At 60.2% G+C, this 57,671-nt stretch carries 50 protein-coding genes, 1 tRNA gene and 2 pseudogenes (1 of these 53 running past the window's edge); 42 read left to right on the plus strand and 11 right to left on the minus strand.

The genetic code is table 11. The features are described 5' to 3' along the window. Positions 1-349: pseudogene (locus AC4PS7_RS25705) on the plus strand (hypothetical protein); the annotation flags it as partial. 246 nt (positions 350-595) lie between these two features. On the opposite strand, the gene AC4PS7_RS25710 reads toward AC4PS7_RS25705, so the two are convergent. Further along, positions 596-680 (minus strand) — tRNA-Leu (locus AC4PS7_RS25710). 108 nt (positions 681-788) lie between these two features. Between AC4PS7_RS25710 and queA the strand changes: the two genes are divergently transcribed. The 6 genes from queA (at position 789) to AC4PS7_RS25740 (ending at position 6,862) form a co-directional block, all read left to right on the plus strand. Beyond that, positions 789-1,832: a tRNA preQ1(34) S-adenosylmethionine ribosyltransferase-isomerase QueA gene (gene queA / locus AC4PS7_RS25715; RefSeq protein ID WP_010207886.1), complete on the plus strand. Its 1,044-nt coding sequence runs from the start codon at positions 789-791 to the stop codon at positions 1,830-1,832. 11 nt (positions 1,833-1,843) lie between these two features. Next, complete coding sequence (tgt, locus tag AC4PS7_RS25720; protein WP_003175976.1) at positions 1,844-2,959, plus strand: tRNA guanosine(34) transglycosylase Tgt; 1,116 nt, start codon at positions 1,844-1,846, stop codon at positions 2,957-2,959. Positions 2,960-3,002: 43 nt separating this feature from the next. After that, positions 3,003-3,341 (plus strand): preprotein translocase subunit YajC, encoded by a 339-nt coding sequence (yajC, locus tag AC4PS7_RS25725; protein WP_003175975.1) that lies wholly within the window; start codon positions 3,003-3,005, stop codon positions 3,339-3,341. 62 nt (positions 3,342-3,403) lie between these two features. Then, positions 3,404-5,272 (plus strand): protein translocase subunit SecD, encoded by a 1,869-nt coding sequence (gene secD, locus AC4PS7_RS25730; RefSeq protein ID WP_010207890.1) that lies wholly within the window; start codon positions 3,404-3,406, stop codon positions 5,270-5,272. A 9-nt stretch (positions 5,273-5,281) separates the two neighbouring features. Further along, on the plus strand, positions 5,282-6,196 hold the full coding sequence (gene secF, locus AC4PS7_RS25735; RefSeq protein WP_010207892.1) for a protein translocase subunit SecF: 915 nt from the start codon (positions 5,282-5,284) through the stop codon (positions 6,194-6,196). A gap of 123 nt (positions 6,197-6,319) precedes the next feature. Further along, the gene (locus AC4PS7_RS25740; protein ID WP_010207894.1) at positions 6,320-6,862 is read left to right on the plus strand and encodes a glycine zipper 2TM domain-containing protein; all 543 of its coding nucleotides are present in this window, start codon (positions 6,320-6,322) and stop codon (positions 6,860-6,862) included. A gap of 58 nt (positions 6,863-6,920) precedes the next feature. On the opposite strand, the gene suhB is transcribed toward AC4PS7_RS25740, so the two are convergent. Beyond that, positions 6,921-7,736: a type III secretion system regulator SuhB gene (gene suhB, locus AC4PS7_RS25745; protein WP_003175971.1), complete on the minus strand. Its 816-nt coding sequence runs from the start codon at positions 7,734-7,736 to the stop codon at positions 6,921-6,923. 145 nt (positions 7,737-7,881) lie between these two features. Between suhB and trmJ the strand changes: the two genes are divergently transcribed. From trmJ to AC4PS7_RS25850, 21 genes are all read left to right on the plus strand, one after another. After that, positions 7,882-8,652, plus strand: coding sequence for a tRNA (cytosine(32)/uridine(32)-2'-O)-methyltransferase TrmJ (trmJ, locus tag AC4PS7_RS25750; RefSeq protein WP_010207895.1), 771 nt, complete (start codon positions 7,882-7,884; stop codon positions 8,650-8,652). A 2-nt stretch (positions 8,653-8,654) separates the two neighbouring features. Then, entirely contained in the window at positions 8,655-9,437 is a 783-nt protein-coding gene (gene cysE, locus AC4PS7_RS25755) for a serine O-acetyltransferase (RefSeq protein WP_124364300.1), read from the plus strand. A gap of 291 nt (positions 9,438-9,728) precedes the next feature. Next, positions 9,729-10,220 (plus strand): Fe-S cluster assembly transcriptional regulator IscR, encoded by a 492-nt coding sequence (gene iscR, locus AC4PS7_RS25760; protein WP_003194020.1) that lies wholly within the window; start codon positions 9,729-9,731, stop codon positions 10,218-10,220. Between the two features lie 50 nt (positions 10,221-10,270). After that, the gene (locus AC4PS7_RS25765) at positions 10,271-11,485 is read left to right on the plus strand and encodes an IscS subfamily cysteine desulfurase (RefSeq protein ID WP_010207898.1); all 1,215 of its coding nucleotides are present in this window, start codon (positions 10,271-10,273) and stop codon (positions 11,483-11,485) included. Positions 11,486-11,584: 99 nt separating this feature from the next. Next, complete coding sequence (gene iscU, locus AC4PS7_RS25770; RefSeq protein WP_010207899.1) at positions 11,585-11,971, plus strand: Fe-S cluster assembly scaffold IscU; 387 nt, start codon at positions 11,585-11,587, stop codon at positions 11,969-11,971. Between the two features lie 28 nt (positions 11,972-11,999). Next, positions 12,000-12,323, plus strand: a complete 324-nt coding sequence (iscA, locus tag AC4PS7_RS25775; protein WP_003175963.1) for an iron-sulfur cluster assembly protein IscA — start codon at positions 12,000-12,002, stop codon at positions 12,321-12,323. Between the two features lie 8 nt (positions 12,324-12,331). Next, entirely contained in the window at positions 12,332-12,853 is a 522-nt protein-coding gene (gene hscB, locus AC4PS7_RS25780) for a co-chaperone HscB (RefSeq protein WP_047542910.1), read from the plus strand. A gap of 53 nt (positions 12,854-12,906) precedes the next feature. Next, positions 12,907-14,769, plus strand: a complete 1,863-nt coding sequence (gene hscA / locus AC4PS7_RS25785; RefSeq protein ID WP_010207902.1) for a Fe-S protein assembly chaperone HscA — start codon at positions 12,907-12,909, stop codon at positions 14,767-14,769. A gap of 3 nt (positions 14,770-14,772) precedes the next feature. Beyond that, entirely contained in the window at positions 14,773-15,114 is a 342-nt protein-coding gene (gene fdx, locus AC4PS7_RS25790) for an ISC system 2Fe-2S type ferredoxin (RefSeq protein ID WP_010207904.1), read from the plus strand. 14 nt (positions 15,115-15,128) lie between these two features. Beyond that, the gene (iscX, locus tag AC4PS7_RS25795; RefSeq protein ID WP_016977667.1) at positions 15,129-15,329 is read left to right on the plus strand and encodes a Fe-S cluster assembly protein IscX; all 201 of its coding nucleotides are present in this window, start codon (positions 15,129-15,131) and stop codon (positions 15,327-15,329) included. Between the two features lie 92 nt (positions 15,330-15,421). Then, positions 15,422-15,847 (plus strand): nucleoside-diphosphate kinase, encoded by a 426-nt coding sequence (ndk, locus tag AC4PS7_RS25800; protein WP_003175956.1) that lies wholly within the window; start codon positions 15,422-15,424, stop codon positions 15,845-15,847. A gap of 29 nt (positions 15,848-15,876) precedes the next feature. Further along, positions 15,877-17,025, plus strand: a complete 1,149-nt coding sequence (gene rlmN, locus AC4PS7_RS25805) for a dual-specificity RNA methyltransferase RlmN (protein WP_492179818.1) — start codon at positions 15,877-15,879, stop codon at positions 17,023-17,025. A gap of 12 nt (positions 17,026-17,037) precedes the next feature. Further along, positions 17,038-17,796, plus strand: a complete 759-nt coding sequence (gene pilW, locus AC4PS7_RS25810) for a type IV pilus biogenesis/stability protein PilW (RefSeq protein WP_010207908.1) — start codon at positions 17,038-17,040, stop codon at positions 17,794-17,796. Further along, on the plus strand, positions 17,796-18,779 hold the full coding sequence (locus AC4PS7_RS25815; protein ID WP_021492277.1) for a RodZ domain-containing protein: 984 nt from the start codon (positions 17,796-17,798) through the stop codon (positions 18,777-18,779). Before pilW ends, AC4PS7_RS25815 begins: the two co-directional genes overlap by 1 nt. Positions 18,780-18,781: 2 nt before the next feature. After that, on the plus strand, positions 18,782-19,891 hold the full coding sequence (ispG, locus tag AC4PS7_RS25820; RefSeq protein ID WP_003175952.1) for a flavodoxin-dependent (E)-4-hydroxy-3-methylbut-2-enyl-diphosphate synthase: 1,110 nt from the start codon (positions 18,782-18,784) through the stop codon (positions 19,889-19,891). A gap of 21 nt (positions 19,892-19,912) precedes the next feature. Further along, entirely contained in the window at positions 19,913-21,202 is a 1,290-nt protein-coding gene (gene hisS / locus AC4PS7_RS25825; RefSeq protein ID WP_010207913.1) for a histidine--tRNA ligase, read from the plus strand. A 41-nt stretch (positions 21,203-21,243) separates the two neighbouring features. After that, a complete protein-coding gene (locus AC4PS7_RS25830; protein ID WP_010207915.1) occupies positions 21,244-21,885 on the plus strand; it encodes a YfgM family protein in 642 nt (213 codons plus the stop codon). Then, positions 21,878-23,029, plus strand: a complete 1,152-nt coding sequence (gene bamB / locus AC4PS7_RS25835) for an outer membrane protein assembly factor BamB (protein ID WP_021492276.1) — start codon at positions 21,878-21,880, stop codon at positions 23,027-23,029. The genes AC4PS7_RS25830 and bamB overlap by 8 nt, the downstream gene beginning before the upstream one ends. 134 nt (positions 23,030-23,163) lie before the next feature. Next, positions 23,164-24,633: a ribosome biogenesis GTPase Der gene (der, locus tag AC4PS7_RS25840; RefSeq protein ID WP_010207919.1), complete on the plus strand. Its 1,470-nt coding sequence runs from the start codon at positions 23,164-23,166 to the stop codon at positions 24,631-24,633. A 114-nt stretch (positions 24,634-24,747) separates the two neighbouring features. Then, positions 24,748-25,896: a pyridoxal phosphate-dependent aminotransferase gene (locus tag AC4PS7_RS25845; protein ID WP_042571609.1), complete on the plus strand. Its 1,149-nt coding sequence runs from the start codon at positions 24,748-24,750 to the stop codon at positions 25,894-25,896. After that, positions 25,884-26,675 carry an amidohydrolase gene (locus AC4PS7_RS25850; protein WP_021492274.1) on the plus strand — a complete coding sequence of 264 codons (792 nt, stop codon included), beginning with the start codon at positions 25,884-25,886 and terminating at the stop codon, positions 26,673-26,675. The genes AC4PS7_RS25845 and AC4PS7_RS25850 overlap by 13 nt, the downstream gene beginning before the upstream one ends. Positions 26,676-26,851: 176 nt before the next feature. On the opposite strand, the gene leuA is transcribed toward AC4PS7_RS25850, so the two are convergent. The 4 genes from leuA to AC4PS7_RS25870 form a co-directional block, all read right to left on the minus strand. Beyond that, a complete protein-coding gene (gene leuA, locus AC4PS7_RS25855) occupies positions 26,852-28,531 on the minus strand; it encodes a 2-isopropylmalate synthase (protein ID WP_010207924.1) in 1,680 nt (559 codons plus the stop codon). A 323-nt stretch (positions 28,532-28,854) separates the two neighbouring features. After that, positions 28,855-29,676, minus strand: a complete 822-nt coding sequence (locus AC4PS7_RS25860; RefSeq protein ID WP_010207926.1) for a M23 family metallopeptidase — start codon at positions 29,674-29,676, stop codon at positions 28,855-28,857. Positions 29,677-29,679: 3 nt separating this feature from the next. Next, entirely contained in the window at positions 29,680-31,059 is a 1,380-nt protein-coding gene (xseA, locus tag AC4PS7_RS25865) for an exodeoxyribonuclease VII large subunit (RefSeq protein ID WP_033898617.1), read from the minus strand. 10 nt (positions 31,060-31,069) lie between these two features. After that, positions 31,070-31,960, minus strand: coding sequence for a LysR family transcriptional regulator (locus tag AC4PS7_RS25870; protein ID WP_010207932.1), 891 nt, complete (start codon positions 31,958-31,960; stop codon positions 31,070-31,072). Positions 31,961-32,059: 99 nt separating this feature from the next. On the opposite strand from AC4PS7_RS25870, the gene AC4PS7_RS25875 reads away from it, so the two are divergent. The 5 genes from AC4PS7_RS25875 to AC4PS7_RS25895 all read left to right on the plus strand — a co-directional run bounded on the left by AC4PS7_RS25875 (position 32,060) and on the right by AC4PS7_RS25895 (position 37,691). Then, positions 32,060-32,827, plus strand: coding sequence for a sulfite exporter TauE/SafE family protein (locus AC4PS7_RS25875; RefSeq protein ID WP_010207934.1), 768 nt, complete (start codon positions 32,060-32,062; stop codon positions 32,825-32,827). Positions 32,828-32,964: 137 nt separating this feature from the next. After that, positions 32,965-33,513 carry a hypothetical protein gene (locus AC4PS7_RS25880; protein WP_010207936.1) on the plus strand — a complete coding sequence of 183 codons (549 nt, stop codon included), beginning with the start codon at positions 32,965-32,967 and terminating at the stop codon, positions 33,511-33,513. A gap of 152 nt (positions 33,514-33,665) precedes the next feature. Next, positions 33,666-35,135, plus strand: coding sequence for an IMP dehydrogenase (gene guaB / locus AC4PS7_RS25885; RefSeq protein WP_010207937.1), 1,470 nt, complete (start codon positions 33,666-33,668; stop codon positions 35,133-35,135). Positions 35,136-35,215: 80 nt separating this feature from the next. Further along, positions 35,216-36,793, plus strand: coding sequence for a glutamine-hydrolyzing GMP synthase (guaA, locus tag AC4PS7_RS25890; RefSeq protein ID WP_010207938.1), 1,578 nt, complete (start codon positions 35,216-35,218; stop codon positions 36,791-36,793). 340 nt (positions 36,794-37,133) lie between these two features. Beyond that, positions 37,134-37,691: a hypothetical protein gene (locus AC4PS7_RS25895; RefSeq protein ID WP_010207940.1), complete on the plus strand. Its 558-nt coding sequence runs from the start codon at positions 37,134-37,136 to the stop codon at positions 37,689-37,691. A gap of 167 nt (positions 37,692-37,858) precedes the next feature. Here AC4PS7_RS25895 and AC4PS7_RS25900 read toward each other — a convergent pair whose 3' ends face one another. Then, a complete protein-coding gene (locus tag AC4PS7_RS25900; protein ID WP_010207941.1) occupies positions 37,859-38,629 on the minus strand; it encodes an APH(3')-II family aminoglycoside O-phosphotransferase in 771 nt (256 codons plus the stop codon). A 13-nt stretch (positions 38,630-38,642) separates the two neighbouring features. Continuing rightward, the gene (treR, locus tag AC4PS7_RS25905; RefSeq protein WP_010207942.1) at positions 38,643-39,347 is read right to left on the minus strand and encodes a trehalose operon repressor; all 705 of its coding nucleotides are present in this window, start codon (positions 39,345-39,347) and stop codon (positions 38,643-38,645) included. A 238-nt stretch (positions 39,348-39,585) separates the two neighbouring features. Here treR and treP point away from each other — a divergent pair, with 238 nt between their 5' ends. From treP to AC4PS7_RS25930, 5 genes are all read left to right on the plus strand, one after another. Next, on the plus strand, positions 39,586-41,028 hold the full coding sequence (gene treP, locus AC4PS7_RS25910; RefSeq protein ID WP_492179819.1) for a PTS system trehalose-specific EIIBC component: 1,443 nt from the start codon (positions 39,586-39,588) through the stop codon (positions 41,026-41,028). A 135-nt stretch (positions 41,029-41,163) separates the two neighbouring features. After that, positions 41,164-42,810, plus strand: a complete 1,647-nt coding sequence (gene treC / locus AC4PS7_RS25915) for an alpha,alpha-phosphotrehalase (RefSeq protein WP_010207945.1) — start codon at positions 41,164-41,166, stop codon at positions 42,808-42,810. Positions 42,811-42,879: 69 nt separating this feature from the next. Continuing rightward, positions 42,880-44,100, plus strand: a complete 1,221-nt coding sequence (locus AC4PS7_RS25920) for a maltoporin (RefSeq protein ID WP_021492268.1) — start codon at positions 42,880-42,882, stop codon at positions 44,098-44,100. Between the two features lie 179 nt (positions 44,101-44,279). Next, positions 44,280-46,796, plus strand: a complete 2,517-nt coding sequence (gene ptsP, locus AC4PS7_RS25925) for a phosphoenolpyruvate--protein phosphotransferase (RefSeq protein ID WP_492179820.1) — start codon at positions 44,280-44,282, stop codon at positions 46,794-46,796. Positions 46,797-46,798: 2 nt separating this feature from the next. Then, the gene (locus AC4PS7_RS25930) at positions 46,799-47,077 is read left to right on the plus strand and encodes a PTS sugar transporter subunit IIB (RefSeq protein WP_010207949.1); all 279 of its coding nucleotides are present in this window, start codon (positions 46,799-46,801) and stop codon (positions 47,075-47,077) included. A 136-nt stretch (positions 47,078-47,213) separates the two neighbouring features. Here AC4PS7_RS25930 and mltF read toward each other — a convergent pair whose 3' ends face one another. Beyond that, positions 47,214-48,674 carry a membrane-bound lytic murein transglycosylase MltF gene (gene mltF / locus AC4PS7_RS25935; RefSeq protein ID WP_010207950.1) on the minus strand — a complete coding sequence of 487 codons (1,461 nt, stop codon included), beginning with the start codon at positions 48,672-48,674 and terminating at the stop codon, positions 47,214-47,216. A 287-nt stretch (positions 48,675-48,961) separates the two neighbouring features. Here mltF and purL point away from each other — a divergent pair, with 287 nt between their 5' ends. The 4 genes and pseudogenes from purL (at position 48,962) to AC4PS7_RS25955 (ending at position 54,012) form a co-directional block, all read left to right on the plus strand. Then, positions 48,962-52,858, plus strand: coding sequence for a phosphoribosylformylglycinamidine synthase (gene purL, locus AC4PS7_RS25940; RefSeq protein WP_044287830.1), 3,897 nt, complete (start codon positions 48,962-48,964; stop codon positions 52,856-52,858). A gap of 4 nt (positions 52,859-52,862) precedes the next feature. Continuing rightward, positions 52,863-53,174: a YqfO family protein gene (locus tag AC4PS7_RS25945; RefSeq protein ID WP_098467328.1), complete on the plus strand. Its 312-nt coding sequence runs from the start codon at positions 52,863-52,865 to the stop codon at positions 53,172-53,174. 258 nt (positions 53,175-53,432) lie between these two features. Then, positions 53,433-53,710, plus strand: a pseudogene (locus AC4PS7_RS25950) (type II toxin-antitoxin system RelE/ParE family toxin). Between the two features lie 14 nt (positions 53,711-53,724). Beyond that, entirely contained in the window at positions 53,725-54,012 is a 288-nt protein-coding gene (locus tag AC4PS7_RS25955) for a HigA family addiction module antitoxin (protein WP_010207958.1), read from the plus strand. A 71-nt stretch (positions 54,013-54,083) separates the two neighbouring features. Here the strand turns inward: AC4PS7_RS25955 and nagE are convergent, their stop codons facing one another. Further along, entirely contained in the window at positions 54,084-55,790 is a 1,707-nt protein-coding gene (gene nagE / locus AC4PS7_RS25960) for an N-acetylglucosamine-specific PTS transporter subunit IIBC (protein ID WP_154974725.1), read from the minus strand. 27 nt (positions 55,791-55,817) lie between these two features. Next, positions 55,818-57,671, minus strand: the 3' portion of a protein-coding gene (gene ptsP / locus AC4PS7_RS25965; protein ID WP_492179836.1) for a phosphoenolpyruvate--protein phosphotransferase. 657 nt of this gene lie beyond the right edge of the window; 1,854 of the gene's 2,511 nt are visible here — the last part of the coding sequence; its start codon lies off the right edge, out of view; its stop codon occupies positions 55,818-55,820.

A 57,671-nucleotide genomic window follows, 5' to 3' on the forward strand; every position in this document is an offset into this window, starting at 1 on the left:
CGTCAAGATTAAATTCCAGAACCCCTGTTTGCTAACGCAGACAGGGGTTTTGTTTTGGGCGATCGAAAATGACCTGGAAGATCTGGTAGTCATCCGGATTCAGGCCATGCGCGAGAGCCTTGAGCGGCTTGGGCGATTTAAGTCTGATCGTTCGCGCGAACGAATTCTTGGTGGGGTCGACGCTAACGGCGCACTCTACATAGAGAAAGTATCCTTCACCTGGAGCACCCCTCTGTGCCAACGTTTCATCGGTGTGAACCCCGCGCTGGGTCAGCACCGTTTCGCGCTGCGCGTCGATCGGCGCCCGAAACTGCGCACCTTTCTGACACGCCCGCTGCGCCAGTGCTGAGCGCGGTTTGGACATTCTGGTAGTGGCCTCGAATGCATTTGGCCGCTGAGCGCTCTCCAGTGCCTGTCAGAGGCTTGTGAGCGCGCGATGAGTGGTAGGGCGAATTGTGCTGGTCAGGCGTGTCGCAGGCGCGCCTGGAGGAGGTGCTTGAAGCACTGAGTCGCTCTCAAAAGAATGACTGTGCGAGTCATGCACTTTTCTATGGGCGAAAAAAAAGACCTTGAATTTCAAGGTCTTTTTTTAAGATGGTGCCCCGAGGGAGACTCGAACTCCCACTCCTTTCGAAAACGGATTTTGAATCCGCCGCGTCTACCAATTCCGCCATCAGGGCTCAATGGCGGCGAAGTATAGAGATGAGATTACCGTTGGTCAATCACGTTTCATGGTCAATTTTCACTATTTCCGCTAAACTTCCCGGCCCTGCTAGACGAACCCCATCATGCGCGTTGCTGACTTTACTTTTGAACTCCCTGATTCGCTGATCGCTCGCCATCCTTTGGCGGAGCGTCGCGCCAGTCGACTGCTGACCCTGGACGGGGTGAGTGGTGCCCTCGCACACCGTCAATTCACTGATTTGCTTGAGCATTTGCGCCCTGGCGATCTGATGGTATTCAACAATACCCGGGTGATTCCGGCGCGGCTTTTTGGCCAGAAAGCGTCCGGCGGCAAGCTGGAAATTCTGGTGGAGCGGGTACTGGACAGTCATCGCGTACTGGCCCATGTGCGCTCCAGCAAGTCGCCGAAACCGGGTTCCTCCATCCTGATCGATGGCGGTGGCGAAGCCGAGATGGTGGCGCGCCACGACGCGTTGTTCGAGCTCAGGTTTGCCGAAGAAGTATTGCCGCTGCTGGAGCGCGTCGGCCATATGCCGTTGCCTCCTTATATAGATCGTCCCGACGAAGATTCGGACCGCGAGCGCTATCAGACGGTGTACTCCCAACGCCTCGGCGCCGTTGCCGCACCGACCGCGGGCCTGCATTTCGATCAGCCGCTGCTGGATGCGATTGCTGCCAAAGGCGTCGAGACCGCCTATGTGACCCTGCACGTGGGGGCCGGCACGTTTCAGCCGGTGCGTGTGGATAACATCGAAGACCACCATATGCACAGCGAGTGGTTGGAAGTCAGCCAGGACGTCGTGGACGCTGTTGCGGCGTGCAAGGCGCGTGGCGGGCGAGTCGTGGCGGTGGGGACCACCAGCGTCCGCTCGTTGGAAAGTGCGGCCCGTGATGGCGTACTCAAGCCGTTCAGTGGCGACACCGATATCTTTATCTACCCAGGCCGGCCATTCCATGTGGTCGATTGCCTGGTGACTAACTTCCATTTGCCGGAATCCACACTGTTGATGCTGGTGTCGGCATTTGCCGGTTACCCGGAAACCATGGCCGCTTATCAAGCCGCCATCGCCAACGAGTACCGTTTTTTCAGCTACGGTGATGCGATGTTTATCACCCGTAATCCGGCGCCACGCGGCCCAGAGGAATAACTATGAGTCGTATGTCGTTTGAATTATTGGCCACCGACGGCAAGGCCCGTCGCGGTCGCCTGACCTTCCCGCGCGGCACCGTCGAGACCCCGGCGTTCATGCCCGTGGGCACTTACGGCACCGTCAAGGGCATGCTGCCGCGTGACATCGTCGCCACCGGTGCCGAGATCATCCTCGGCAACACCTTCCACCTGTGGCTGCGCCCAGGCACGGAAGTGATCAAGAAGCACGGTGATCTGCATGACTTCATGAAATGGCAAGGCCCTATCCTGACTGACTCAGGCGGTTTCCAGGTGTTCAGCCTGGGCGCCATGCGCAAGATCAAGGAAGAGGGCGTGACCTTCGCCTCGCCGGTGGACGGTTCCAAAGTGTTCATGGGCCCGGAAGAGTCGATGCAGGTGCAGCGTGACCTGGGCTCCGACATCGTGATGATCTTTGACGAGTGCACACCGTACCCGGCTGACGAAGACGTCGCGCGAATTTCCATGGAGTTGTCCCTGCGTTGGGCCCAGCGCTCGAAGAATGCCCACGGTGACAACACCGCTGCGCTGTTCGGTATCGTTCAGGGCGGCATGCATGAAAGCCTGCGCAAACGCTCGCTGGAAGGCTTGGACAAGATCGGTTTTGACGGCCTGGCCATCGGCGGTTTGTCGGTGGGCGAGCCCAAACATGAAATGATCAAGGTGCTGGATTACCTACCGGGCCTGATGCCTGCTGACAAACCTCGTTACCTTATGGGCGTTGGCAAACCCGAAGATCTCGTAGAGGGTGTGCGCCGCGGTGTGGACATGTTCGATTGCGTGATGCCAACCCGTAATGCCCGCAATGGGCATCTGTTCATCGATACAGGCGTGCTGAAGATCCGTAACGCGTTTCATCGCCATGATGATTCGCCGCTGGATCCCACCTGTGATTGCTATACCTGCCAGAACTTCTCCCGTGCTTATCTGCACCATCTGGACAAGTGTGGGGAAATGCTGGGTAGCATGTTGAATACCATCCACAATTTGCGTCACTACCAAGTCCTGATGGCTGGTTTGCGCGAGGCTATTCAACAGGGTACATTGGCCGCCTTCGTCGATGCCTTCTATGCCAAGCGCGGGCTCCCTGTGCCGCCCTTGGACTGAGTTTTCCGACCCTAAGATTCACTATTTGCAACTGGAGTGCTAAATGAGCTTTTTTATCTCTAACGCCATGGCGGATGCCGCTGCGCCTGCTGCTGCCGGCCCTATGGGTGGTGGTTTCGAGTGGATTTTCCTGGTCGGTTTCCTGGTCATCTTCTACCTGATGATCTGGCGTCCACAGGCCAAGCGCGCCAAAGAGCAGAAGAACCTGCTGGGCAGCCTGCAGAAAGGTGACGAAGTTGTGACCACCGGCGGCATCGCTGGCAAGATCACCAAGGTTTCCGATGCTTTCGTGGTTCTGGAAGTGTCCGACACCGTAGAAATGAAGTTCCAGAAGGGCGCCATCGCCGCCACGCTGCCTAAAGGCACGCTCAAAGCGATCTAAGTAACAACCTTTACCAATCGACGGGGCGCGCAAGGCGCCCCGCGTTATAAGCGGGCGGCGTGATGCTGAACAAATACCCTCTGTGGAAATACGTACTGATCCTGGCGGTGCTGGCGATCGGTTTTATTTATTCCGCTCCCAATCTCTATCCTGATGACCCGGCGATCCAGATCTCTGGCGCCAGCACTACGCTGCAGGTCAATCAGGCTGATCTGGAACGCGCGAGCAAAGCGCTCAACGACGCGGGCATCCAGGTTAAAGCGGCAACATTGGCAGCTGGTGCGAAGGGCGGCTTGTTACGCCTGACCAAGCAAGAAGACCAATTGCCGGCCAAAGACGTCGTGCGCAAGGTCATGGGTGACGACTACGTTGTCGCACTCAACCTGGCACAGACCACGCCGCAATGGTTGCGCAGCATTGGCGCGCACCCGATGAAGCTGGGTCTGGACTTGTCCGGTGGTGTGCACTTCCTGCTGGAAGTCGACATGGACAAGGCTCTCGATGCACGTCTTAAAGTCTACGAAGGCGACGTGAAGAGCCTGCTGCGTAAAGAGCGCCTACGTTATCGCAGCCTGCCGCAGCTCAATGGTGCCATCCAGCTGGGCTTCTCTGACGAAGCGTCCCGCGAACAGGCCCGTGCGCTGATCCGCAAAAACTTCAACGATTTCGATATCGTACCGGCCGACTTGAATGGTCAGGCTGTGCTGCGTCTGGCGATGAGCCCGGCCAAGATCGCGGAAATCCGCGAATACTCGATCAAGCAGAACCTGACCACGGTGCGTAACCGCGTCAACGAGCTGGGTGTGGCCGAGCCTATCGTGCAGCGCCAGGGCGCCAACCGCATCGTGGTTGAGCTGCCGGGTGTGCAGGACACCGCTGAAGCCAAGCGTATCCTGGGCAAGACCGCCAACCTGGAGTTCCGCCTGGCGGCTGAACCGGGTGCTACCCGCGCCACCGCCGAAGAGTTCGAATTCCGCGAAGGCAACCGTCCTCCAGCGTTGATCGAGCGTGGCTTGATCATCACCGGTGACCAGGTGACGGATGCCAAGGCTGGTTTTGGTGAGCACGGCACCCCTGAAGTGAACATCCGCCTGGATGGTCATGGTGGTGAACTGATGAGCCGCGCCACGCGCAGCAACGTCGGTCGCAGCATGGCGGTGATCTTCATCGAGCAACGCCCGATCACCACCTACACCAAGCAGATGGTCAACGGCGTCGAGAAAGACGTACCGGTTCAGACCTTCAAGGAAGAGAAGAAAATCATCAGCCTGGCGACCATTCAGTCGCCACTGGGTGCGCAATTCCGTATCACTGGCCTGAATGGCCAGGGCGAGTCCTCGGAACTGGCGCTGCTGCTGCGTGCCGGTGGCCTGGCGGCACCGATGTACTTCGCTGAAGAACGTACCATCGGCCCGAGCCTGGGTGCCGACAACATTACCAAGGGCGTCGATGCGGCGCTGTGGGGCATGTTGTTCGTGTCGCTGTTCATCATCGCCATCTACCGCTTCTTCGGCGTCATCGCCACCGTGGCCCTGGCGGGCAACATGGTGATGCTGCTGGCCTTGATGTCGCTGCTGGGCGCTACACTGACCCTGCCAGGTATCGCCGGTATCGTACTCACCATGGGTATGGCGGTTGACGCCAACGTACTGATCTTCTCGCGGATTCGTGAAGAGATCGCGGCGGGCATGACCGTGCAGCGTGCAATCAACGAAGGCTTCGGCCGGGCATTTACCGCGATTCTCGACTCCAACCTGACCACTCTGTTGGTCGGCGGGATTCTCTTTGCCATGGGTACCGGCCCGGTCAAAGGTTTTGCGGTGACCATGTCCCTCGGTATCTTTACCTCGATGTTCACGGCCATCATGGTGACCCGCGCAATGGTCAACCTGATCTTTGGCGGGCGTGACTTCAAGAAGTTGTGGATTTAAGGGGCTGCCATGTTACGTACAATCAACTTCATGGGCGTTCGCAACGTTGCGTTCGGCGTCACCGTGCTCCTTACCGTTCTGGCGTTGTTCAGCTGGTTCCATAAGGGCCTGAACTACGGTCTGGACTTCACCGGCGGTACGCTCATCGAGCTGACCTACGAGAAGCCGGCCGACGTCACCCTGGTGCGCAGCGAGCTGGTCAAGGCCGGCTATCACGAAGCCATCGTGCAGAGCTTTGGTGCAACTACCGACCTGCTGGTGCGTATGCCGGGCGAAGACCCGCAACTGGGTCACCAGGTAGCCGAGGCCTTGCAAAAGGTCGGCGGTGACAACCCTGCGTCGGTCAAGCGCGTCGAGTTCGTAGGCCCGCAGGTCGGTGAAGAGCTGCGCGACCAGGGCGGCCTCGGCATGCTGATGGCGCTGGTCGGCATCATGATCTACCTGGCGTTCCGCTTTCAGTGGAAGTTTGGTGTCGGCGCCATTGTGTCGCTGATCCACGACGTGATCGTGACCGTAGGCATCCTGGCGTACTTCCAGATTACCTTCGACCTGACGGTGTTGGCGGCGGTGCTGGCGATCATTGGTTACTCCCTCAACGACACCATCGTGGTATTCGACCGGGTTCGTGAGAACTTCCGTGTGCTGCGCAAGGCGACGTTGATAGAGAACATCAACATTTCGACCACCCAGACCCTGCTGCGGACCATGGCGACGTCGATCTCCACCTTGCTGGCGATCGCTGCGCTGATGATCTTCGGCGGCGACAACCTGTGGGGCTTCTCCCTGGCGCTGTTCATCGGCGTTCTGGCGGGCACCTACTCGTCGATCTACATCGCCAACGTGGTGCTGATCTGGCTGAACCTCAACAGCGAAGACCTTATCCCTCCGGCCAGCACTGGCAAGGAGGTCGACGACCGCCCTTGATGGGCGCTTGTTGATCGCTGTGACAAGAAAGGCGCGAGAATTGAACTCGCGCCTTTTTTTTTGCTCCAAGGCTGGGTATAGCGCGGACGTTTCGGTCCGCTTGTGATGGTCAGGAGGTTCAACGTGAACAAGTCGTTGCTGGTTGGTGCGGTATTGGGTGCTGTCGGTGTAACTGCCGGGGGTGCTGTTGCCACCTACAGCCTGGTAAAAAGCGGCCCTGAGTATGCGCAAGTGCTGGCGGTGCAGCCGGTTAAAACCCAGATAAAGACTCCCCGTGAAGTCTGCAAGGACGTCACCGTGACCCGGCAGCGTCCGGTGCAGGATCAACATCAAATCGCCGGTACCGTTGTAGGCGCCCTGGCGGGTGGCTTGCTGGGTAACCAGATCGGTGGTGGTAATGGTAAGAAGCTGGCCACCGTGGCCGGTGCGGTCGGTGGTGGCTACGCCGGTAACAAGGTTCAAGAGGGTATGCAGAACCGCGATACCTACACCACTACGCAAACCCGTTGTAACACCGTCAATGACATCAGCGACAAGGTTGTTGGGTACGACGTGCGTTACAACCTGGACGGTAAGGAAGGTTCCGTGCGTATGGAGCGCGACCCTGGCAGCCAGATTCCAGTCGACAAAGAAGGTCGTCTGATCCTGGGTCAGAACCAGCAATAACCGGTTCTGCAGGCATAAAAAAAGCACCCCGAGGGGTGCTTTTTTTGTGCTCGCCCGCTTATCGCTTCAGCGAGGCCGGCAGGTGCGGCTGGATCGCCGTCAGGACTGCCTTGAAGCATTTGGTGTTGCCGGCAACCACGTGGCCTTTCTCAAGGAAGTCGTGACCGCCGGTGAAGTCGCTCACCAGGCCGCCTGCTTCCTGGATCAGCAGGGCGCCTGCAGCCATGTCCCACTCGGACAGGCCCGACTCCCAGAAGGCATCAAAGCGACCGGCGGCAACGTAAGCCAGGTCCAGGCTTGCTGCGCCAGCGCGGCGGATGCCGGCGGTCTGGCCAACCAGGGCGCGGAACATGCCCAGGTAGTTTTCCAGGTTGTCCATCTGGTCATCACGGAACGGGAAGCCAGTACCCAGCAGGGCGCCGTCCAGGCTGGTGCGGCCACTTACGCGCAGGCGACGACCATTGAGCTGTGCGCCACGGCCACGGCTGGCGGTGAATTCTTCCTGGCGGACTGGGTCGAGAACAACGGCGTGTTCCAGGCGACCACGGTATTTGCACGCGATGCTCACGGCAAAGTGCGGGATGCCGCGCAGGAAGTTGGTGGTGCCATCCAGTGGGTCGATGATCCACAGGTAGTCTTCGCCTTCGCCGCTGCCTTTGTGCAGGCCGGTTTCTTCGCCGAGGATGCCGTGGGTAGGGTAGGCCTTGCGCAGAGCGTCGATGATTTTCTGTTCGGCGGCGCGATCCACCTCGGATACATAATCCTTGGCGTCTTTTTCGTCGACCTTGATGGTATCCAGGCGCTCGATGGAGCGGAAGATCAATTCACTGGCGCTGCGGGCGGCGCGCAGCGCGATATTCAGCATGGGCTGCATGGATGTGTCACCTAAGGTTGTTAAAGAAAGCCGGGCATTCTAGCAGAAACTTTCTTCAGGTGAAGGACGACGTTAGCTTTCATGGCATAACCTTAGGCTGTTCTGTAAGATTTGCTCCCCTTTCCCGTGTCCGAGAGCGCCTCCCTTGCTGCAAAACATTCGTGTCGTCTTGGTCAATACCAGTCATCCCGGCAACATCGGCGGGGTGGCGCGAGCCATGAAAAACATGGGGCTGACGCGCCTGGTGCTGGTCGAACCGCGCGTGTTCCCGCACCACGAGGCCGATGCCCGTGCGTCCGGCGCCAATGACCTCCTCGAAAAGGCCCAGGTCGTCGCCACCTTGGAGGACGCCTTGGTCGGCTGCAATCTGGTGCTCGGCACCAGCGCCCGCGACCGTCGCATCCCCTGGCCGCTGCTCGATCCGCGTGAATGCGGAACCAAAGTGGTCGAGGAGGCCGCGGGCGGCGCTGAAATCGCCTTGGTCTTTGGCCGTGAAGATTCCGGCCTGACCAATGAAGAGCTGCAGCGATGTCATTACCACGTGCACATCCCATCAGACCCTGAGTTCAGTTCGTTGAACCTCGGGGCCGCGGTGCAGGTGTTGACTTACGAAGTGCGCATGGCCTGGCTGGCCGCTGCTGGTCAGCCGAGCAAGGTAGAGAAGGAAGAGGTTGCGTCGACCAAAAGTGGCGAGTTGGCCACCATGGATGAGTTGGAGCGGTTCTATGAGCACCTGGAGCAAACCCTGGTGGCCATCGAATTCCTCGATCCGGAAAAGCCACGGCACTTGATGGCGCGCCTGCGTCGCCTTTACGGACGCAGCTCGGTCAGCCGGGCGGAAATGAATATATTGCGTGGCATCCTCACGGAGACCCAGAAAGCGGCCCGTGGCGAGCTTCTTAAGCGGAAGGATTAAAAATGTTCGAGCGTTTGCGAGAAGATATCCAGAGTGTTTTCCACCGTGACCCGGCGGCGCGCAACGCCTTTGAAGTGCTGACGTGCTACCCGGGCATGCACGCCATCTGGATTCACCGGCTGTCCGGTGCCTTGTGGGGCATGGGTTGGAAATGGCTGGCTCGGTTGGTGTCGAACTTTGGTCGGTGGCTGACCGGGATCGAGATTCATCCGGGGGCCAAGGTAGGGCGCCGCTTCTTCATTGATCATGGCATGGGCATCGTGATTGGCGAGACCGCTGAAATCGGCGATGACGTGACCCTCTACCAGGGCGTGACGCTTGGTGGTACCACCTGGAACAAAGGCAAGCGCCACCCAACCTTGGGTGATGGCGTGGTGGTAGGGGCGGGCGCGAAGGTGCTTGGCCCGTTCACCGTCGGCGCGGGCGCCAAGGTCGGCTCCAATGCCGTGGTGACCAAGGCGGTGCCGCCTGGCGCAACTGTGGTGGGTATTCCTGGCCGAATCATCGTCAAGCCGGAAGTCGGCGATGAGCAGGAAGCCAAGCGCAAGGCCATGGCCGAGAAGATCGGCTTCGATGCCTACGGCGTCAGCGAAGACATGCCCGACCCTGTGGCACGCGCCATTGGCCAATTGCTCGACCATCTGCAGGCGGTGGATGGCAAGTTGGACGGCATGTGCGGCGCGCTGAAGGAGCTGGGCAGCAGCTACTGTGCGAAAGATCTGCCTGAGTTGCGCGAAGAAGACTTCGCCGAAATCAAGAGCGAAACTGCCACCAAGGCTGGCTGAGGTCTGAGGATCACCCGAGATTCCCTGTGGGAGGGGGCTTGCCCCCGATAGCGGTCTGTCAGCCATGGATTTATTGGCTGACCTGCTGTCATCGGGGGGCAAGCCCCCTCCCACATTTTGCTCTCGATTTCTGCCTGGCCCTGTTCCTGCTGTTCGTGCTCACCCCATCCTGCTATGATTCGCGCGCCCTTTTTACGGGTAATCCTGACTAAAGTACTAGGTCTTATAGTTGACTTAAATACTCGGGAATCGCATACTTGCTCCCATTCTGAAACACCTTGGTACTTGTCCATGAGACTGACTACAAAAGGCCGATACGCGGTGACTGCCATGCTCGACCTGGCTTTGCACGCGCAAACTGGGCCGGTGTCCCTGGCCGATATCTCTGAGCGCCAAGGCATTTCCCTGTCCTACCTCGAACAGCTGTTCGCCAAATTGCGCCGTAGCAACCTGGTTTCCAGTGTGCGCGGGCCAGGCGGTGGTTACCAGTTGTCCCGCGACATGCAGGGTATCCAGGTCGCTCAGGTGATCGACGCGGTCAACGAATCCGTCGACGCCACCAAATGCCAGGGCCTGGGTGATTGCCACGCCGGCGACACCTGCCTGACACACCACCTGTGGTGTGACTTGAGCCTGCAGATCCATGAGTTTTTGAGTGGTATCAGCTTGGCTGATCTTGTGACTCGCCGTGAGGTGCAAGAAGTAGCCCAGCGTCAGGACCAGCGCCGTTGCAATACCAAGGCGCCGCGTCTGGACAAGATCGAAGCGTCCGCCGTCGAGTAACAGCCGCAGAGCTAACGGCACGCCAGCCAGCCTGATTTAGGAGAAAGTCCATGAAATTGCCGATTTACCTTGATTACTCAGCGACCACCCCGGTTGATCCGCGTGTCGCGCAAAAGATGAGCGAATGCCTGCTGGTTGACGGAAACTTCGGCAACCCAGCCTCCCGTTCCCACGTATTCGGCTGGAAAGCCGAGGAAGCGGTCGAGAACGCGCGTCGCCAAGTCGCTGATCTGGTCAATGCCGATCCGCGTGAAATCGTCTGGACCTCCGGTGCCACCGAGTCCGACAACCTGGCTATCAAGGGCGCGGCGCATTTCTACGCGACCAAAGGCAAACACCTGATCACCACCAAGATTGAGCACAAGGCTGTCCTCGACACCATGCGCCAACTGGAGCGTGAAGGTTTCGAGGTCACCTACCTCGAGCCAACCACCGACGGTATCGTCACCCCGGCCATGATCGAAGCCGCGCTGCGTGAAGACACCATCCTGGTTTCCGTGATCCACGTGAACAACGAAATCGGCACCATCAACGACATCGCGGCCATCGGCGAGCTGACTCGCTCGAAGGGTATCCTGCTGCACGTCGACGCTGCTCAGTCCACCGGCAAGGTCGATATCGACCTGTCGAAACTGAAGGTCGACCTGATGTCGTTCTCTGCCCACAAGACCTACGGCCCTAAAGGCATCGGCGCCCTGTACGTGAGCCGCAAGCCACGCGTGCGCATCGAAGCCACCATGCACGGCGGTGGTCACGAGCGCGGCATGCGTTCGGGCACCCTGGCGACCCACCAGATCGTCGGCATGGGCGAAGCCTTCCGTGTAGCCAAGGAAGACATGGCTGCCGAAAACGTGCGCATCAAGGCCCTGAGTGATCGCTTCTACAAGCAGGTCGAGAACCTTGAAGAGCTGTACATCAACGGCAGCATGACCGCCCGTGTACCGCACAACCTGAATTTGAGCTTCAACTACGTCGAAGGCGAGTCGCTGATCATGGCGCTCAAGGACCTGGCGGTTTCGTCCGGCTCGGCCTGCACCTCGGCGTCCCTTGAGCCTTCGTATGTGCTGCGCGCCCTGGGCCGCAACGACGAATTGGCACACAGCTCGATCCGCTTTACGTTCGGCCGCTTCACCACCGAAGAACAAGTCGACTACGCCGCGCAGAAAGTCTGCGAAGCCGTCAACAAGCTGCGCGTTCTGTCGCCGCTGTGGGACATGTACAAAGACGGCGTCGATATTTCCAAGATCGAGTGGGCGGCACACTAACTATAGAAGCCGCCACCCCAGCTCTGTAGGAACGTGGCGGAAAACGCAGGCGTTTCTACAGGGTTCCAGAGCGGCCCTGATGAGTGAGGATTCAGTACCATGGCTTACAGCGAAAAGGTCATCGACCACTACGAAAACCCGCGTAACGTCGGCAAGATGGACGCGGAAGACCCAGATGTCGGCACCGGCATGGTTGGCGCTCCGGCGTGCGGCGATGTGATGCGCCTGCAGATCAAGGTCAACGACAACGGCGTTATCGAAGATGCCAAGTTCAAGACCTACGGCTGCGGTTCCGCTATCGCCTCCAGCTCCCTGGCGACCGAATGGATGAAAGGCAAGACCCTGGATGAGGCTGTCACCATCAGCAACACCCAGCTGGCCGAAGAGCTGGCCCTGCCGCCAGTGAAAATCCACTGCTCGGTACTCGCTGAAGACGCCATCAAGGCGGCCGTTCGCGACTACAAGCAGAAGAAAGGCTTGATCTAAGCATTTGGCGACGAGTAAGGAGTCAACGATGGCTATCAGCATGACAGAAGCGGCTGCACAGCACATTCGCCGCTCCCTGAATGGGCGCGGTAAAGGTGAGGGGATTCGTCTGGGTGTTCGCACCACAGGCTGTTCCGGCCTTGCCTACGTGCTGGAGTTTGTCGACGAGGTGGTTGCGGAAGACCAGGTGTTCGAAAGTCACGGCGAGAAAGTGATCATCGACCCTAAGAGCCTGACCTACCTGGACGGCACCGAGCTCGATTTCGTCAAGGAAGGGTTGAACGAAGGCTTCAAGTTCAACAACCCCAACGTGCGCGGTGAATGTGGCTGCGGCGAAAGCTTCAACATCTGAGGCTATTCGTGGGTACTCCTTGTCATTTCGCTTTATTCGAGCTGCAGCCGAGCTTTCGGCTGGACCTTGAGCAGCTTGCCACGCGTTACCGAGAACTGGCGCGTGGCGTGCATCCAGACCGCTTCGCTGACGCTTCCGAGCGTGAGCAACGCCGGGCGCTGGAGCAATCGGCCAGCCTCAACGAAGCCTATCAGACCCTCAAAAGTCCCCCGAAGCGCGCGCGTTACCTGCTCGCGATGAACGGTGGCGAGCTGCCCCTTGAAGTCACGGTGCACGACCCGGATTTCCTGATGCAGCAGATGCAGTGGCGCGAAGAGCTTGAAGAGTTGCAGGACGAAGCTGATCTTGCGGGCGTCGCTGTCTTCAAGCGTCGCCTGAAAACGGCCCAGGATGAGCTCAACGAAAGCTTCGCAGCCTGTTGGGATGATGCAGCGCAGCGTGAACAGGCCGAACGCCTGATGCGGCGCATGCAGTTCCTCGACAAGCTCACCTACGAAGTGCGCCAGCTAGAAGAGCGCCTCGACGATTAACCCAGTGTGCTGCCCGTGATGCACGCCTGATAGACAGATAAGACCTGATTACCATGGCCCTACTGCAAATCGCCGAACCCGGCCAAAGCCCTCAACCGCACCAGCGTCGCCTGGCGGTCGGGATTGATCTGGGCACCACCAATTCCCTGGTTGCTGCCTTGCGCAGCGGCCTGTCCGAGCCGTTGCCCGATGCCGATGGCCAGGTCATCCTGCCGTCTGCCGTGCGTTATCACGCCGATCGCACCGAAGTCGGTGAGTCGGCCAAGTTGGCGGCGTCTACCGATCCGTTGAACACCGTGCTGTCGGTCAAGCGCTTGATGGGTCGTGGTTTGTCCGACGTCAAGCAATTGGGCGACCAACTGCCGTACCGCTTCGTCGGCGGTGAGTCCCATATGCCGTTCATCGACACCGTCCAGGGCCCGAAAAGCCCGGTGGAAGTGTCGGCCGATATCCTCAAGGTGCTGCGCCAGCGCGCGGAAAAAACCCTGGGCGGCGAACTGGTGGGTGCAGTCATCACCGTTCCGGCTTATTTCGATGACGCTCAGCGCCAGGCCACCAAGGACGCGGCGAAACTCGCCGGCCTGAATGTGCTGCGCCTGCTCAACGAGCCCACTGCGGCGGCCGTGGCTTATGGCCTCGATCAGCACGCAGAAGGCCTGGTCGCTATTTACGACCTGGGCGGCGGTACCTTTGATATTTCGATCCTGCGCCTGACCGGCGGTGTCTTTGAAGTGCTCGCGACCGGTGGCGACAGCGCCCTGGGTGGCGATGACTTCGATCACGCCATCGCGGGCTGGATCATCAGCAGCGCCGGTTTGTCCGCCGACCTGGACCCGGGCGAGCAGCGCAACCTGCTGCAAACCGCCTGCGCCGCCAAAGAGGCGCTGACAGATGCTGCAACTGTTGAAGTGTCCTACGGCACCTGGTCAGCTCAGCTGACCCGTGAAGCCTTCGATGCGTTGATCGAACCGATGGTCGCCCGCAGCCTGAAAGCCTGCCGCCGTGCCGTGCGTGATTCTGGTATCGAGCTGGAAGACGTCGGTGCCGTGGTCATGGTCGGTGGTTCCACTCGCGTGCCACGCGTGCGTGAGGCTGTCGCCGAAGCCTTTGGCCGCCAGCCACTGACTGAAATCGACCCGGACCAGGTGGTTGCCATCGGCGCCGCGATCCAGGCCGATACCCTGGCCGGTAACAAGCGTGATGGTGGCGAATTACTGCTACTCGACGTGATTCCGCTGTCCCTGGGCCTGGAAACCATGGGCGGCCTGATGGAGAAGGTGATTCCACGCAACACCACCATCCCCGTCGCCCGCGCCCAGGATTTCACCACGTATAAAGATGGCCAGACCGCCATGATGATTCATGTGCTGCAAGGCGAGCGTGAGCTGATCAGCGATTGCCGCTCCCTGGCGCGCTTCGAATTGCGCGGCATTCCGGCGATGGTGGCGGGTGCGGCGAAGATTCGTGTGACGTACCAGGTGGATGCCGATGGCCTGCTCAGCGTGGCCGCCCGTGAATTGGCGTCCGGCGTAGAAGCCAGCATCCAGGTCAAGCCGTCGTACGGGCTGACCGACGGCGAAATCGCCAAGATGCTCAAGGACTCGTTCCAGTATGCCAGTGACGACAAGGTCGCCCGCGTGTTGCGTGAGCAGCAAGTGGATGCCCAGCGCCTGCTCGAAGCGGTGCAGGGCGCCTTGGATGCTGACGGCGAGCGCCTGCTGGACGCCGAAGAGCGCATGGTCATCGACCTGCAGATGCAGGAACTGGCCGAACTGATGAAAGGCAATGATGGCTATGCCATCGAGCAACAGACCAAGCGCTTGTCGCAGGTGACTGATGCCTTTGCCGCCCGCCGCATGGATCAGACGGTGAAAGCCGCACTGGCCGGGCGCAACCTGAATGAAATCGAGGAATAATCAATGCCGCAGGTCATTTTTCTGCCACACGCCGAGCACTGCCCGGACGGTATGGTCGTGGAGGCTGAGACCGGCAAGTCCATCCTCGAAGTTGCCCATGACAACCATATCGAGATCGAAAGCGCCTGCGGCGGTGTGTGCGCTTGCACCACGTGCCACTGCGTGATTCGTGAGGGCTTCAACTCGCTCAACGAAGCCGATGAGCTGGAAGAAGACTATCTTGATAGAGCCTGGGGCCTGGAAGCGACTTCGCGCCTGACCTGCCAGGCTATCGTCGGGACTGAAGACATCACCGTCGAAATTCCGAAGTATTCCCTCAACCATGCTGCCGAAGCGCCGCATTGATTCAAGGAAGTGTCATGAGTCTTAAATGGGTTGATGTACAAGAGATCGCTATCCTGTTGGCCGATGCCAACCCCGATCTGGATCCGTACTCCCTGAACTTTGTAGCTTTGCGTGACATGGTCATGGCACTGCCGGGGTTCGAAGATGAGCGTGATCGCGGCGGTGAGAAGGTTCTGGAAGCTATCCAGACTGCCTGGAAAGAAGAACAGGACTGACGCCTCCCTTTACGCAGTTAGGCAATACCCAATAACCCGCGTATAATTCGCGGGTTTAATTTTTCGTAAATTACCGTTTCTGGAGTTACACCATGGCTGTTCAACGTACTTTCTCCATCATCAAGCCTGACGCTGTTGCAAAAAACGTCATCGGCGAGATCACCACTCGTTTCGAAAAAGCCGGCCTGAAGGTTGTAGCTTCGAAACTCAAGCAACTGTCCAAGGCTGAAGCTGAAGGCTTCTACGCTGAGCACAGCGCTCGTGGCTTCTTCGGCGACCTGGTTGCCTTCATGATCTCCGGTCCTGTTGTTGTTCAGGTTCTGGAAGGTGAAAACGCTATCGCTCTGAACCGTGAGCTGATGGGCGCTACCAACCCTAAAGAAGCTGCTGCCGGCACCATCCGTGCTGACTTCGCTGAGTCCATCGACGCCAACGCTGTACACGGTTCGGACTCCGAAGCCGCTGCTGCTCGCGAAATCTCGTACTTCTTCGCAGCTACTGAAGTAACCGCTCGCTAAGCATCGGCTTAAAGAGTGAGGGTGAATCCATGACGACATCGACTGTAAAAACCAACCTGCTGGGGCTGACCCAGCCGGAAATGGAGAAATTCTTCGACTCAATCGGGGAGAAGCGTTTCCGTGCCGGTCAGGTAATGAAATGGATTCACCACTTTGGCGTCGACGATTTCGACGCCATGACGAACGTCAGCAAGGCCCTGCGCGACAAGCTCAAGGCCATTGCTGAGGTCCGTGGCCCCGAAGTGGTCAGCGAGGACATCTCCAGCGACGGCACCCGCAAATGGGTGGTGCGCGTGGCGTCCGGCAGCTGCGTCGAGACCGTGTACATTCCCCAGGGCAAGCGCGGTACCTTGTGCGTTTCGTCCCAGGCAGGCTGTGCCCTGGACTGCAGTTTCTGCTCCACCGGCAAGCAAGGCTTCAATAGCAACCTCACCGCCGCTGAAGTGATCGGCCAGGTGTGGATTGCCAACAAATCCTTTGGCAGCGTCCCGGCGACCGTCGACCGTGCCATCACCAACGTGGTGATGATGGGCATGGGTGAGCCGCTGCTGAACTTCGACAACGTCATTTCGGCCATGCACCTGATGATGGACGACCTGGGCTACGGCATTTCCAAGCGCCGCGTGACCCTGTCGACCTCCGGCGTGGTACCGATGATCGATGAGCTGGCCAAGCATATCGACGTCTCCCTGGCGTTGTCGCTGCACGCACCCAATGACGCATTGCGTAACCAATTGGTGCCAATCAACAAGAAGTATCCGCTTAAGATGCTGCTCGAATCTTGCCAGCGTTACATGGCGACCTTGGGCGAAAAACGTGTGTTGACCATTGAGTACACCTTGCTCAAGGACATCAACGACAAGGTCGAGCACGCGGTCGAGATGATCGAGTTGCTCAAGGACACGCCGTGCAAGATCAACCTGATCCCGTTTAACCCGTTTCCACATTCTGGCTACGAGCGGCCGAGCAACAACGCCATCCGCCGTTTCCAGGATCAACTGCACCAGGCTGGCTACAACGTGACCGTGCGCACCACCCGTGGTGAAGACATCGACGCCGCCTGTGGCCAATTGGTAGGGCAGGTGATGGACCGTACCCGCCGCAGCGAACGTTATATCGCCGGGCGCGAAGTGAGCGCCGCCGACGATTTACGGCTGATCGCTGTGAATCGAATCTGAGAGAGGACCTCTATGCCATTGCGCCTTGCGCTGCTTTTGCTTGTTACCGGTCTCGCGGCCGGTTGTGTTTCATCGGGTCATGAGAGCCCTTTGCAAACCGGTAAAGGCCGTGAGGAGGCGCGGGTTGCCTATGTGCAGCTGGGCTTGGGTTACCTGCAACAAGGCATGAGCGAGCACGCCAAGGTGCCGTTGAAGAAAGCGCTTGAGCTGGACAGCGACGATCCCGATGCCAATGGCGCACTGGCCCTGGTGTTCCAGGCCCAGGCCGAGCCGGAACTGGCCGAACAGTATTTCCATAAGGCCCTGGCTGCCCGTCCTGCCGACCCACGGCTGCTGAACAATTACGGCAGCTTCCTGTTCGAGCAGACACGTTATGACCAGGCCGCCCTTTATTTCCAGCAAGCCAGCACTGATACCCTCTATCCTGAGCGTTCGAGGGTGTTCGAGAACCTTGGGGTTACCTCGATGCGCCTCGGCCAGCGTGACAGCGCTCGCCAGCACCTGGAAAAAGCCCTGCATTTGAACGGTCGCCAGCCTCGGGCATTGCTTGAAATGGCTGAGTTGTCCTACGAAGACAGGCATTATGTGCCGGCACGTGACTATTACGAGCGCTTTAGCCTGCTCAGCGGGCAAAATGCACGTAGTCTATTGCTCGGCGTGCGCTTGGCGACGGTTCATGAAGAACGCGACACGGCCGCACGTTTTGGCCAGCAACTCGAACGACTCTATCCCGGTACGCCGGAATATCAGCAATACCTGTCGGAGCAATGATGAAAGCGGCGCACCCGGAAGTTGTAGCAGCTAATCGCGTAAACCCAGGCGACACCTTGCGTCAGGCCCGTGAAAGCAATGGTTGGTCGCTGGCGGAAGTGGCCCTCAAGCTCAATCTGACCACGACGTCCCTGGGCAATCTGGAAGCTGGCGCGTTCGATAAGCTGCCTGGGCACACCTTTGCCCGTGGCTATATCCGCGCCTATGCCAAATTGCTGGGTATCGACCAGGCCATACTGGTCCAGGAATTCGACCAGTTCACCGGCACCGACTCCCAGGGCAGCAACGTGCACGGCCTGGGTCGCATCGAAGAGCCTGTACGGGTTTCCCACACGATTTTGCGTATTGTCAGCCTGTTGCTGCTGATCGCGGTCATCGGTGGCGGTTTCGTCTGGTGGCAAGACCAGGCCTCCCAACGTACCAAGGACCTGACCAGCAACGCCATGGAGCACGTCGAAGTCGAAAGCGCCGACGGCACCACTCAGATTCATCCGCTGGACGAGCCGGAAGACCAGGCCGTTGCCGAAGGCCAGGCCTTGCCTGAAGCACCGGTTGCCACCGAGCAGCCAGCAGCACCGGAAACCGCGCCAGCCGCGACCGCTGCCGCACCGACTCCCGCGACGCCGGCTGCTCCGGTTGCCCAGACACCGGCAGCTCCCGTGCAGACGCCAGCGACGCCGGCTCCCGCCGCTCCGGTAGCGCCTGCTATTTCGCCGCCCACCGCACCAGCGTTGATCGCCGGTGATGGTCGTGTACAGATCACCTTCATCGCTGACTGCTGGACGCAGGTCACCGATGGCAATGGCAAAGTGCTGTTTAGCGGTCTGAAGCGTAAGGGAGATACGCTTGACCAGGGCGGCAAGCCTCCTTTGACGCTGCGTCTGGGTTTTGCCCGTGGCGCGCAAGTGGCCTACAACGGCCAGCCTGTGGACGTAGCGCCGTTCACCACCGGCGAAACTGCTCGCCTGAAGTTGGGACAATAGTCATGCACGGCGAATCTCCAATCAAACGTCGCGTATCGCGCAAGATCTGGGTCGGCTCGGTGCCGGTGGGGGGCGATGCCCCCATCGCGGTCCAGAGCATGACCAACAGCGACACCAATGACGTGGCCGCCACCGTTGCCCAGATCAACCGTCTGGAAGCTGCGGGCGTGGACATCGTGCGCGTGTCCGTGCCGGACATGGACGCTGCCGAAGCTTTTGGTCGCATCAAGCAACTGGTCAAGGTGCCGTTGGTTGCCGACATTCACTTCGACTACAAGATCGCGTTGCGTGTGGCCGAACTGGGTGTGGACTGCCTGCGTATCAACCCGGGCAACATCGGTCGTGAAGACCGTGTGCGTGCGGTGGTGGACGCGGCCCGCGACCGTGGCATTCCAATCCGTATCGGCGTCAACGCCGGCTCGCTGGAAAAAGACCTGCAAAAGAAATACGGCGAGCCGACGCCGGCAGCGCTGGTTGAATCGGCGCTGCGCCACGTTGAACACCTTGAACGCCTGAATTTCCAGGACTTCAAGGTCAGCGTAAAGGCCTCCGACGTGTTCATGGCAGTAGAAGCCTACCGCCTGCTGGCCAAGGAAATCGTGCAGCCGTTGCACCTGGGTATCACTGAAGCGGGCGGTTTACGCTCAGGCACAGTGAAATCTGCGGTGGGTCTCGGTATGCTGCTCGCCGAAGGAATTGGCGATACTATCCGCATCTCGCTGGCGGCAGACCCTGTAGAGGAAGTGAAAGTCGGTTACGACATCCTCAAGTCCCTGCGTTTGCGTTCCCGTGGCATCAATTTCATTGCCTGCCCGAGCTGCTCGCGGCAGAACTTCGACGTGGTGAAAACCATGAACGACTTGGAGTTGCGCCTTGAAGACCTGCTGGTGCCGCTGGATGTTGCGGTTATCGGTTGTGTGGTCAACGGGCCGGGCGAAGCCAAAGAAGCCCATGTGGGCCTGACCGGTGGTACGCCGAACCTGATCTACATCGACGGCAAGCCGTCGCAGAAGTTGACGAATGACAATCTGGTGGATGAGCTGGAAAAGCTGATCCGCGAGAAAGCGGCCGAGAAGGTCGCGGCTGACGCAGCGCTGATCGCGCGCGGCTAAGAACGAATTTAAGGATTTGATGTGAGCAAGTCTTTGCAAGCCATTCGTGGCATGAACGACATCCTGCCGGAACAGACGCCGCTGTGGCGCTATTTCGAGGGCACTGTCGCGCGCCTGCTGGATAACTACGGTTATAAGCAGATCCGCATGCCGATTGTCGAGTTCACCGAGCTGTTCAAACGCTCCATCGGTGAAGTGACTGACATCGTCGAAAAAGAGATGTACACCTTTGAAGATCGCAACGGCGACTCCCTGACCCTGCGTCCGGAAGGCACTGCCGCGTGCGTGCGCGCCGTGCTTGAGCATGGCCTCACCGGTGCTGGCCAGCCGCAAAAGTTGTGGTACATCGGCCCGATGTTTCGTCACGAACGCCCCCAGAAAGGCCGTTATCGCCAGTTTCACCAGATCGGCCTGGAAGTGTTCAACATCGACGGCCCGGACATCGACGCCGAGCTGATCGTGCTGACCTGGCGCCTGTGGGGCCTGCTGGGTATCCGCGACGCGGTCAAGCTTGAACTCAACAGCCTGGGTACCAGCGAATCCCGCGGCCGCTATAAAGTGGCCCTGGTCGAGTACCTGTCGGCCCACCTGGACAAGTTGGACGAAGACAGCCAGCGCCGTCTGAAGACCAACCCGTTGCGCGTCCTCGATACCAAGAACGCCGACACCCAGGCCGTGCTGGTCAATGCGCCGAAAATGGCCGATTACCTGGACGACGAGTCCCGTATCCACTTCGAGGGCCTCAAGGCTCGTCTGGAGGCGGCCGGTATTCCGTTCGAAATCAACACCAAACTGGTGCGCGGCCTCGATTATTACAGCAAGACCGTGTTCGAGTGGGTCACCGACAAACTCGGCGCCCAGGGCACCGTGTGTGCCGGTGGTCGTTACGACGGCCTGGTCGAGCAGATGGGCGGCAAACCGACCACCGGTGTGGGCTTCGCTATGGGCATCGAGCGGCTGATCCTGCTGCTGGAAACCCTGGAGAAGGTCCCGGAAGAGATCTCCCGTCAGGTGGACGTGTACCTGTGCGCCTTTGGCGAGGCCGCCGAACTGGCTGCCCTGGCCCTGAGCGAAAAGGTCCGCGACCAACTGCCAAACCTGCGCCTGCAAGTCAATGCCGGCGCCGGCAGCTTCAAGAGCCAGTTCAAGAAGGCCGACAAGAGCGGTGCGCTGTATGCATTGATCCTTGGCGATGACGAGCTGGCCCAGCAAGTGATAGGTTTCAAACCCCTGCGTGGCCAGGGCGAGCAACAGAACATTGCCTTTGATGCGCTCGCTGCGCACTTGGCCACCTGCGTCGTGCAGGGTTGAAGCTGTCGAACAGCCGAATTTAGCGATTAAGGAGTATTGGGGTGTCGAGTACTGATGATGAGCAACTGGCCGAGTTCAAGGACTGGTGGCAGCGTAACGGCAAGCCCCTGGTTACTGGCGGCCTGCTGGCTTTAGTGGTGGTGTTCGGCTGGCAAGCCTGGACCAAGTATCAGGCCAACCAGTCCCAAGGCGCCTCGATCGTCTATCAGCAATTGCTGGAAACCACCCTGACGCCGGACGGCAAGCCTGATCCTGCGCAGGTTGCAGACCTGGCCGGCAAGCTGAAGAACGAATTCGGCGGTAGCACCTACGCCCAATACGGCAGCCTGTTCGTCGCGAAAGTCGCGGTAGACACCGGCAAGCTGGATGACGCCGCCGCAGAGCTGAAGGCCATCGCCGACAAACCGACCAACCCAACCCTGGGTGAAATCGCACGTCAGCGCCTGGCTCAGGTCCTGGCGGCACAGAACAAGGCTGACGAAGCACTCAAACTGCTCGACGGCGATGCTGACAAGGCATTTGTAGCCACTCGCGAAGAGCTCAAGGGCGACCTGTTGGTCCAATTGGGTCGTACCGACGAAGCCAATGCTGCGTACCAAAAAGCCAAGGCGGCGCTGTCTGATGAAGCGGCGGTCGGTGGCTTACAAATCAAGCTGGACGACTTGGCCAAAGGGGATGCGTGACGTGATCCGTTGGAAACATGCAGCATTGCTGGCTCTGGCCGTTCTGGCCGCGGGTTGCAGCAGCAACAGTAAAAAAGAACTGCCGCCTGCGGAGCTGACCAGCTTCAAGGAAGAAGTGGTCCTGCAAAAGCAGTGGAGCCGCTCCATCGGTGACGGTCAGGGCGAAACCTACAACATGCTGGTACCGGCAATCGACGGTGACAACATTGTGGCCGCTGATGTCACCGGCGTGGTGATCTCCATGGATCGCATGAACGGCGACGTCAAGTGGAAGAAAGACCTCGAATTGCCAGTTTCCGGCGCCGTAGGCGTGGGTTACGGCATGGTCATGCTCGGCACGCTGAAAGGCGAAGTCGTAGCCCTGGATTCCAGCACCGGTGAAGAGAAATGGCGCGCCCGCGTGACCAGTGAAGTACTCGCACCGCCTGCCACCAACGGCGATATCGTCGTGGTGCAAACACAGGACGACCGTGTGATCGGCCTCGACGCCAGCACTGGCGAACAGCGCTGGTTGTATGACAGCACCCCAGCGGTGCTGACGCTGCGCGGTACCAGTGGTCCGATTGTGACCAACAATCTGGCCGTTGCAGGCCTGTCGACCGGTAAAGTGGTCGCGCTGGATACCCAGAACGGCGTGCCGGCCTGGGAAACCCGTGTGGCCATCCCGCAAGGCCGTTCCGAACTGGACCGCGTAGTGGACATCGACGGTGGCTTGCTGCTGTCCGGTGAAACCCTCTACGTCGCCACTTACCAGGGCCGTGTTGCGGCACTGGACCTGCAGAGCGGCCGTGTGAACTGGCAGCGTGATGCTTCCAGCTACGCCGGTGTCGCCCAAGGGTTTGGCAGCGTCTACGTCAGCCTGGCGTCCGGTACCGTTGAAAGTGTCGACGAACGTTCCACGACCGCGCTGTGGAGCAACGACTCTCTGGCCCGCCGTCAACTGTCGGCACCGGAAGTGTTCTCCAGCTACGTCGCCGTGGGTGACTTCGAAGGCTACCTGCACCTGTTGAGCCAGGTAGACGGTCGCTTCGTGGGTCGCGAGCGTATCGACAGCGACGGCCTGCGTGCGCGTCCGCTGGTCGTGGGTAACATGCTTTATGTGTATGGCAACAGCGGCAAGCTGGAAGCCCTGACCATCAAGTAAGAACTATGCTTGGGGTAACACCCAGGCGGCCCCGCTTCGGCGGGGCATGCGGCATCTGACGATGCTGCCCCGAGCACCAGCCGCTGCCTTGCAGCGGCTTTTGTATTTTCTGAAATAACGAAGTGGAGAGCCGCATGGTTCCCGTAATCGCCCTGGTGGGCCGACCTAACGTCGGCAAGTCCACCTTGTTCAACCGCCTGACCAGGACTCGCGACGCCATCGTCGGCGACTTGTCCGGTCTGACCCGTGATCGCCAATACGGTGAGGCAAAGTGGCAAGGGCGCTCCTACATTATTGTCGACACCGGTGGTATCTCCGGTGATGAGCATGGCATGGACGAAAAGATGGCCGAGCAGTCGCTGCTGGCCATTGAAGAAGCCGATGTCGTGTTGTTCCTGGTGGACGCCCGTGCAGGCTATACCGCCGCCGACCAGATGATTGGCGAGCACCTGCGCAAACGCAACAAGCGTTCCTACGTGGTCGCCAACAAGATCGACAACATCGATCCTGAACTGGCCCGTGCCGAATTCAGCCCGATGGGCCTGGGCGATGCGATCCCGATCGCCGGTGCCCACGGTCGTGGCATTACCCAGATGTTGGAAATTGCCCTCAGCAGCTTTCCGAAGGATAACGCCGAGGAAGAAGAGGGTGAGGAAGAGATCGTCGCCGAAGGTGAGGAAGCCAAGCGCATTCCAGGCCCGAGTGAAAAAGACGGTATCAAGATCGCCATCATCGGCCGTCCAAACGTTGGTAAGTCCACGCTGGTCAACCGTATGCTCGGTGAAGACCGGGTCATCGTCTACGACCAACCCGGCACCACCCGCGACAGCATCTACATCCCGTTCGAACGTAACGAGGAAAAGTACACGCTGATCGACACCGCCGGTGTGCGCAAGCGCGGCAAGATCCACGAGGAAGTTGAAAAGTTCTCGGTGGTGAAAACCCTGCAAGCGATCAAAGACGCCAACGTGGTGATCTTCGTGATGGACGCCCGCGAAGGCGTGGTGGACCACGACCTCAACCTGCTGGGCTTCGCCCTGGAGGCCGGTCGGGCACTGGTGATCGCGATCAACAAGTGGGACGGCATGACGCCGAGCGAGCGCGATTTCGTCAAGATTGAGCTGCAGCGTCGGTTGTTCTTCGTCGAGTTCGCCGATATCCACTTTATCTCGGCACTGCACGGCACCGGTGTGGGCAACCTCTACGCGTCCGTACAGAACTCGTTCAAGTCTGCCGTCACCCGCTGGCCGACCAACCGCCTGACCCAGATCCTGGAAGATGCCGTTGGCGAGCACGCGCCGCCGATGGTCAACAACCGCCGGATCAAACTGCGTTACGCCCACTTGGGTGGTGCCAACCCGCCGATTATCGTGATCCACGGTAACCAGATCGAGAAGGTGCCGAAGTCCTATGTGCGTTACCTGGAAAACACCTACCGCCGTGTCTTGAAACTGGTCGGTACGCCGATCCGTATCGAGTTCAAGGGTGGCGAGAACCCATACGAAGGCAACAAGAACACACTGACTGACCGTCAGGTGAACAAGAAGCGTCGTTTGATGACTCACCACAAAAAGGCCGACAAGAAGCGCCGCGACAAGCGCTGATTCCGACCTCGCAAAAAGGGCTCTTGATGAGCCCTTTTTTGTGCGCGACGGTTTGTGCCTTGACCCGATGCGGTCGGCAGCTTAAAACTTGGGGCTCACCTGCAGGGGCTTCCGATGATCACCAGCAAGCTGCCGAATGTCGGCACGACCATTTTCACCACCATGTCGCAACTCGCTGCCGAAACCGGCGCGCTCAACCTGTCCCAAGGCTTCCCGGACTTCAATGGCCCCCAGGGTTTGCTCGACGCGGTGGGCAAGCATATCGCCCTTGGGCATAACCAATATGCGCCAATGACCGGCCTGCCGGTGCTGCGGCAGCAAGTGGCCGCCAAGATCGCCCGCAGTTACGGGGCCACGGTCGATGCCGACAGTGAAGTGACCATCACCCCTGGCGCCACCGAGGCAATCTTCTGCGCGATCCAGGCGGTGATTCGTAATGGCGATGAAGTGATCGTGTTCGACCCCAGCTACGACAGCTATGAGCCTTCAGTGGAGCTGGCCGGTGGTCGCTGCGTGCATGTGCAACTGAGCCTGAGCGGCTTTGCCCTCGACTTCGAGAAAATAAAGGCGGCGCTGTCTCCGCGCACGCGCATGATCATTCTCAATACCCCTCACAACCCGACAGGTGCCTTGATCAGCCGCGCTGAGCTGGACCAGTTGGCCGAATTGATCCGTGACCGCGACATCTACCTGGTCAGCGATGAAGTCTACGAACACCTGGTATTTGACGGCGTGGCTCATGTCAGCGTGTTGGCGCACGAAGAACTCTACCCACGTGCGTTCGTGGTCAGCTCTTTCGGCAAGACTTACCACGTCACCGGTTGGAAAACCGGCTATGTGGTCGCGCCGCCAGCCCTCACCGCCGAACTGCGCAAGGTGCACCAATACGTCAATTTCTGCGGTGTGACCCCCCTGCAATACGCGCTGGCCGACTTCATGGCTGAACACCCTGAACATGTCGAGGAACTCCCGGCTTTCTACCAGGCCAAGCGTGACCTGTTCTGCGACCTGTTGGCAGCGTCCCGTTTCAGCTTTACCCGAGTGACAGGAACCTACTTCCAACTGGTGGATTACTCACAGATCCGCCCGGACCTGGATGACGTCGCCATGTCCCTGTGGATGACCCGCGAACACGGCGTGGCGACGATCCCGGTCTCGGTGTTCTACCAGACCCCACCCCAAGGCCAGCGCCTGGTGCGCCTGTGCTTTGCCAAACGCGAGGAAACGCTGCGCCAAGCGGCGGAAAAACTATGCGTGATCTGAGTGCACTGCCGAACCTGAACATCGCCCTGGTCCAGACCAACCTGGCCTGGCATGACCGCCAAGCCAACCTTGAACACTTCGAGCTGCTGCTTGAACAAGCCCAAGGCGCCGACCTGATTGTGCTGCCGGAGATGTTCACCACCGGCTTCTCGATGGAGTCACAAACCCTCGCGGAGCCTGAGTACGGCCCGACCCATCATTGGCTCCAGGCCCAGGCGGCGAAGTACAACGCGGTGATCACCGGCAGTGTGATCATCCAGGCCGCGGACGGCAGCCACCGCAACCGCTTGTTATGGGCGCGTCCGGATGGCGAGGTACTGCATTACGACAAGCGCCATCTGTTCCGCATGGCCGGTGAACACAATCATTACACCCCCGGCGAACGCCAGGTGCAGTTCGAATTGAAGGGCTGGCGTATTCGCCCGTTGATCTGCTACGACCTGCGCTTTCCGGTGTGGAGTCGCGACGCTCAGGACACTGACCTGCTGCTGTACACCGCCAACTGGCCGGGTGCGCGGCGTTCACACTGGAACCGGCTGCTGCCGGCGCGGGCCATCGAGAACCTGTGCTACGTGGCGGCGGTGAACCGTGTGGGCACGGATGGCAAAGGCTTTGCCTACACCGGGGACAGTCAGGTGCTCGACTTCCAGGGTGAGACCTTGCTCAGTGCGGGGGAGGCGGACGGGGTGTTCCAAGTGAACCTGGATGCGGCGGAATTGGCGGCTTACCGCACGCGGTTTCCCGCGAACTTGGACGCCGATACTTTTCAGTTTGTCTGAAGCACCGCCTTCGCGAGCAAGCCCGCTCCCACACTTGACCGCGTTTATCCTGTAGGAATACGGTCAAAATGTGGGAGCGGGCTTGCTCGCGAAGAGGCCATCAGCATCACCCACAACCCAAAGCAAAAAAGGCCCCTGGATTCTCACCCAGAGGCCTTTCATATTTCAGCAGCCAGTTACGCCGCCTTGGCTTCCTGCTGGCTCAGCGAACGATTCAGCGCACTGAACAGCGCCTTGAAGCTGGCGGTGGTGATGTTCTCATCAATACCCACACCATGCACCGGACGCTCACCGTTCACGCGCAGCTCGATGTAGGCCGCCGCTTTAGCATTGGTGCCCGCACCGATTGCATGTTCGTTGTAGTCCATGATCTCCACACCAATCGGCAGGCCCGCCACGAGCGCTTCCAGCGCGCCATTGCCTTTGCCTTTCCAGTGCAGGTTGGTTTCGCCCTGGCCCTTGCCGGAGACTTCTACCTCGACAAAGCTGTTGCCGTTTTCTTCTTGCAGGCGATGGCTGACCAGCGCGTACGGCGTATTGGCTTGCAGGTACTCACGCTGCAGCAAGGCGTAGATCTGCGGCGCTGTCATCTCCAGGCCCACGCGGTCGGTTTCGGCCTGTACCACTTGGCTGAACTCGATCTGCATGCGACGCGGCAAGCTGATGTCGTATTCCTGCTCCAGCAGGTAGGCGATGCCGCCTTTGCCCGACTGGCTGTTCACACGAATCACCGCCTCGTAGCTGCGGCCAATGTCGGCTGGGTCGATCGGCAAGTACGGCACTTCCCACAGCGCATCGTCTTTCTGCTGGGAGAAGCCCTTGCGGATCGCGTCCTGGTGAGAGCCGGAGAAGGCGGTGTGCACCAGATCACCGACGTAGGGGTGACGTGGGTGCACCTGAATCTGATTGCACTCCTCGACGACCTTGCGCACGCCGTCGATGTCGGAGAAGTCCAGTTGCGGGTCGAGGCCCTGGGTGTACATGTTCAGGGCCACGGTGACCAGGTCGACGTTACCGGTACGCTCGCCGTTGCCGAACAGGCAGCCTTCGACACGGTCGGCGCCGGCCATCAGGCCCAGCTCGGTGGCGGCCACGCCGGTGCCACGGTCGTTGTGGGTGTGCAGGCTGATGATCACGCTGTCACGACGGTTGATATGACGACCGAACCACTCGATCTGGTCGGCATAGATGTTCGGCGTGGCGCATTCCACGGTGGCCGGCAGGTTGAGGATCATCTTGTGCTCAGGCGTCGGGTTCCACACCTCGATCACCGCGTCACACACTTCCTTGGCGAACTCCAGCTCGGTAGCGCTGAAGGTCTCCGGGGAGTATTCGAAGGTCCACTGGGTTTCCGGCTGCTGGGCGGCGTACTTGACGAACAGCTTGGCGGCGTTGACCGCGATGGCCTTGATGCCTTCCTTGTCCTGGTTGAACACGATGCGGCGGAAGGACGGCGACGTGGCGTTGTACAAGTGCACGATGGCTTTCTTGGCACCGCGCAGGGATTCGAAGGTACGTGCGATCAAGTCTTCACGGCCCTGGGTCAGCACCTGAATGGTGGTGTCCTCGGGGATGTGGTTGTCTTCGATCAGGGTGCGTACGAAGTCGAAGTCGGTTTGCGAGGCGGCCGGGAACGAGGCTTCGATTTCCTTCACGCCGACGGCGACCAGGGTCTTCCAGAAACGCAGCTTTTTCACCGCATCCATTGGCTCGATCAGTGACTGGTTGCCATCACGCAGGTCGGAGCTGCACCAGATCGGCGCTTCAGTGATGGTCTTCGACGGCCAGGTGCGGTCCGGGATGTCGATGGTCGGGAACGCGCGGTACTTCGAAGACGGGTCTTTGAGCATGCTCATCGGGAAATCCTTTGTTGTAGGGGCCGAGAAAAGGCGGCCTGCCGTGGAACTGTTTTTGGGATGCTTTTTAGAGGCGAGGCAGATCGATTCAGCCTGGCAGTCGTGCGCTGACGAGGCACAAACTGCGGTGCTGGCGGAGCTGAATGAGGGTGTGAGAGGTTTTCATAAGCTCAACCCTAACCGCCGGGGTGAAAGATGGCAAGCAGTCGCGAAAAATTGAGAGAAGTTCTGCTATCTACGTAGGAAACGAGATTTTGTGCCTGAGGATGTGTCGAGGGCTGGTTTTAATTGCGCGCCCATTATCAGGCGCGCAATCGAGCATTTCAGGGCTGGAACGCGCCGATAAAGATCGCCGGGTCGACCCGTGCATCGTTCAGGCTGATGTTCCAGTGCATATGCGGCCCGGTCGCGCGGCCCGTGGCGCCGACTTTGCCAACCACCGTGCCACGCGTGAGCTGATCACCGACTTTCACGTCGATCTTCGACATGTGGCAGAACATGCTGATAAAGCCCTGTCCGTGGTCGACGAACACGGTATTGCCGTTGAAGAAGTAGTTGCCCACCAGAATCACTTTACCGTTGGCCGGCGTCTTGATCGGTGTACCGGCCGGCACGGCAAAGTCCAGGCCTGAATGGGGGTTGCGCTCCTCACCGTTGAAGAACCGCCGCACGCCAAACTTGCTCGACAGTGGCCCGTTTACGGGTTTGTCCAACACCAGGTTGCTCGGCAGGTTCGGGCTGAAACTGCGGTAAGCCTTGATCTGCACCGCCAGTTCCGCCTCGATGCGCTTGAGCTGCGCCGGGTCGGGATTCACCTGGCTTTTGTTTTTCAGGGTGATGCGCTGTTCGGGGTACTTCTTGTAGCCGACGATAAACGGCAGGTTGCGCCCGCCGCTGGTGATACGTTCATTGCCGGGCTTGACCGTCAACGGAATGCCGACAATCGCCAGCCAGTTGTCCGCCTCCTTCACCACCAACACCGGCTTGCCCTGGTACGTGGCTTTGGGCGCAGCGGCGGAAGGGCCCAGTTCGACCACGGCAACCCCACCCGGCACCGGCTTGTTCAAGGTGCGGATGATGTAGCTATCGGCATGAGCATTAAAGGCAAGGCACAGCAGCATCAACACACTAAAGAGACGTGGCATCAGTTAGTCCAATAACGAAAGGGTGACGGGTGTCAGGTGGTTGTCTTCCACCCGCACTTGCAATTGGCCCTCACCGAGACGTGCGGTGAGGCGCTGGCCGGTGTGGGTTTGGGCGGCATTGCGAATGGCCTGGCCGCGTTCGTCCAGCAGGATGCTGTAACCACGGCCCAGGGTCGCCAGCGGGCTGACCACGTGCAGCGTCTGCATCTGGCTTTGCAGCTGCAGGCGCCGCGCCTTGAGGCCTTCGCGCATGGCGCGGGGCAGGCGTTCGGCGAGGCTGTCCAGGCGTTGGCGCAGCAGCGCCAGTTGCCTGCCAGGGTGTTGGCCGGCGAGGCGGGTTTCCAGGCGGATCAGGCGCTCACGGCGGGTATTGAGGCTGCGCTCGAAAGCTCGGCGCAGGCGCATGTCCAGATCATCCAGGCGCTGGGCTTGCTGGCGCAGGCGCTCGCCAGGGTGACGCAAACGTCGCGCCATGCCCTCCAGGCGCAGGCGGTCGTGGCTCAGGCGGTTGCGCATCAGCATCACCAGGCGGCGATGCAGGTTCTCGACTTGGCGCACCAGATGGCTGGCGTCCGGCGCGAGCAATTCCGCTGCAGCGGAGGGCGTCGGGGCGCGGACGTCGGCCACGAAATCGCTGATGGACACATCGGTCTCATGCCCGACAGCGCTGACGATTGGCGTGACGCAAGCGTCCACCGCACGGGCCACAGCTTCTTCGTTGAAACACCAGAGGTCTTCCAGCGAACCACCGCCCCGGGCCAGGATCAGCGCATCGAAGCCACGCGCATCTGCCAGTTTCAATGCGCGCACAATTTGCGGGATCGCTTCGCGGCCTTGCACGGCGGTCGGGATCAGCGTCAGTTCAATGTTGGGTGCGCGACGCCGGAACACACTGATGATGTCGCGGATTACCGCGCCAGTCGGCGAACTGATGATGCCAATGCGCCGAGGGTGCGCCGGCAACGGCACTTTGCGTTCGGCGCTGAACAAGCCTTCGGCGCTGAGTTTTTCCTTCAGCGCATCGAACGCCAGGCGCAATGCTCCATCACCGGCGGGCTCCACGGTATCCAGGATCAGCTGGTAATCACCCCGGCCCTCGAACAGCGAAACCTTGCCGCGCACCTTCACTGCCAGGCCATCTTTCAACGCCTGACGCACCCGCGCGGCGTTGTTGCGAAACAGCGCGCAACGCACCTGCGCGCCGCTGTCCTTGAGGGTGAAATACACATGACCAGAGGCCGGGCGGGCAAGGTTGGAGATCTCGCCTTCGACCCAGATATTGGTGAACACGTCTTCCAGCAACACCCGCGCACGGCCGTTGAGCTGGCTGACAGTCAGGACTTCGCGGTCCAGGCCCAGGCGGGCAAAAGGATCTTTAATCATGGGCGGCAGTTTATAGGCATTCGTGCAAGGTTTGGCAGAATTGCTCCACCAGCGCGCTTGGCGTCTGTACGCAGGCCAGGGCCACGGTGCTGAGGCAGTTCGGGTCGGCCAGGGGCAAAAAGTGCAGGTTGGTGGGGGCGATGTCCTGCATGGATTTTGGTAACAAGGCAATACCGAAGCCGGCCTGGATCAACTGCAATTGGGTGGTCTTGCGTGACATCACCCGTGCGGCCTTGGGGAAGAATCCTGCACGCATGCACAATTCGGCTGACAGATAACTCAAGCCGCCGCGCTGGGGATGGGGAATCGAGATGAACGCTTCGTCCTTCAACTGCTCCAGTGCGATAGGCGAATGGCTGCGCGCGAGTGCGTGATTCGGCGGCACCGCCAGCAACAGCTGCTCGCTATATAAAGGCACGACGCGTACGCCTTCGCGCTGGCGCAACACGGGCAGGCGCAATAGCCCAACGTCCAGGCGACCGTCAGCGATCTGTTCCAGCTGCGCTTCGGAGGACAGTTTGACGATATCCATCGACACCCCTGGGCAGCGTTCCAGCCAGGTGCTGATACCCTGCAGCAATGGACCGCTCATCGGCACCGTGCTCGAATGGCTCAGGCGCAGCGTCCCCCGTTCGCCATTACCTACCTGCGTCGCCATCTCGCTGGCCTTGAGCAGTTCGCTCAGCAGATTGCGTGCTCGCGGGTAGAACGCTTCACCTGCCGCAGTGAGTCGTGGTTGGCGTGCAGTGCGCTCGAACAGTGGCGTTTGCAACTGTGTTTCGAGCTCTTTGATCTGCCGGCTCAAGGCTGACTGCGCCACAAACAGGCGCTCGGCGGCGGCGCTGAAGCTGCCGCTGTCGGCGATTTCGACGAAGTAACGCAGTTGGCGGGTGGATATCACGCGTCATGCCTTTTCGAGATGGGTGGAGGGCTTTGAAGATATTAGTCGCATCCCTGGCCGCTGGCTAAAGTGAAGGCCATCTCTAATAAGGAATTACCCATGAGCCCGGTTGAGCTGATGAGTCAGTGGTCGTTTGGTGGTGCGGATTGGTTGGTGATCGGCGTGGGTGTGGTGGTGGCCTACATCGTGTTTGGCATCGCCGGTTTCGGCACAGCGCTGGTCGCGGGGCCGATCCTGATACTGTTTATGCCGCTGTCGAAGATCATCCCACTGCTGGTGCTGCTGGATTTTGTCGCGGCGTTTGGCAACTTGCTGCAATCGCGGCGGGACGTGAACAAACCGGAATTGCTGCGCTTGCTGCCGTGCATGGCTATCGGTTGCACACTCGGCGTGGTGTTTTTGCTCAATCTGCACTCGGATCTATTGCTGCTATTGATGGGGCTGTTTATCAGTGCCTACGCGATTTACAGCTTGGCGGTGAAAGCGCGACCGACGCAGCTCGCGAGCGCTTGGTCGATTCCCATGGGTACGGTTGGCGGGTTGTTTGGGGCGCTGTTTGGCAGTGGTGGCTTTTTATATGCGATCTACCTGAACAGCCGCCTGCCCAAGGACGCGGCGCGTGCCACGCAAAGCGCGCTGATCAGCTGCAGCACGGTGGTGCGCCTGAGCCTGTTCCTGGTTGCCGGGGTGTATGCGGATCTGCCGCTGCTGATGTTGGCGCTGTGCCTGTTGCCGGCGATGGCCCTGGGGCTGTGGTGTGGGCGCAGGCTGACGATGCGCATGTCGCGCGAGGCGTTTGTGCGGTTGGTGACCTGGCTGGTGCTTGCCAGTGGCATAGCATTGATTGGACGGTATTTGAGTACTTGACCTGTGTGGAGCAGGGATTAAGCTGCCAGCCTTCAGGGCCCCATCGCGGGCAAGCCCGGCTCCCACACTGGAATGCGATCAACCGTGGGAGCCGGGCTTGCCCGCGATGGCGTCAGACGCCACACCGCAGGACTCCCATGAATTCCCAAAGCATCCTTGTTCCGAAAATCTCCACCTTGCCCGTCCACGAACCCCGCGCCCGGGCGATCGTGCGCTGGCTGGTGCGCAAGAACATCATCAAGGAAGAGCTGACCACCTGTGGCCGCACCGGCAACCGCATGGCCTATGCCTTGGCCGACGGCGCCCGCGCTGTGGTGTTGTACCCCGAGGCGTTGCCGTTCAACGAGCCGATCAACGGCCTGGAGATCATCTACAAGCGTTGCATCTACACGCCGGCCAAGGGCTTTCTCGAAGAAGCCGGTTGCCCGGAATGCCGCAAGGAAGTCGGCGAAGCGCTGTTCGAAAGCCTGGAAGACTGGATGCCCGGCCACACCGACAACTTCACGTGCCCGCTGTGTGGGCATGAAGACGACATCAACGGGTTTCTTTTCCTGCAGGAATGCGGGTTTTCCAACTTGGGATTCATCTTCAATAACTGGGCAGAAGCGGGGTTCAAGCAGAGCTTTATCGACGAATTTGCCTATTGGTTGGACCAGAAGATGAGTTGGGTCAAAGTCGAGCTTTAATCTGTCTGTAGGTGCGAGCTCGCGCCGACAGAAAGGCAGCAGATTTTCTCCATCTATCAGTATTACCAAGTTTGTCAGAGTTTTACATTGAGCCCGACAGGGTGCATGTATATAATGGCGCGCTTCCATTTTCCCGCTCGGGAGCCCCCGCGATGCTGCGTATCAGCCAAGAAGCTCTGACATTCGACGACATTCTCCTAGTGCCCGGTTATTCCGAGGTGCTTCCTAACGAAGTCAGTCTCAAGACCCGCCTAACCCGTGGCATCGAGCTGAATATTCCTCTTGTTTCCGCTGCCATGGACACCGTCACTGAAGCCCGTCTGGCCATCGCCATGGCTCAGGAAGGCGGCATCGGCATCATCCACAAGAACATGACCATCGAGCAGCAAGCTGCCGAAGTGCGCAAGGTCAAGCGTTACGAAGCCGGTGTGGTGAAAGATCCAATCACCATCGAAGCCGACGCCACCGTGCGTGACCTGTTCGACCTGACCCGTCTGCACAACATCTCCGGCGTTCCGGTGCTGCACGATGGGGACCTGGTCGGCATCGTCACTTCCCGTGACGTGCGTTTCGAGAACCGTCTTGAAGTCACTGTCCGTGAAGTGATGACGCCGAAAGAGCGTCTGGTCACTGTCAAGGAAGGCGCCGACAAGAACGATGTGCGCGAACTGCTGCACAAGCACCGCATCGAGCGCGTGCTGATCGTCGACGACAAGTTCGCCCTCAAAGGCATGATGACCGTCAACGACATCGAAAAAGCCAAGGCTTACCCACTGGCCAGCAAGGATGACCAAGGTCGTCTGCGCGTCGGCGCGGCGGTCGGCACTGGTAAAGACACCGGTGACCGTGTTTCGGCCCTGGTCGCTGCCGGTGTTGACGTGGTGGTGGTCGACACTGCCCACGGTCACTCCAAAGGCGTGATCGACCGCGTGCGTTGGGTCAAACAGAACTTCCCTGAAGTGCAAGTGATCGGCGGCAACATCGCCACCGGCGCTGCTGCCAAGGCCCTGGCCGAAGCGGGCGCGGACGCCGTCAAGGTCGGTATCGGCCCAGGGTCGATCTGCACCACGCGTATCGTTGCGGGTGTGGGCGTGCCGCAAATCAGCGCCATCGCCAACGTCGCCGCCGCCCTTGAAGGCACTGGCGTTCCGTTGATCGCCGACGGCGGCATCCGTTTCTCCGGTGACCTGTCCAAGGCCATCGTGGCCGGCGCTTCCTGCGTGATGATGGGCTCGATGTTCGCCGGTACTGAAGAAGCGCCAGGCGAGATCGAACTGTTCCAGGGCCGTTCCTACAAGGCTTACCGTGGCATGGGTTCGCTGGGCGCCATGTCCCAGGCGCAAGGTTCTTCCGACCGTTACTTCCAGGACTCCTCGGCAGGCGCCGAGAAGCTCGTACCGGAAGGCATCGAAGGCCGTGTGCCGTACAAAGGCACCCTGAGCGCGATCATCCATCAACTGATGGGCGGCCTGCGTTCCTCGATGGGCTACACCGGCAGCGCCGACATCGAAGAAATGCGCACCAAGCCAGAGTTCGTACGGATCACCGGCGCCGGCATGGCTGAATCCCATGTCCACGACGTGCAGATCACCAAGGAAGCGCCAAACTACCGCGTAGGTTGAAGCTTCCAGCAAAATGTTAAGTAACCGGGGCTGTTCTTCAGCCCCGAGTTGTTTCTGATTCATTAGACGAGACTGACTTCATGGCCCTCGACATTCACGCCCACCGCATCCTGATCCTCGATTTCGGTTCCCAGTACACCCAGCTGATCGCCCGCCGCGTGCGTGAAATCGGCGTGTACTGCGAACTGCATCCGTTCGACATGGACGACGAAGCGATCCGCGAATTCGCACCGAAAGGCGTCATCCTCGCCGGTGGTCCAGAATCCGTGCACGAAGCCAACAGCCCGCGCTGCCCGCAAGCGGTCTTCGACCTGGGCGTACCGGTGTTCGGCATCTGCTACGGCATGCAGACCATGGCCGAGCAACTGGGCGGCAAGGTGGAAGGCTCCGAGCTGCGTGAATTCGGTTATGCCCGTGTGGACGTGGTCGGCAAGAGCCGTCTGTTGGACGGCATCGAAGACCACATCGACGCCGACGGCCTGTTCGGCCTCGACGTGTGGATGAGCCACGGTGACAAAGTCACCAAGATGCCGGAAGACTTCCACATCCTGGCCAGCACCCCAAGCTGCCCGATCGCCGGCATGTTCAGCGACGAACGTCGTTACTACGGCGTGCAGTTCCACCCGGAAGTGACCCACACCAAGCAAGGCGGCCGCATCCTGTCGCGCTTCATCCTCGACATCTGCGAGTGTGAAGCCCTGTGGACCCCGTCGAAAATCGCTGAAGACGCCATCGCCCAGGTGCGCGCCCAGGTCGGCACCGACAACGTATTGCTCGGCCTGTCCGGCGGCGTTGACTCCTCCGTGGTAGCCGCCCTGCTGCACAAAGCCATTGGCGATCAACTGACCTGCGTGTTCGTCGACAACGGCCTGCTGCGCCTGCACGAAGGCGAGCAAGTGATGGCTATGTTTGCCGAGAACATGGGCGTCAAGGTGATCCGCGCCAACGCCGAGGACCAGTTCCTCAACAACCTAGCCGGCGAGTCCGACCCGGAGAAGAAGCGCAAGATCATCGGCCGTACCTTCATTGACGTGTTCGATGCCCAGTCCAGCAAACTGGACAACATCAAATACCTCGCCCAAGGCACCATCTACCCCGACGTGATCGAGTCGGCCGGCGCCAAGAGCGGCAAGGCCCACGTGATCAAGTCCCACCACAACGTGGGTGGCCTGCCTGAGGAAATGAACCTCAAGCTGGTAGAGCCGCTGCGCGAACTGTTCAAGGACGAAGTCCGCCGTCTGGGCCTGGAGCTGGGCCTGCCGTACGACATGGTCTACCGCCACCCATTCCCAGGCCCAGGCCTGGGCGTGCGGATCCTCGGTGAAGTGAAGAAGGAATACGCCGACCTGCTGCGTCGCGCCGACCACATCTTCATCGAAGAACTGCGCAAAGCCGACTGGTACCACAAAGTCAGCCAGGCTTTCGTGGTGTTCCAGCCGGTCAAGTCCGTTGGCGTTGTCGGCGATGGCCGTCGTTACGCCTGGGTCGTGGCCCTGCGTGCCGTGGAAACCATCGACTTCATGACCGCCCGCTGGGCACACCTGCCGTACGAACTGCTGGAAACTGTCAGCGGCCGTATCATCAATGAAATCGAAGGCATTTCGCGCGTGACCTATGACGTGTCGAGCAAGCCGCCGGCGACGATTGAGTGGGAGTGATCCCTCATCGCAATAAACAAAGGCCCGCGTAAAGCGGGCTTTTGTTTTTGTCGGTACAGGCGTTAAACATTATCTCAGCCAGCTGCGCCAGCCCGAATCCGTCAAGGCACATTTTTATATAGATGTGCTGTCTCATTGGCAGCCGCTGCGCCGCTCATCGGGACTGAGATTTTTTCAGTGCCGCTGACGAAGCCCACGTCACCCAGCGAAACCGAGCTTGAGGGCGTTTTGCATCGTCGTCAGGCTGGATTCCGTAGGCTCGGTCAGCTCGGGCGTATGTGGAACTTTCACTCTGCAGATGGCTCTACAAAGGCCTTCTTTTAGACTATTCAGGGATCGAATGAAAACTTCTTTGGCGTTTCCGCTCGCGATCACTTTCGCTCTTATCATGACTGGCTGCAGCAGCCGTCAGGCGGGTGATCTTACTTCAGAGCCGGTCGTTCCACTGGCCATGAATGACCATCAAGCCAGCGTGACTTTCCGTACCATAGGCGGTGAGGGTGATCGTCCTGTCAGTTACACGTACGGGTATGCCAATACTGGATTTGTGAGCGTGGGGGAGCGGGTTTACGACTCTGCTTACTTCAAGCGCATACCGGCTTATCTGAAGAAAATCGGCGGTGGTACTGACAGCGTCAGTAAGCTGGTCGAGGCGGACAAAACGTTGTTCGTGAAAGGGGAGGTCAAGGACAAACCGTTTACCTTTAACGGTATTCCCATGCCTACGCCGTTCGACAAAGAGCAGCCTGTTGCGCAGCAATTCACCCCGCAAGCGAAGAAAAATTACGTGGTTGAAACCGTGATCGCCGACACGTGGGTCATGAACGTGTACGAAGTCTCCGCAACGGGTGAGCGCAAGACCATTGGCGTTCCGAAAAAAGATGCCGGCGCAAACTGACTGCGCAGAGATCCTTGAGAGGCAAAGGCTGAGCGTGATGGGGTGTTATCGACGCGCTTGACACCGTCGATGACCACGCCGCGAGAGTGATGCAGTACTCAGGCGAGCGTTGAATAACAAAACCCCGGCCAGGTGCCGGGGTTTTGTGTTTCAGGCTGCAGGCCAGGTCAAAAAAACTCGTCCAGCAAACAATAGAACTTCAGACGCTGCTCATCGGGCTCCACACCATACACCTGAAAAAAGGGCTTCACCCATGCCTGGCCCAGGTTGCGTTCAATACTTCGCGCTGCCAGGGCCAGGTCTTGATAACGGTCACTGATCCCCAGGCGACCGCAGTCGATGAAACCGCTGAAGCGACCATCGGCTGTCATGAAGTTCGGCAGGCAGGCGTCGCCGTGGGTGACGACCCGATCATGGGTCTTTGGCTGGGTCGACAACAGTTCGGCAAACACGTCCTCGGCACTTCGCCCCAGTCGCTCGTCGTCAAAGTCCGACGCGTCCACCAGCCCCGCGCTGACGTGTTCCCGGGCGCGGGTGATACGTTGATCAAGTGAGTGATCGAAGGGGCAAAGTGCGACAGGAAGCTGATGCAACGTACGCAGCGCTGTCGCCAGTATGTGGATGACCTGCGCGGCAGAAAGCTCGTTGGCGCTGGCCAGGTTCTGTCCGGGCACGGTGGTCATCAGCAGCCAATGGCGATGGTCTTCTTTCACTTCATCCAGGACCCCAGGCGCAGGCAGATCAACTTGCCGCAGCCACCGAAGCCGCTCGATTTCGTCTGCCAGCTCACCGTGTTCCTCAAGGGGTTCGGACTTCAGGAACAGGTCCGTGCCGTCGTCCTGGCGCAGGCGAAAGACATCTGCGCGCGATTCGCCGATGACTTGCTGCTCAATGAGCGCATCAGGGTATTGTTCACGCCATTTGTTTGGAATTTTCATGGATGTTTCCGGCTTACCGACGCGCAATGTCCGAAAAATAAAACTTATCCAACGTATGCCGCGACTCGGTGTACTCGAACTGCCGCCCGTCCTGCAAAAACGTCTGGTTACTCACCACGATCACATGGCTCTGCCCTTCGAGGTCCAGGTGGGTCTGGTCGTCCTTGCCGCGTGGCAGGGCTTCGATGGTGCGTTGGGCGTAGGCAATTTGCAGCTGCAATGTCTGTTCGATAAAGGCGTAGATCGACTGTTCGGCAATCGAGCGGTCCAGGCCGGGGATCACGTCGGCCACGAAGTGGTTGATGTCGAGGATCACCCGTTTGCCGCCGATGCGCCGTACCCGTTTGATACGGGTGATCAGGGTGCCGGGTTCTGCTTCGATGTGTTGCAGCAGTGAACCTTCCAGCGGGAATTGAGTGAATTCGACCACTTCTGTGTGCACGTCATCGCCCAGGTCGGCGTGGGTTTCGTGGAAGCTGACGATACCGCCCAGTTGGAACTCGATCGGGTTGGGCGACAACACGAAAGTACCCTTGCCGTGGATCTTTTGCGCAAACCCTCGCTCCTGCAACTGCTCGATGGCCCGACGCACGGTGCCTCGGCTGGCCTGGTAGCTGTCCATCAGTTCGGTTTCGGAGGGAAGGCGTGTGCCGCGCTGCAGGCGTTCGGTGGTGATGCTGGCAAGCAGATCCGTATAGATCTGGTTGTATTTGCTCATGGGGATGGCTCTTTGCCGGGGTTGCGGTCAAGGCAGGAACCTTAGTGGCAGAGAGGGTGTTTGTCCATTAGACCCTTGGCTTTATGCGGCTTGCAGCGATGCGCTGTCCTACAAAAAATAAACAAAGCGTAACTCGTACAGACGAGTTGTTGCTTTAACTCGTACAGACGAGTACTTTTGGCCTCGGCGTGCTGCCAATGACTGTCCCCCAATAAAAAAATCAAAGTGGAAACCAAGCATGAGCCACGACTATTCGACCATCGCCCGCGAGATTCTCGAGAACCTCGGGGGCAGCGACAATCTTGAGCAAGCTGCCCATTGTGTTACCCGCCTGCGCCTGGCACTCAAGGACCCGAGCCTGGTCAACAGCAGCGCACTGAACCAGGTCGACCTGGTCAAGGGGTCGTTCTTCACCGGTGGGTTGTTCCAGGTGGTGATCGGCCCCGGCGAAGTGGAGAAGGTCTACGCCGCCCTGCGCGAACAGACCGGCCTCGCCGCCGCCACCATCGCCGAAGTGAAGAAGAAGGGCGCCGACAAGACCAACGCGATGCAGCGTCTGGTGCGGGTGTTCTCCGACGTGTTCATGCCGATCCTGCCTGCGCTGATCATTGCCGGCCTGTTGATGGGTGTGAACAACCTGATGGGCGCCCAGGGCATGTTCATCGAGGGCAAGACGCTGCTGGAGGCCTATCCGAACCTGGATGGCCTGTGGAGCCTGATCAACCTGATGGCCAACACCTCGTTCGTGTTCCTCCCGGCGCTGGTGGGCTGGTCGGCGGCCAAACGTTTTGGCGGCAGTGAAATCCTCGGCATCGTGCTTGGCCTGATGCTGGTGCATCCGGATTTGCTCAACGCCTGGAACTACGGCAAGGCGGTCGCCGGGCTGGACGGCCAGAGCCTGCCGTACTTCGATATTTTCGGTTGGTTCAAGATTGAGAAAGTGGGTTATCAGGGGCAGATCCTGCCGATCCTGATGGCCGCCTATGTGATGAGCGTGATTGAGAAATGGCTGCGGGCGCGAGTGCCCAATGCGATTCAACTGCTGGTCGTGCCGATTACCACCATCGTCGTCACTGGCGTGCTCGCCCTGGCCATTATCGGTCCGGTGACCCGTCACCTCGGCATCCTGATCACCGAAGGCGTGGTCACCCTGTTTGACCTGGCGCCGATGGTGGGCGGGGCGATTTTCGGCCTGCTGTACGCCCCGCTGGTGATCACCGGCATGCACCACATGTTCCTCGCCGTGGACCTGCAACTGATCTCCACCCAGGGCGGCACCTTCATCTGGCCGATGATCGTCATGTCCAACCTGGCCCAGGGCAGCGCCGCGCTCGCGGTGTTCTACACCACCCGCAATGCGCGGGACAAAAGCATGGCGTCCACCTCAGCGATTTCCGCGTACTTCGGCATCACTGAACCGGCGATGTTCGGGGTGAACCTGCGCTTCAAGTTTCCCTTTTATGCGGCCCTCGTGGGCTCGGCGTTGGGCAGCATTTTCCTCGCGCTGAACAAGGTGCAGGCGTCGGCCATTGGGGTGGGGGGCTTGCCTGGGTTTATCTCGATCGTGCCGCAATCCATTGCGGTGTTTGTGATCGGCATGGTCATCGCGATGGTGGTGCCGTTTGTTTTGACCTGTGCGTTGAGCATGAAGATTGTTCGGCCGGGGTATCGCGTCGCTTGATCGATGGCTATCGCAGGCAAGCCAGCTCCCACATTTGAAATGCATTCCAACCTGTGGGCGCGGCGGTGCGACGACTCGACTCGCTCGCGAAGGGGCCCTGAAGGCCAGCACACAACTCTACTGAAGGAACCCACCATGCAAGACTGGCAACACTCGGTGATCTACCAGATCTACCCCAAAAGCTTCCACAGCCACGCGGGTAACGCCACCGGTGACCTGCTGGGCATCGTGGACAAACTCGACTACCTCAAATGGCTCGGTGTCGACTGCCTCTGGATCACGCCATTCCTGCGCTCGCCGCAACGGGATAACGGCTACGACATCAGCGACTACTACGCCATCGACCCCAGCTACGGGACCATGGCTGACTGCGATCTGCTGATCAGCGAAGCGGCCAAGCGTGGCATCAAGCTGATGCTCGACATCGTGGTCAACCACACGTCCATCGAGCACGAGTGGTTCCAGCAGGCGCGCAGCAGCCTCGACAACCCCTACCGCGACTTCTACATCTGGCGCGACCAGCCGAACAACTGGGAATCCAAGTTCGGCGGCTCGGCCTGGGAATACGAGGCGCAGACCGGCCAGTACTTCCTGCACCTGTTCGATCACACCCAGGCCGACCTCAATTGGGACAACCCCAAGGTGCGCGCCGAGGTGTTCAAGCTGATGCGCTTCTGGCGCGACAAGGGTGTGGGTGGTTTCCGCCTGGACGTGATCAACCTGATCTCCAAGCCCGCCGATTTTCCCGAGGACAACACTGACGGCCGCCGGTTCTACACCGACGGCCCGAACGTGCACGAATACCTGCAGGAAATGCACCGCGAAGTCTTCGAAGGGCATGACCTGATCAACGTCGGCGAAATGTCGTCCACCAGCCTGGAGCACTGCATCCGCTACTCGCGGCCGGAGTCGAAAGAGCTGTCGATGACCTTCAACTTTCATCACCTGAAAGTCGACTACCCGAACCTGCAAAAGTGGGTGAAGGCGGATTTCGACTTCCTGCAACTCAAGCAGATCTTCACCGACTGGCAACTGGGCATGCAGGCCGGCGGTGGATGGAACGCGTTGTTCTGGTGTAACCACGACCAGCCACGGGTGGTCTCGCGTTTCGGCAATGACGGCGAGCATCGTGTGGTCTCGGCGAAGATGCTGGCGACTGCGCTGCACTTCCTCCAGGGCACGCCGTATGTGTACCAGGGCGAAGAGCTGGGCATGACCAATCCGGGCTTTGACAGGATCGAGCAATACCGTGACGTGGAGTCGCTGAACATCTTCCGCCTCAAGCGCGATGCCGGTGAGCCCGAGGCGTCAAGCATGGCGGCGATCATGCAGAAGTCGCGGGATAACGGGCGTACGCCAATGCAGTGGAATGCCGGGGAAAACGCCGGTTTCAGCACCGGTGAGCCCTGGATTGGCATTCCGGCCAACGCGGCGCAGATCAACGTCGAAAGCCAACTGGATGACCCGGACTCGGTGCTGCATCACTACCGCGCGCTGATTGCCTTGCGTCGTCACGAACCGCTGATCCAGGAAGGTGTTTACCGCCCACTGCTGCAAGACCACTTGCGGGTCTGGGCGTACCTGCGTGAAGGCCATGGCGAGCGCCTGCTGGTGCTGAACAACTTCTACGGCACGCCCTGCGAGATCCAACTGCCGGACAACGTGATCAACCCGGCCCGCGAACAGCGCGTGCTGATCAGCAACTACCCCGACTGCCCGCAACGTACCGCCACGGTCACGCTGCGTCCTTACGAATCGTTTGTGCTGCACCTCACGGATTGAGACCCGCTGCAACCCCGTGTGGGAGCACGGGGCGCTTCAAAAACCATAATAAAAATATCGGAGTGCTTCATGAAAACAACAATAAAGCTGGGCCTTGTTGCGTCTTGTCTGGGCCTGCCGTTTGGCGCTCAAGCCCTGGAATTTGCCGGTTACCTGCGCAGCGGCGCGGGTACTTCGACGGGCAGCGGCCCACAGCAATGCTTCCAGCTGCCAGGGGCGCAAACCAAGTACCGTCTGGGTAACGAATGCGAACAGTACGCCGAGCTGGAATTGCGCCAGGACCTGCTCACCCTCGATGACGGCTCAGTGCTCAGCGTCGATGCCATGGCATCGCTCTACAACAAGTACGACCGCGCGCTGAAGTTCCAGGGCGAAAACAACGGCTCGGCGCGCATGCCGCAGATGTATGCGCAGTGGTCCAACCTGCCCAGCCTCAATGGCGGTTCGCTGTGGGCCGGCCGGCGTTACTACAAACGTAACGACATCCATATCTCCGACTTCTACTACTGGAACCAGAGCGCCACGGGCGGGGGTATCGAGGACGTGCTGATCGGTGATCTCAAATACAGCTACGCTATTTCGCGCAAGGACAACCTGTACCAGAAGGAATACGCTACCCGTCACGACTTCAACGTCGCGGGCTTCAAGACCAACCCCGGCGGCGAGCTGGAGCTGGGTCTAAGCTACATCGAAAAAGCCGGCGGGCGTGACACCAACAGTGGTTGGGCGCTCACCGCGCAGCACGTGCAAAAGCCTTTCCTCGGTGGCAAGAACAAGTTCGCCCTGCAGTACGGCGAAGGCCCCGGCACCGGCCTGGGCTATACCGGCAATACCTTCCTGGATAAGAGCAGCAAAAGTTACCGCGCCGTGGAGTTTTTCGACTGGCAGGTAACCCCGCGTTTTGGTGGGCAGATCGAGGCGGTGTACCAGAAGGATATTCGTCCCGGCAGCCAGGATCAGACCTGGATGTCCCTCGGTGTGCGCCCGGCTTACGCGATCAGCGAGCAGTTCAAACTGGTCACCGAACTTGGGCATGACCAAGTCGACGCCACCGGTGGCACGCGCAAACTGAGCAAATTTACCTTCGCCCCGACCTGGTCGCCCAAAGGCCCGGAGTTCTGGGCCAGGCCGGAAGTGCGTTTGTACTACACCTATGCCACCTGGAACAAAGCGGCCAAGCGCGCGGCGAATGAATGGGCGGCGGGCTCGGCGTTGTCCGACACCGGTTCCTATGGCACGGCGCGGCATGGGTCGAATGTTGGCGTGCAAGTCGAATACTGGTGGAAATAGCGAACTCATGTGAATGCGCTTTGTGTGGGAGCTGGCTTGCCTGCGATGCGGGAGACTCGGTCTCTCAGTAAAACTGAGGCGATGCTATCGCAGGCAAGCCAGCTCCCACATTGGATCGTCGTCATCTTGGGGTTGTATCAGCCCAATGATTTTTACAGAACAAAACAGCAGGTGAAGTCATGACCACAACTCAACCCCTGGAATTGCTGGCGCCCTTATCGGGTGTGCTGCTGGCGCTGGACAAAGTGCCTGATCCGGTTTTTTCCAGCCGCCTGATCGGCGATGGCCTGTGCATCGACCCTACGTCACAGACGCTTTGCGCGCCGCTGGCCGGGGTGATCAGCAATATCCAGGACAGTGGGCATGCGGTCAGTATCACTGACGACAACGGCGTCCAGGTGTTGATGCATATCGGCCTGGACACCGTGAACCTCGCGGGCCAAGGCTTCACCCGGCTGGTGCAGGAAGGCCAGCGGGTGGAGGCCGGGCAGCCGCTGATCGAATTCGATGCCGACTACGTGGCGCTCAATGCACGCAGTTTGCTGACCTTGATGCTGGTGGTCAGCGGCGAGCCATTCAGCCTGTTGGCAGACGGCCTGGTGGAAACGGGCCAGCCGCTGTTGCAGTTATCCCCAAGTGGAGCCGTCGAAGCAGTGGACGAGGAGGAGGGCGATGCGCTGTTCTCCAAGCCGCTGACCTTGCCCAACGCCAACGGTCTGCACGCGCGCCCGGCAGCGGTGTTCGCCCAGGCGGCGAAGGGGTTCAACGCAAGCATTTACCTGCACAAGCAAACCCAGAGCGCCAACGCTAAATCGCTGGTGGCGATCATGGCGTTGCAAACCGTGCAGGGCGATACCTTGCAAGTGAGCGCGGCGGGGGAGGACGCCGAGGCGGCGATCAAGGCGTTGGTGGCCTTGTTGGCTGAAGGGTGTGGCGAGGCGGTGGTGAACGTTGCCGAGCCGGTCGCGACGCAGTCGTCGGCGACCTTGCTGCGGGGCGTGTGTGCATCGCCGGGCTCGGCGTTTGGGCAAGTCGTTCAAGTGACTGATCCGGAGCTGGTCATCACGGAGCAAGGCACCGGCGGAGCAACGGAACGTGCTGCTTTGACGCGTGGCCTGCTCGCCGCCAATGAAGCGTTGCAGGTGTTGCAGGACAAGGCTGCCGGCAGCGCCCAGGCAGAGATTTTTCGCGCACATCAGGAGCTGCTCGAAGACCCGACCTTACTGGAACACGCCCACCGCCTGCTGGGGGAAGGCAAGAGTGCCGCCTTTGCCTGGAACAGTGCAACGCTCGCCACCGTCACGCTCTTCCAGGGGTTGGGCAATGCACTGATCGCCGAGCGTGCGGCAGACCTGGCGGACGTCGGCCAGCGCGTGCTGAAACTGATCCTGGGTATTCAGGACAGTGCCTGGGATTTGCCGGAGCGCGCGATCCTGATCGCCGAGCAACTGACGCCTTCGCAGACGGCCAGCCTGGATACACGCAAGGTGCTGGGTTTTGTCACTGTCGCGGGTGGCGCGACCAGCCACGTCGCGATCCTCGCCCGCGCCCTGGGCCTGCCGGCTATTTGCGGTGTTCCGGCCCAGGTGTTGGCGTTGGCCAATGGCAAGCAGGTGCTGCTCGACGCCGACAAAGGTGAGCTGCACCTCGACCCGAACCTGGCCGAGATCGAACAGTTGGAGGCCGCCCGCAAACACCAGGTGCTGCGCCATCAGCGCGACGTGGCGCAGGCATCTCTACCGGCCACCACCCGCGACGGGCATCACGTCGAAGTGACCGCCAACGTGGCCTCGTTGCAGGAAGTCGAGCACGCCCTGACCCTCGGCGGCGAAGGTGTTGGCCTGTTGCGTTCGGAGTTTCTCTACCTGGACCGCAACCGCGCGCCAAGCCCCGAGGAACAAGCCGGCACCTACACCGCGATCGCCCGTGCCCTGGGCACCGAGCGCAACCTGGTGGTGCGCACCCTCGACGTCGGTGGCGACAAACCTTTGGTCTATGTGCCGATGGACGCCGAGACCAACCCCTTTCTCGGCCTGCGCGGTATCCGTTTATGCCTGGAGCGTCCGCAACTGCTGCGCGAACAATTCCGCGCGATCCTCGCCAGTGCCGGTTTTGCGCGGCTGCACATCATGTTGCCGATGGTCAGCCTGCTGTCGGAGCTGCACCTGGCACGCAAGATCCTGGAGGAGGAAGCGCTGGCACTGGGGCTCACTGAGTTGCCGAAGCTGGGCATCATGATTGAAGTGCCCTCGGCGGCGCTGATGGCGGACGTGTTCGCGCCCCATGTGGATTTCTTCTCCATCGGCACCAACGACCTGACCCAATACACCCTGGCCATGGACCGCGACCACCCGCGCCTGGCCAACCAGGCCGACAGCTTCCACCCGGCGGTGTTGCGCCTGATCGCCACCACGGTCAAGGCCGCCCATGCCCACGGCAAGTGGGTAGGCGTATGCGGCGCATTGGCCTCCGAAGCGCTGGCCGTGCCGGTGTTGATCGGGCTGGGCGTCGACGAGTTGTCAGTCAGCGTGCCGTTGATCCCCACCATCAAGGCCACTGTGCGCGAGCTGGATCTGGCTGACTGCCAGATCATCGCCCGCCAGGTGTTGGGCTTGGAAGAAGCCGCCGAAGTGCGTGAGGCCCTGCGCCAATATCACGCGGCTACTGTTGAATCCTCACCTGTCGTGGAGCACTGAGCATGTTCGAGAAATTACAGAGGGCATTCTGGAAAGCCCTGACGCCGGATTTGATTGCCGAGACCGTCACTGCGCCGAAGCAAAGTCTGTTGTCGGCCGAGGTGCTGAACGCGTTGGGTGGGGCGGATAACCTCAAGTCGCAGCAGCGCGTGGCGCTGACGCGGGTGAGGGTGCAGTTGCAGGATGTGGCGAAGATGGATGCTGCGGCGTTAAAGGCTGCGGGTGTTCCGGGGGGTATGGTGTTGGCAGATGGGGTGGTGCATCTGATCACCGGCCTCTAAGCCTAGTGGAGATCCAAATGTGGGAGCGGGCTTGCTCGCGAATGCGGTGTATCAGTCAGCCTGTGTAGCGACTGACTCACCGCTTTCGCGAGCAAGCCCGCTCCCACATTAGTCTTAGGGTGTTTGGGAGTGCGTCTTACAACTGCGGGTTATCTTCCGGCGGCTTGGTCTTATCCACACCCGGCACGTGCAGGTTGCCCTCAACCACCTGGTTACCCTCTAACTGTGGCTGCGTCACCCAGGTAAGAATGTCGTAATACCGCCGGATGTTCGCCACAAAATGCACCGGCTCACCGCCGCGCGCATAACCGTAGCGGGTCTTGCTGTACCACTGCTTCTGCGACAGGCGCGGCAGCATCTTCTTCACGTCCAGCCACTTGTTCGGGTTCAAGCCTTCGCGCTTGGCCAGCGTGCGGGCATCTTCCAGGTGGCCGGTGCCGACGTTGTAGGCGGCAAGGGCGAACCAGGTGCGATCCGGTTCGGCAATGCTGTCGTCCAGCTCGTCCTTGATCTTGGCCAGGTACTTGGCGCCGCCCATAATGCTTTGCTTGGGGTCCAGGCGGTTGGACACGCCCATCGCCTGGGCGGTGTTCTGGGTCAGCATCATCAAACCGCGTACGCCGGTCTTGGAGGTGACGGCCGGCTGCCACAGCGATTCCTGATAACCGATGGCGGCCAGCAGGCGCCAATCGACCTTTTCTGCCTTGGCATAGGCGCGGAAGTGTTTCTCGTATTTGGGCAAGCGCTGCTGCAGATGCTGGGCGAAGGTGTAGGCACCCACATAGCCGAGAACATCGACGTGCCCGTAGTAGCGGTCTTTCAGACGCTGCAACGTGCCGTTCTTTTCGACTTTATCCAGGTAGCTGTTGATTTCGTTGAGCAGGCTGTTGTCTTCCCCCGCGGCCACGGCCCAGCTCTGGTTGCTGGCGTTGCCCAGGTCGAACGCCACGCGCACGTTGGGGAAGTACACCTGGTTCATCGCCACTTCGTTGGAGTCCACCAGGGTCAGGTCGATTTGCCCTTCGTCCACCATGCGCAACAGGTCGACGACTTCAACGGCGTCGGATTCTTCGTATTCAATCGCAGGGTTCTGTTTTTTAAGCTCTGCCAGTTGTTCGGCGTGGGTGCTGCCCTTGAGCACCATGATCTTCTTGCCCACCAGGTCTGCCGCGTTGGTCGGGCGCGACTGGCCGTTGCGGTAGATGATCTGCGGGGTGACTTCCAGGTAGGGGTGGGAGAAACGTACCTGGGTCTGGCGCTGTTCGCTGCTGACCAGGCCGGCCGCCGCGAGAACCGGGCCATTGGGTTTGCCCAGTTGGCCGAACAGGTCGTCGAGGTTGTCGGCGGTCTCAATCTCCAGTTTCACGCCCAGGTCATCGGCGAAGCGCTTGACCAGTTCGTATTCGAAACCGGTTTCACCGTTGCGGTCCTGGAAATAGGTCGCCGGACTGTTCCGGGTGACCACCCGCAATACGCCATCCTCCTTGATTCGCTCGAGCGTGCTGGGTTTATCAACACAGGCGCTGAGCATCAGGAAGAGTCCGGTGGCGATGAGCCATTTGGCGCATCGCGGGCGCAAAGCAGTTGGGGAGAACATCTGCGCAGTATACGCAAACGGCCCACGGCGCCATATCTCGACAGCGCGGGTCTTGTCTGCTAGCGCCGGCAAAACTGTGCTGCAGCCCGCAGAAACGGGGCTTGGCGAGGGATTGTGACGGTTAAAATAACTGCGCCGAATGCCCGGCCTGGCCCCTCGAAAGGGGTGTAATCCAGCCAACTGACGTCCGGCAGCAGCCACCGGTAGCGTTTCGGGTGCCGTTGGCGGCGGTTTACGCTAGAATGCACGGCCTCAAAGCACACCCCCTTCCCGAGGCTGTCCCGAAGATGTTGATCCTGCGCGGCGCTCCTGCCCTTTCTGCCTTTCGCCACAGCAAACTCCTTGAGCAACTGAGCCAAAAGGTTCCAGCTGTTACAGGCCTGTACGCTGAATTTGCTCACTTCGCCGACGTTACCGGCGTATTGACCGCCGACGAACAGCAAGTGCTGGCACGCCTTCTGAAGTACGGCCCAAGCGTTCCGGTTCAAGAGCCTAACGGCCGCTTGTTCCTGGTTCTGCCGCGGTTCGGCACCATCTCGCCCTGGTCGAGCAAGGCCAGCGACATCGCCCGCAACTGCGGCCTGGAGAAAGTCCAGCGCCTGGAGCGGGGTATCGCTTTCTACGTCGCCGGCCAATTCAGCGATGCCGAAGCCGAGCTGATCGCCAGCAGCCTGCACGACCGCATGACCCAGATCATCGTCAGCCAGCTGGAACAGGCTGGCGGTCTGTTCAGCCACGCCGAGCCCAAGCCGCTGACCGCGATTGACGTGCTTGGCGGTGGCCGCGCCGCCCTCGAGAAGGCCAACACCGAGCTGGGCCTGGCCCTGGCCGAAGACGAGATCGACTACCTGGTCAACGCCTTCAACGGCTTGAAGCGCAACCCACACGACATCGAACTGATGATGTTCGCCCAGGCCAACTCCGAGCACTGCCGTCACAAGATCTTCAACGCCAGTTGGGACATCGACGGCGAAAGCCAGGAAAAAAGCCTGTTCGGCATGATCAAGAACACCTACGTGATGCACAGCGAAGGCGTTCTGTCGGCTTATAAGGACAACGCTTCGGTGATCGTCGGCTCCGTCGCCGGCCGTTTCTTCCCGGACCCTGAGACCCGCCAATACGGCGCGGTGCAGGAGCCGGTGCACATCCTCATGAAGGTTGAAACCCACAACCACCCGACCGCAATTGCTCCGTTCCCGGGTGCAGCCACCGGTTCCGGCGGCGAGATCCGCGACGAAGGTGCCACCGGCCGTGGCGCCAAGCCGAAAGCTGGCCTGACCGGTTTCACCGTGTCCAACCTGCAGATCCCAGGCTTCGAACAGCCATGGGAAGTGCCGTACGGCAAGCCCGAGCGCATCGTCACCGCGCTGGACATCATGATCGAAGGCCCGCTGGGCGGTGCTGCGTTCAACAACGAATTCGGCCGTCCTGCCCTGACGGGTTATTTCCGTACCTTCGAACAATCGATCACCACCCCACGTGGCGATGAAGTGCGCGGTTACCACAAGCCAATCATGTTGGCTGGCGGCATGGGCAACATCCGTGAAGAACACGTCAAGAAAGGCGAGATCCTGGTCGGCTCCAAGCTGATCGTCCTCGGCGGCCCGGCGATGCTGATCGGCCTGGGCGGCGGCGCGGCTTCCTCCATGGCCACGGGTACCAGCTCGGCGGACCTGGACTTCGCTTCCGTACAGCGCGAAAACCCAGAAATGGAGCGCCGCTGCCAGGAAGTCATCGACCGTTGCTGGCAGTTGGGTGACAAGAACCCGATCAGCTTCATCCACGACGTCGGTGCCGGTGGTTTGTCCAACGCCTTCCCGGAACTGGTCAACGATGGCGACCGGGGTGGCCGTTTCGAACTGCGCAACATTCCAAACGACGAGCCGGGCATGGCCCCGCACGAAATCTGGAGCAACGAATCCCAGGAGCGTTACGTTCTGGCGGTTGGTGCAGAAGACTTCGCGCGCTTCCAGGCCATCTGCGAGCGCGAGCGCTGCCCGTTCGCCGTGGTCGGCGAAGCCACTGCTGAGCCGCAGCTGACTGTGACGGATAGCCACTTCGGCAACAGCCCAGTGGACATGCCGCTCGAAGTGCTGCTGGGCAAAGCCCCGCGCATGCACCGTTCTGCGGTTCGTGAAGCCGAGCTGGGCGATGATTTCGACCCAAGCCAACTGGAACTGGCCGACAGCATCGAACGCGTGCTGCACCACCCGGCTGTGGCGAGCAAAAGCTTCCTGATCACCATTGGCGATCGCACCATCACCGGCCTGGTGGCCCGTGACCAAATGGTTGGCCCTTGGCAGGTTCCGGTGGCTGACGTTGCCGTCACCGCCACCAGCTTCGACGTTTACACCGGTGAAGCCATGGCCATGGGCGAGCGTACGCCGCTGGCCCTGCTCGACGCTCCGGCGTCGGGCCGCATGGCCATTGGTGAAACCCTCACCAACATCGCGGCTTCGCGCATCGGTAAATTGTCCGACATCAAACTGTCGGCCAACTGGATGTCCGCTGCCGGTCACCCAGGTGAAGACGCGCGCCTCTACGACACCGTCAAGGCTGTCGGCATGGAGCTGTGCCCTGAGCTGGGTATCACCATTCCGGTGGGCAAGGACTCCATGTCCATGGCCACCCGTTGGAACGAAGACGGCGTCGACAAGACGGTCACTTCGCCGCTGTCGCTGATCGTCACCGGTTTCGCACCGGTCACCGACATCCGTCAGACCCTGACCCCGCAATTGCGCATGGACAAGGGCACCACCGATCTGATCCTGATCGACCTGGGCCGTGGCCAGAACCGCATGGGCGCGTCGATCCTGGCACAGACCCATGGCAAGCTCGGCAAGCAGGCACCGGACGTCGATGACGCCGAAGACCTGAAAGCCTTCTTCGCCGTGATCCAGGGCCTGAATGCCGACGGTCACCTGTTGGCTTACCACGACCGTTCCGATGGCGGCTTGCTGACCAGCGTTGTCGAGATGGCCTTCGCCGGTCACTGCGGCCTGAACATCGTGCTCGACAGCGTTGCCGAGGATGCCTCCGAAATCAACGGTATCCTGTTCAACGAAGAGTTGGGCGCCGTGATCCAGGTTCGCCAGGACGCTACCCCGGACGTCCTCGCCCAATTCAGCGCCGCTGGCCTGGATGACTGCGTGGCGGTGATCGGCCAGCCGATCAACAACGGCGAGATCAACATCTCGTTCAATGGCGACACCGTGTTTGCCGGCCAGCGCCGCTTGCTGCAACGCCAGTGGGCCGAGACCAGCTACCAGATCCAACGCCTGCGTGATAACGCCGACTGCGCCGAGCAGGAATTCGACGTGATCCTGGAAGAAGATAACCCGGGCCTGAGCACCAAGCTCAGCTTCGACGTCAACCAGGACATCGCCGCGCCTTACATCAAGAAAGGCATTCGTCCACAGGTTGCCGTACTGCGTGAGCAGGGCGTCAACGGCCAGGTGGAAATGGCGGCCGCGTTCGACCGCGCCGGCTTCAATGCGATCGACGTGCACATGAGCGACATCCTCGCCGGTCGCGTTGACCTCAATGCGTTCAAAGGCCTGGTGGCCTGCGGTGGTTTCTCCTACGGCGACGTGCTGGGTGCCGGCGAAGGCTGGGCCAAGTCGGCCCTGTTCAACAGCCGTGCCCGCGACGCGTTCCAGGGCTTCTTCGAGCGCAACGACAGCTTCACCCTGGGTGTGTGCAACGGTTGCCAGATGATGTCCAACCTCAGCGAACTGATCCCGGGCAGCGAGTTCTGGCCGCACTTTGTGCGCAATCGGTCCGAGCAGTTCGAAGCCCGTGTCGCCATGGTGCAGGTGCAGGAGTCCAACTCGATCTTCCTGCAAGGCATGGCCGGTTCGCGCATGCCAATCGCCATCGCCCACGGCGAAGGCCATGCCGAGTTCGCCAGCGAAGAAGCACTGCTCGAAGCTGACTTGTCCGGCACCGTGGCCCTGCGCTTCGTCGACAACCACGGCAAGGTCACCGAGACCTACCCGGCCAACCCGAACGGCTCGCCGCGCGGGATCACCGGCCTTACCAGCCGCGACGGTCGCGTGACCATCATGATGCCGCACCCGGAGCGTGTATTCCGCGCTGTGCAGAACTCGTGGCGTCCGGAAGAGTGGAACGAAGACGGCGCCTGGATGCGCATGTTCCGCAACGCCCGCGTGTGGGTGAACTAAGGCCGTGTACAAGCTCAGCTTCTTCGTGCCCGACAGCCATGTGGAGACAGTGAAAACCGCCGTCTTCGCCGCTGGCGGCGGGCGCATCGGCAGCTACGACAGCTGCGCCTGGCAAGTGCTGGGCCAGGGCCAATTCCGCGCATTAGACGGCAGCCAGCCGTTTATCGGGCAGGTCGGCCAGGTTGAAGTGGTTGAAGAATGGAAGGTTGAGCTGGTGGTGGCGGATGAGTTGATCGTGGCTGTCGTGGCGGCGCTCAAACTAAGCCACCCGTATGAAACACCGGCTTATGAAGTGTGGCAGTTGGCGGATTTTTGATTCGCACGCTGCATAAACAAGAAACCCGCTGGGCCAGTTTGGCCGGCGGGTTTTTTGTTGGCTGTGAGGGCCTATTCGACGTGCTCGCGAAGACGTCCGCTCAGACACTTTCCTACAAACCGTTCAGGTTGTCCCTCGGCACCCATCTCCCTAGCCTCCCTGCTTTGCATTGTCTCAGTGGTGGAATGTTATGAGTCTGACGACCAGAACTGATATGCGGCTATTGCATGGCGTGATGTATCACATCACAGTCGCGCCATGATCGTTAGTTGGAAACATAAAGGCCTTCGCATCTTTATGAAACGGGCTCAACGAAAGGGATCAATGCCAACCACGTGCATCGCTTGCGCCGTGTCTTGCTGATTTTAGATAGCGCGACTCATTGGGGCGATCTGGAACTGCCAGGTGGGCGCTTCCATCGCTTGAAGGGGGATCTTGTCGACTACTGGTCAGTGAGCATCAGTGGTAACTGGCGCATCATTTTTCGCATGTATGACGATCAAGTCGAGCAGGTCGACTATCTGGATTACCACTGAGAAGGGGTCTGTTTATGGGTATGCACAATCCTCCTCACCCAGGGGAAATACTGCTTGAGGATGTCATTCCCGGGCTGGGGATGACGATCACTGAGGTGGCTCGACGCCTGGGTTTCGCGAGGGAAACCTTTTCAAGAATTCTTCATGGGCATGCGCCTGTTAGCCCTGATCTCGCTGTACGGCTTGAGCGCGCAGGCATCAGCAAGGCCCAGATGTGGCTTTCAATGCAGAGCAGTTATGACCTGTGGCAGGCGGAGCATAGAGAACAGCCTGTTATTGAGCGGTTTGCTCGGATTGAGTAACCGAGATTAAAGAACCCGGCGTTAGCCGGGTTTTCGTTGCTCGCGAAGAGGCCTTTTCAAACGATGAAGCTTTAAGCGCTCGCCCCGATCTGCTGAGCACCGACCAACCGCTCAAGTGCCTCACCCAATCCTGTGGCCTTGTCACCAATCAACAGGTGCCAAACACCGGTTTCCAGCTGGCTCACACCTTGGCAACCCAGTGCGGTGAGATCAGCTTCAGACAACCCCGAATCATCCCCCAACTCCACCCGCAACCGGGTCATCGCCACCGCTTCCAGCTGGCGCACATTCCCTCGGCCACCCAGCGCATTCAGCCATTTCTCGGCCTCCTGAACATTCACTGCAACTGGCTTTTCCACAGGCGCAACCACTACAGGCGCTGCTGCAACAAACCCTGGCATCGCCAAGCGAATCTCATCAGCAATACTGTCCGCCATCGGCCCGACCACCACCTGCAAGCTGCCGCCGTTACCTGGTCGAACGACCGCCATGGCACCCAGCGCTTTCAGCTCCGCGTCCACCGCCTTATTGCGATCCACCATGTCCAACCGTAGGCGCGTGGTGCAGGCGCCGACGCTCAGCAGATTCTCCGCACCACCCAGCGCCTGAATGTAAGCCGTGGCCCGCTGGTTATCACTCATCGCTTCAGCCTGGACCACCTGGGTATCTTCCCGGCCCGGTGTCTTCAGGTTGAAACGACGGATGCAGTAGTTGAACACGCTGTAGTAGATCAGCGCATAGGCCAGGCCGACCGGGAACACCAGCCAGCCATTGGTGGACTTGCCCCAACCCAGCACCATGTCGATAAACCCACCGGAGAAGGTAAACCCGAGGTGGATATTCAGCATGTTGGTGACCGCCATCGACAGGCCCGTCAGCACCGCGTGGATCAGGTACAGGAACGGTGCGAGGAACATGAACGCAAATTCAATCGGCTCGGTCACCCCGGTCAAGAACGAGGTCAACGCCATGGACAGGAAAATCCCGCCCATCACTTTACGGCGCTCGGGCAAGGCGTTGCGGTACATCGCCAGGCACGCGGCGGGCAGGCCGAACAGCATCACCGGGAACATGCCGGTCATGAATTGGCCGCCTTTGGGGTCGCCGGCGAAGTAGCGGGTCAGGTCGCCGGTCACTACCGCGCCGGTCACTGGGTCTGTGAAGCTGCCGAATACAAACCAGGCCATATTGTTGAGGATATGGTGCAGCCCGGTAACGATCAGCAGGCGGTTGAACACGCCAAACACAAAGGCGCCCAGGCTGCCGCTTTCCATCAGCAACACGCCAAAGCTATTGATGCCGTGCTGGATCGGCGGCCAGATCAAACCAAAGATCACGCCCAGCCCAACTGCCGAAAAGCCGGTGACAATCGGCACAAACCGTCGCCCGCCAAAGAACGCCAGATACTCCGGCAGCTTGATGTCCTTGAAGCGGTTGTACAGCCCACCCGCCATCAGGCCGCTGGCGATACCGGCGAGCATCCCCATGTTGATGGACGTGTCCATGACCTTGAGCGTGGAGACCATCACCAGGTAACCAATCGCACCGGCCAAACCGGCCGTGCCGTTGTTGTCACGGGCAAAACCCACCGCGATGCCGATGGCGAAGATCAGCGCCAGGTTGGCGAAGATCGCCTGCCCCGCGTCGTGCATCACCGCGATGTTCAAAAGATCGGTGTCGCCCAGGCGCAGCAGGAGGCCGGCGATCGGCAGGATCGCGATCGGCAGCATCAGTGCACGGCCCAGGCGTTGCAGGCCTTCGATGAAATGTTGGTACATGGCGAGACTCCTTTTTTCTTGTTGTTGTCAGCTCAGCGGCCAGTGGTGTTGACAGGCTTGGCGAACGGCCTTGGCATTGCTCAGGTCGAGCAGGCCTTGGCTCAGTTGCCGGCATTGCGCCGCGTCCAGGTGGCGGACGCGGTCCTTGATTTCTGCGATCTGCGGCGGGCTCACCGACAGCTCGCTGACCCCCAGTCCCACCAATACCGGCGTAGCCAACGGGTCGGAGGCGAGGGCGCCACATACGCCGACCCAACGCCCGTGTTTCGTCGCGCCTGCACAGGTCTGAGCGATCAGCCGCAGCAGCGCCGGGTGCAGGGCATCGACCCGAGCGGCGAGGCCGGCGTGGTCGCGGTCCATGGCCAGGGTGTACTGGGACAGGTCATTGGTGCCGATGGACAGGAAGTCCGCATGCTTGGCCAAGTGTTCGGCCATCAGCGCAGCGGCGGGCACTTCGATCATCACCCCCAGTTCGGGGCGCTGGGTCAGCTCCAACTCCACGCACAGCTCATCCAGGCGCTGGCGGATCTGCAGCAGCTCATCCACTTCGCTGACCATCGGCAATAGAATGCGGCAACGCTCCAGTGGAGACACTTGCAGCAGTGCGCGCAGTTGCTGGTCTAGCAGCTCCGGGCGCACCTGGGCCATGCGGATACCGCGCAGGCCCAGCACCGGGTTGGCCTCGACCGGCAGCGGCAGGTAGTCGAGTTGCTTGTCGCCGCCCACGTCGATGGTGCGGATGATCACTGACTTGTCGCCCATGGCATCCAGCACGGCTTGGTAGGCGTGACGTTGTTCCTGCTCATCCGGTGCGGTGCGGCGGTCGACGAAGAGAAACTCGGTGCGCAGCAGGCCGACCCCATCGGCACCGTTTTCAAACGCCACCTGGGCTTCGGCGCTGGAGGCGACATTCGCGGCGACCTCGATACTCACGCCATCCGTTGTGCGCGCCGGCTCCTGGGCTTGGGCCTGTTGCTGCTGGCGCCGCAGTTTCTGCGCGTCGCGAATCTGGTGCACTTCGGCGTGACGCGCTTCGGTGGGCTCCAATTCCAGACGGCCGTTGACGGCGTCGAGTACCACGCGTTGGCCTTGGGGCACGTCGAGAACTTCGGCGCCCAACGCCACCACACAGGGCAAGCCTTTACCGCGGGCCAGAATCGCCACGTGGGATGTGGCGCCGCCTTCGGCCATGCAAATGCCGACGGCGTGTTGCGCACTCAGTTGCAGCAGGTCAGACGGGGTCAGTTCATGGGCGCTGACAATCGATCCGGCGGGCAATTCGAAATGCCAGGCTTCACCGAGCAGCGCGCGCAATACGCGTTGCTGCAAATCCCGCAGATCGTTGGCACGTTCGGCAAACAGTGGTTTGCCCAGGGCCAGCAACACCGCGCATTGCGCCTGGATTGCATCGCGCCAGGCATGGGTGGCTGCGCTGCCTTGTTCAATTGAACGGGTCGCGGCTTCCAGCAGATTGGGGTCTTCCAACAGAGCGAGGTGGGCGGCGAAGATGTCCTCTTCCTCGACGTTCTTGCGCTGGCGGGCATGCGCCAGAGTACTGCGAATTTCGCTGCGTACTTGCTCCAGGGCGGTGTCCAGGTGTTGCAGTTGTTCGTCGGCAGAGTGGTTGCCGACGTCTGCCGGCAATTCGATGCCGGTCAGGCGGAACAACGGCCCGCAGACCAGGCCCGGCGCAGCACACACACCTTGCAGCACGCCGGCTTCGGTATGCGCTCGGCGTGGGGGGGCAACGACAGGGACGTGGTGTTCTTCCTTGATGACGGCTGACAACGCCGCGACCAATGCCTGCAATGCGGCTTCGGCGTCTTTGCCGCGACAGGTCACGCGTACTTCGTCCCCTTCGCCAATACCCAGGCCCATCAA

The organism is Pseudomonas sp. DW-iso3, assembly GCF_058725305.1.

Excerpts from the sequence above, each read along its gene's own strand:
- bamB (WP_021492276.1), top strand. The coding sequence starts at position 21,878 with ATGCGTGACGTGATCCGTTGGAAACATGCAGCATTGCTGGCTCTGGCC.
- ispG (WP_003175952.1), top strand. The coding sequence starts at position 18,782 with ATGCACGGCGAATCTCCAATCAAACGTCGCGTATCGCGCAAGATCTGG.
- treR (WP_010207942.1), bottom strand. The coding sequence starts at position 39,347 with ATGAGCAAATACAACCAGATCTATACGGATCTGCTTGCCAGCATCACC.
- fdx (WP_010207904.1), top strand. The coding sequence starts at position 14,773 with ATGCCGCAGGTCATTTTTCTGCCACACGCCGAGCACTGCCCGGACGGT.
- AC4PS7_RS25955 (WP_010207958.1), top strand. The coding sequence starts at position 53,725 with ATGGGTATGCACAATCCTCCTCACCCAGGGGAAATACTGCTTGAGGAT.
- AC4PS7_RS25875 (WP_010207934.1), top strand. The coding sequence starts at position 32,060 with ATGAGCCCGGTTGAGCTGATGAGTCAGTGGTCGTTTGGTGGTGCGGAT.
- guaA (WP_010207938.1), top strand. The coding sequence starts at position 35,216 with ATGGCCCTCGACATTCACGCCCACCGCATCCTGATCCTCGATTTCGGT.
- AC4PS7_RS25880 (WP_010207936.1), top strand. The coding sequence starts at position 32,965 with ATGAATTCCCAAAGCATCCTTGTTCCGAAAATCTCCACCTTGCCCGTC.
- AC4PS7_RS25850 (WP_021492274.1), top strand. The coding sequence starts at position 25,884 with ATGCGTGATCTGAGTGCACTGCCGAACCTGAACATCGCCCTGGTCCAG.
- AC4PS7_RS25765 (WP_010207898.1), top strand. The coding sequence starts at position 10,271 with ATGAAATTGCCGATTTACCTTGATTACTCAGCGACCACCCCGGTTGAT.
- AC4PS7_RS25845 (WP_042571609.1), top strand. The coding sequence starts at position 24,748 with ATGATCACCAGCAAGCTGCCGAATGTCGGCACGACCATTTTCACCACC.
- cysE (WP_124364300.1), top strand. The coding sequence starts at position 8,655 with ATGTTCGAGCGTTTGCGAGAAGATATCCAGAGTGTTTTCCACCGTGAC.
- purL (WP_044287830.1), top strand. The coding sequence starts at position 48,962 with ATGTTGATCCTGCGCGGCGCTCCTGCCCTTTCTGCCTTTCGCCACAGC.
- secF (WP_010207892.1), top strand. The coding sequence starts at position 5,282 with ATGTTACGTACAATCAACTTCATGGGCGTTCGCAACGTTGCGTTCGGC.
- leuA (WP_010207924.1), bottom strand. The coding sequence starts at position 28,531 with ATGAGCATGCTCAAAGACCCGTCTTCGAAGTACCGCGCGTTCCCGACC.
- ndk (WP_003175956.1), top strand. The coding sequence starts at position 15,422 with ATGGCTGTTCAACGTACTTTCTCCATCATCAAGCCTGACGCTGTTGCA.
- treC (WP_010207945.1), top strand. The coding sequence starts at position 41,164 with ATGCAAGACTGGCAACACTCGGTGATCTACCAGATCTACCCCAAAAGC.
- AC4PS7_RS25930 (WP_010207949.1), top strand. The coding sequence starts at position 46,799 with ATGTTCGAGAAATTACAGAGGGCATTCTGGAAAGCCCTGACGCCGGAT.
- rlmN (WP_492179818.1), top strand. The coding sequence starts at position 15,877 with ATGACGACATCGACTGTAAAAACCAACCTGCTGGGGCTGACCCAGCCG.
- guaB (WP_010207937.1), top strand. The coding sequence starts at position 33,666 with ATGCTGCGTATCAGCCAAGAAGCTCTGACATTCGACGACATTCTCCTA.
- AC4PS7_RS25900 (WP_010207941.1), bottom strand. The coding sequence starts at position 38,629 with ATGAAAATTCCAAACAAATGGCGTGAACAATACCCTGATGCGCTCATT.
- secD (WP_010207890.1), top strand. The coding sequence starts at position 3,404 with ATGCTGAACAAATACCCTCTGTGGAAATACGTACTGATCCTGGCGGTG.
- ptsP (WP_492179820.1), top strand. The coding sequence starts at position 44,280 with ATGACCACAACTCAACCCCTGGAATTGCTGGCGCCCTTATCGGGTGTG.
- AC4PS7_RS25895 (WP_010207940.1), top strand. The coding sequence starts at position 37,134 with ATGAAAACTTCTTTGGCGTTTCCGCTCGCGATCACTTTCGCTCTTATC.
- xseA (WP_033898617.1), bottom strand. The coding sequence starts at position 31,059 with ATGATTAAAGATCCTTTTGCCCGCCTGGGCCTGGACCGCGAAGTCCTG.
- tgt (WP_003175976.1), top strand. The coding sequence starts at position 1,844 with ATGTCGTTTGAATTATTGGCCACCGACGGCAAGGCCCGTCGCGGTCGC.
- nagE (WP_154974725.1), bottom strand. The coding sequence starts at position 55,790 with ATGTACCAACATTTCATCGAAGGCCTGCAACGCCTGGGCCGTGCACTG.
- iscX (WP_016977667.1), top strand. The coding sequence starts at position 15,129 with ATGAGTCTTAAATGGGTTGATGTACAAGAGATCGCTATCCTGTTGGCC.
- AC4PS7_RS25815 (WP_021492277.1), top strand. The coding sequence starts at position 17,796 with ATGAAAGCGGCGCACCCGGAAGTTGTAGCAGCTAATCGCGTAAACCCA.
- yajC (WP_003175975.1), top strand. The coding sequence starts at position 3,003 with ATGAGCTTTTTTATCTCTAACGCCATGGCGGATGCCGCTGCGCCTGCT.
- mltF (WP_010207950.1), bottom strand. The coding sequence starts at position 48,674 with ATGTTCTCCCCAACTGCTTTGCGCCCGCGATGCGCCAAATGGCTCATC.
- iscA (WP_003175963.1), top strand. The coding sequence starts at position 12,000 with ATGGCTATCAGCATGACAGAAGCGGCTGCACAGCACATTCGCCGCTCC.
- iscU (WP_010207899.1), top strand. The coding sequence starts at position 11,585 with ATGGCTTACAGCGAAAAGGTCATCGACCACTACGAAAACCCGCGTAAC.
- suhB (WP_003175971.1), bottom strand. The coding sequence starts at position 7,736 with ATGCAGCCCATGCTGAATATCGCGCTGCGCGCCGCCCGCAGCGCCAGT.
- der (WP_010207919.1), top strand. The coding sequence starts at position 23,164 with ATGGTTCCCGTAATCGCCCTGGTGGGCCGACCTAACGTCGGCAAGTCC.
- treP (WP_492179819.1), top strand. The coding sequence starts at position 39,586 with ATGAGCCACGACTATTCGACCATCGCCCGCGAGATTCTCGAGAACCTC.
- iscR (WP_003194020.1), top strand. The coding sequence starts at position 9,729 with ATGAGACTGACTACAAAAGGCCGATACGCGGTGACTGCCATGCTCGAC.
- pilW (WP_010207908.1), top strand. The coding sequence starts at position 17,038 with ATGCCATTGCGCCTTGCGCTGCTTTTGCTTGTTACCGGTCTCGCGGCC.
- hscA (WP_010207902.1), top strand. The coding sequence starts at position 12,907 with ATGGCCCTACTGCAAATCGCCGAACCCGGCCAAAGCCCTCAACCGCAC.
- AC4PS7_RS25860 (WP_010207926.1), bottom strand. The coding sequence starts at position 29,676 with ATGCCACGTCTCTTTAGTGTGTTGATGCTGCTGTGCCTTGCCTTTAAT.
- queA (WP_010207886.1), top strand. The coding sequence starts at position 789 with ATGCGCGTTGCTGACTTTACTTTTGAACTCCCTGATTCGCTGATCGCT.
- AC4PS7_RS25920 (WP_021492268.1), top strand. The coding sequence starts at position 42,880 with ATGAAAACAACAATAAAGCTGGGCCTTGTTGCGTCTTGTCTGGGCCTG.